The organism is Streptomyces sp. NPDC014894 (assembly GCF_043080985.1).
GTDB lineage: Bacteria > Actinomycetota > Actinomycetes > Streptomycetales > Streptomycetaceae > Streptomyces.
The window spans coordinates 1-54033 of record NZ_JBIBWD010000023.1 but is presented as its reverse complement, the minus strand read 5'-3'; the positions used below and the strand labels follow the sequence as shown (position 1 = coordinate 54033).

General features: G+C 71.4%; 65 protein-coding genes. 43 read left to right on the top strand and 22 right to left on the bottom strand.

The annotated features are described in order from the left end of the window. The first annotated feature begins 109 nt into the window (after positions 1-109). Positions 110-367 (top strand): type II toxin-antitoxin system Phd/YefM family antitoxin, encoded by a 258-nt coding sequence (locus tag ACF089_RS34310; RefSeq protein WP_392035606.1) that lies wholly within the window; start codon positions 110-112, stop codon positions 365-367. Next, positions 364-609, top strand: a complete 246-nt coding sequence (locus tag ACF089_RS34305; protein ID WP_392035604.1) for a type II toxin-antitoxin system RelE/ParE family toxin — start codon at positions 364-366, stop codon at positions 607-609. Before ACF089_RS34310 ends, ACF089_RS34305 begins: the two co-directional genes overlap by 4 nt. Before the next feature lie 43 nt (positions 610-652). Here ACF089_RS34305 and ACF089_RS34300 read toward each other — a convergent pair whose 3' ends face one another. The 5 genes from ACF089_RS34300 to ACF089_RS34280 all read right to left on the bottom strand — a co-directional run bounded on the left by ACF089_RS34300 (position 653) and on the right by ACF089_RS34280 (position 3076). After that, positions 653-1057, bottom strand: coding sequence for a hypothetical protein (locus ACF089_RS34300; RefSeq protein ID WP_392035601.1), 405 nt, complete (start codon positions 1055-1057; stop codon positions 653-655). 255 nt (positions 1058-1312) lie between these two features. Next, on the bottom strand, positions 1313-1609 hold the full coding sequence (locus ACF089_RS34295; protein ID WP_392035598.1) for a hypothetical protein: 297 nt from the start codon (positions 1607-1609) through the stop codon (positions 1313-1315). Next, positions 1602-1892, bottom strand: coding sequence for a hypothetical protein (locus ACF089_RS34290; protein WP_392035595.1), 291 nt, complete (start codon positions 1890-1892; stop codon positions 1602-1604). Before ACF089_RS34290 ends, ACF089_RS34295 begins: the two co-directional genes overlap by 8 nt. Positions 1893-1979: 87 nt before the next feature. Next, positions 1980-2456: a hypothetical protein gene (locus ACF089_RS34285; RefSeq protein ID WP_392035592.1), complete on the bottom strand. Its 477-nt coding sequence runs from the start codon at positions 2454-2456 to the stop codon at positions 1980-1982. A 398-nt stretch (positions 2457-2854) separates the two neighbouring features. Next, the gene (locus ACF089_RS34280) at positions 2855-3076 is read right to left on the bottom strand and encodes a hypothetical protein (RefSeq protein WP_392035589.1); all 222 of its coding nucleotides are present in this window, start codon (positions 3074-3076) and stop codon (positions 2855-2857) included. A 179-nt stretch (positions 3077-3255) separates the two neighbouring features. Here ACF089_RS34280 and ACF089_RS34275 point away from each other — a divergent pair, with 179 nt between their 5' ends. Further along, positions 3256-3585, top strand: a complete 330-nt coding sequence (locus tag ACF089_RS34275; RefSeq protein WP_392035586.1) for a hypothetical protein — start codon at positions 3256-3258, stop codon at positions 3583-3585. Between the two features lie 85 nt (positions 3586-3670). Further along, entirely contained in the window at positions 3671-3841 is a 171-nt protein-coding gene (locus ACF089_RS34270; RefSeq protein WP_381735598.1) for a hypothetical protein, read from the top strand. A gap of 126 nt (positions 3842-3967) precedes the next feature. On the opposite strand, the gene ACF089_RS34265 is transcribed toward ACF089_RS34270, so the two are convergent. From ACF089_RS34265 to ACF089_RS34250, 4 genes are all read right to left on the bottom strand, one after another. After that, positions 3968-4702: a GntR family transcriptional regulator gene (locus ACF089_RS34265; protein WP_392035583.1), complete on the bottom strand. Its 735-nt coding sequence runs from the start codon at positions 4700-4702 to the stop codon at positions 3968-3970. A gap of 40 nt (positions 4703-4742) precedes the next feature. Beyond that, on the bottom strand, positions 4743-5450 hold the full coding sequence (locus tag ACF089_RS34260) for a GIY-YIG nuclease family protein (RefSeq protein WP_392035580.1): 708 nt from the start codon (positions 5448-5450) through the stop codon (positions 4743-4745). A gap of 88 nt (positions 5451-5538) precedes the next feature. Further along, positions 5539-5787, bottom strand: coding sequence for a hypothetical protein (locus ACF089_RS34255; RefSeq protein WP_392035577.1), 249 nt, complete (start codon positions 5785-5787; stop codon positions 5539-5541). Further along, the gene (locus ACF089_RS34250; protein ID WP_392035573.1) at positions 5784-6023 is read right to left on the bottom strand and encodes a hypothetical protein; all 240 of its coding nucleotides are present in this window, start codon (positions 6021-6023) and stop codon (positions 5784-5786) included. Before ACF089_RS34250 ends, ACF089_RS34255 begins: the two co-directional genes overlap by 4 nt. Positions 6024-6362: 339 nt before the next feature. Here ACF089_RS34250 and ACF089_RS34245 point away from each other — a divergent pair, with 339 nt between their 5' ends. Continuing rightward, positions 6363-6494 (top strand): hypothetical protein, encoded by a 132-nt coding sequence (locus ACF089_RS34245; RefSeq protein WP_392035570.1) that lies wholly within the window; start codon positions 6363-6365, stop codon positions 6492-6494. Between the two features lie 94 nt (positions 6495-6588). Here the strand turns inward: ACF089_RS34245 and ACF089_RS34240 are convergent, their stop codons facing one another. The 3 genes from ACF089_RS34240 to ACF089_RS34230 form a co-directional block, all read right to left on the bottom strand. Then, on the bottom strand, positions 6589-7461 hold the full coding sequence (locus ACF089_RS34240; protein WP_392035567.1) for a DciA family protein: 873 nt from the start codon (positions 7459-7461) through the stop codon (positions 6589-6591). Positions 7462-7470: 9 nt separating this feature from the next. After that, complete coding sequence (locus ACF089_RS34235; protein ID WP_392035565.1) at positions 7471-9051, bottom strand: winged helix-turn-helix domain-containing protein; 1581 nt, start codon at positions 9049-9051, stop codon at positions 7471-7473. A 785-nt stretch (positions 9052-9836) separates the two neighbouring features. Then, positions 9837-10142: a helix-turn-helix transcriptional regulator gene (locus tag ACF089_RS34230; RefSeq protein WP_384053432.1), complete on the bottom strand. Its 306-nt coding sequence runs from the start codon at positions 10140-10142 to the stop codon at positions 9837-9839. Between the two features lie 114 nt (positions 10143-10256). On the opposite strand from ACF089_RS34230, the gene ACF089_RS34225 reads away from it, so the two are divergent. After that, positions 10257-10907 (top strand): HAD family hydrolase, encoded by a 651-nt coding sequence (locus ACF089_RS34225; protein ID WP_392035562.1) that lies wholly within the window; start codon positions 10257-10259, stop codon positions 10905-10907. Positions 10908-10911: 4 nt separating this feature from the next. Beyond that, positions 10912-11751, top strand: a complete 840-nt coding sequence (locus ACF089_RS34220; protein ID WP_392035559.1) for a DUF1932 domain-containing protein — start codon at positions 10912-10914, stop codon at positions 11749-11751. A gap of 7 nt (positions 11752-11758) precedes the next feature. On the opposite strand, the gene ACF089_RS34215 is transcribed toward ACF089_RS34220, so the two are convergent. The 3 genes from ACF089_RS34215 to ACF089_RS34205 form a co-directional block, all read right to left on the bottom strand. Further along, entirely contained in the window at positions 11759-12328 is a 570-nt protein-coding gene (locus ACF089_RS34215; RefSeq protein WP_392035557.1) for a guanylate kinase, read from the bottom strand. Then, positions 12325-13362 carry an AAA family ATPase gene (locus tag ACF089_RS34210; RefSeq protein WP_392035555.1) on the bottom strand — a complete coding sequence of 346 codons (1038 nt, stop codon included), beginning with the start codon at positions 13360-13362 and terminating at the stop codon, positions 12325-12327. Before ACF089_RS34210 ends, ACF089_RS34215 begins: the two co-directional genes overlap by 4 nt. A 179-nt stretch (positions 13363-13541) precedes the next feature. Further along, positions 13542-14333, bottom strand: a complete 792-nt coding sequence (locus ACF089_RS34205; protein ID WP_392035552.1) for a GntR family transcriptional regulator — start codon at positions 14331-14333, stop codon at positions 13542-13544. Between the two features lie 398 nt (positions 14334-14731). Between ACF089_RS34205 and ACF089_RS34200 the strand changes: the two genes are divergently transcribed. The 15 genes from ACF089_RS34200 (at position 14732) to ACF089_RS34130 (ending at position 27316) form a co-directional block, all read left to right on the top strand. Then, positions 14732-15553, top strand: a complete 822-nt coding sequence (locus ACF089_RS34200; protein WP_392035549.1) for a hypothetical protein — start codon at positions 14732-14734, stop codon at positions 15551-15553. A 113-nt stretch (positions 15554-15666) separates the two neighbouring features. Then, positions 15667-16017 carry a hypothetical protein gene (locus ACF089_RS34195; RefSeq protein ID WP_392035546.1) on the top strand — a complete coding sequence of 117 codons (351 nt, stop codon included), beginning with the start codon at positions 15667-15669 and terminating at the stop codon, positions 16015-16017. Positions 16018-16163: 146 nt separating this feature from the next. Then, a complete protein-coding gene (locus tag ACF089_RS34190) occupies positions 16164-16478 on the top strand; it encodes a hypothetical protein (RefSeq protein WP_392035543.1) in 315 nt (104 codons plus the stop codon). Between the two features lie 217 nt (positions 16479-16695). After that, positions 16696-17022 carry a WhiB family transcriptional regulator gene (locus ACF089_RS34185; RefSeq protein ID WP_392035540.1) on the top strand — a complete coding sequence of 109 codons (327 nt, stop codon included), beginning with the start codon at positions 16696-16698 and terminating at the stop codon, positions 17020-17022. Between the two features lie 104 nt (positions 17023-17126). Continuing rightward, positions 17127-17318 carry a hypothetical protein gene (locus ACF089_RS34180; RefSeq protein WP_392035537.1) on the top strand — a complete coding sequence of 64 codons (192 nt, stop codon included), beginning with the start codon at positions 17127-17129 and terminating at the stop codon, positions 17316-17318. A gap of 116 nt (positions 17319-17434) precedes the next feature. Next, positions 17435-17686 (top strand): hypothetical protein, encoded by a 252-nt coding sequence (locus ACF089_RS34175; RefSeq protein ID WP_392035534.1) that lies wholly within the window; start codon positions 17435-17437, stop codon positions 17684-17686. Positions 17687-17957: 271 nt separating this feature from the next. Then, complete coding sequence (locus ACF089_RS34170) at positions 17958-18317, top strand: hypothetical protein (RefSeq protein ID WP_392035531.1); 360 nt, start codon at positions 17958-17960, stop codon at positions 18315-18317. Between the two features lie 149 nt (positions 18318-18466). Beyond that, positions 18467-18829 (top strand): hypothetical protein, encoded by a 363-nt coding sequence (locus ACF089_RS34165; RefSeq protein ID WP_392035528.1) that lies wholly within the window; start codon positions 18467-18469, stop codon positions 18827-18829. Between the two features lie 147 nt (positions 18830-18976). Then, positions 18977-21142: a DUF2637 domain-containing protein gene (locus tag ACF089_RS34160; protein ID WP_392035525.1), complete on the top strand. Its 2166-nt coding sequence runs from the start codon at positions 18977-18979 to the stop codon at positions 21140-21142. A gap of 234 nt (positions 21143-21376) precedes the next feature. Further along, the gene (locus ACF089_RS34155) at positions 21377-21853 is read left to right on the top strand and encodes a hypothetical protein (RefSeq protein WP_392035523.1); all 477 of its coding nucleotides are present in this window, start codon (positions 21377-21379) and stop codon (positions 21851-21853) included. Beyond that, positions 21850-22158: a hypothetical protein gene (locus ACF089_RS34150; protein WP_392035520.1), complete on the top strand. Its 309-nt coding sequence runs from the start codon at positions 21850-21852 to the stop codon at positions 22156-22158. The genes ACF089_RS34155 and ACF089_RS34150 overlap by 4 nt, the downstream gene beginning before the upstream one ends. Positions 22159-22287: 129 nt before the next feature. Then, entirely contained in the window at positions 22288-24408 is a 2121-nt protein-coding gene (locus ACF089_RS34145; RefSeq protein ID WP_392035517.1) for an ATP/GTP-binding protein, read from the top strand. 22 nt (positions 24409-24430) lie between these two features. Next, positions 24431-24850, top strand: coding sequence for a conjugal transfer protein TraB (locus ACF089_RS34140; protein WP_392035515.1), 420 nt, complete (start codon positions 24431-24433; stop codon positions 24848-24850). An 82-nt stretch (positions 24851-24932) separates the two neighbouring features. Further along, the gene (locus ACF089_RS34135; protein WP_392035513.1) at positions 24933-27047 is read left to right on the top strand and encodes a chromosome segregation protein ParM; all 2115 of its coding nucleotides are present in this window, start codon (positions 24933-24935) and stop codon (positions 27045-27047) included. An 80-nt stretch (positions 27048-27127) separates the two neighbouring features. Further along, on the top strand, positions 27128-27316 hold the full coding sequence (locus ACF089_RS34130) for a hypothetical protein (RefSeq protein WP_138899411.1): 189 nt from the start codon (positions 27128-27130) through the stop codon (positions 27314-27316). On the opposite strand, the gene ACF089_RS34125 is transcribed toward ACF089_RS34130, so the two are convergent. Then, entirely contained in the window at positions 27317-27478 is a 162-nt protein-coding gene (locus ACF089_RS34125) for a hypothetical protein (RefSeq protein ID WP_392035509.1), read from the bottom strand. A 220-nt stretch (positions 27479-27698) separates the two neighbouring features. Between ACF089_RS34125 and ACF089_RS34120 the strand changes: the two genes are divergently transcribed. The 12 genes from ACF089_RS34120 (at position 27699) to ACF089_RS34065 (ending at position 35734) form a co-directional block, all read left to right on the top strand. Further along, positions 27699-28184 (top strand): hypothetical protein, encoded by a 486-nt coding sequence (locus ACF089_RS34120; RefSeq protein ID WP_392035506.1) that lies wholly within the window; start codon positions 27699-27701, stop codon positions 28182-28184. A 33-nt stretch (positions 28185-28217) separates the two neighbouring features. Next, positions 28218-29000 carry a hypothetical protein gene (locus ACF089_RS34115; protein WP_392035503.1) on the top strand — a complete coding sequence of 261 codons (783 nt, stop codon included), beginning with the start codon at positions 28218-28220 and terminating at the stop codon, positions 28998-29000. 541 nt (positions 29001-29541) lie between these two features. Next, on the top strand, positions 29542-30465 hold the full coding sequence (locus tag ACF089_RS34110) for an AAA family ATPase (protein ID WP_392035500.1): 924 nt from the start codon (positions 29542-29544) through the stop codon (positions 30463-30465). Then, entirely contained in the window at positions 30462-30878 is a 417-nt protein-coding gene (locus ACF089_RS34105) for an NUDIX domain-containing protein (RefSeq protein WP_392035497.1), read from the top strand. Before ACF089_RS34110 ends, ACF089_RS34105 begins: the two co-directional genes overlap by 4 nt. Positions 30879-30981: 103 nt before the next feature. After that, complete coding sequence (locus tag ACF089_RS34100; protein ID WP_392035494.1) at positions 30982-31251, top strand: hypothetical protein; 270 nt, start codon at positions 30982-30984, stop codon at positions 31249-31251. Between the two features lie 93 nt (positions 31252-31344). Next, positions 31345-32025 (top strand): GGDEF domain-containing protein, encoded by a 681-nt coding sequence (locus tag ACF089_RS34095; RefSeq protein WP_392035493.1) that lies wholly within the window; start codon positions 31345-31347, stop codon positions 32023-32025. Further along, positions 32022-32477: a hypothetical protein gene (locus ACF089_RS34090; protein ID WP_392035491.1), complete on the top strand. Its 456-nt coding sequence runs from the start codon at positions 32022-32024 to the stop codon at positions 32475-32477. Before ACF089_RS34095 ends, ACF089_RS34090 begins: the two co-directional genes overlap by 4 nt. Beyond that, complete coding sequence (locus ACF089_RS34085; protein WP_392035489.1) at positions 32474-33034, top strand: WhiB family transcriptional regulator; 561 nt, start codon at positions 32474-32476, stop codon at positions 33032-33034. The genes ACF089_RS34090 and ACF089_RS34085 overlap by 4 nt, the downstream gene beginning before the upstream one ends. Positions 33035-33036: 2 nt before the next feature. Continuing rightward, positions 33037-33717, top strand: a complete 681-nt coding sequence (locus tag ACF089_RS34080; protein ID WP_392035487.1) for a histone-like nucleoid-structuring protein Lsr2 — start codon at positions 33037-33039, stop codon at positions 33715-33717. 130 nt (positions 33718-33847) lie between these two features. Further along, on the top strand, positions 33848-34189 hold the full coding sequence (locus tag ACF089_RS34075; RefSeq protein ID WP_392035485.1) for a hypothetical protein: 342 nt from the start codon (positions 33848-33850) through the stop codon (positions 34187-34189). A gap of 82 nt (positions 34190-34271) precedes the next feature. Then, positions 34272-35048, top strand: a complete 777-nt coding sequence (locus ACF089_RS34070) for an HIT family protein (RefSeq protein ID WP_392035482.1) — start codon at positions 34272-34274, stop codon at positions 35046-35048. Further along, entirely contained in the window at positions 35045-35734 is a 690-nt protein-coding gene (locus tag ACF089_RS34065; protein ID WP_392035479.1) for a hypothetical protein, read from the top strand. The genes ACF089_RS34070 and ACF089_RS34065 overlap by 4 nt, the downstream gene beginning before the upstream one ends. A gap of 111 nt (positions 35735-35845) precedes the next feature. On the opposite strand, the gene ACF089_RS34060 is transcribed toward ACF089_RS34065, so the two are convergent. Together ACF089_RS34060 and ACF089_RS34055 are read right to left on the bottom strand one after the other, a co-directional pair. After that, positions 35846-36826 (bottom strand): ParB/RepB/Spo0J family partition protein, encoded by a 981-nt coding sequence (locus ACF089_RS34060; RefSeq protein ID WP_392035476.1) that lies wholly within the window; start codon positions 36824-36826, stop codon positions 35846-35848. Further along, positions 36823-37971: a ParA family protein gene (locus ACF089_RS34055; protein ID WP_392035473.1), complete on the bottom strand. Its 1149-nt coding sequence runs from the start codon at positions 37969-37971 to the stop codon at positions 36823-36825. Before ACF089_RS34055 ends, ACF089_RS34060 begins: the two co-directional genes overlap by 4 nt. A 131-nt stretch (positions 37972-38102) precedes the next feature. Here ACF089_RS34055 and ACF089_RS34050 point away from each other — a divergent pair, with 131 nt between their 5' ends. Beyond that, positions 38103-38996 (top strand): PIN domain-containing protein, encoded by an 894-nt coding sequence (locus ACF089_RS34050; RefSeq protein WP_392035470.1) that lies wholly within the window; start codon positions 38103-38105, stop codon positions 38994-38996. An 89-nt stretch (positions 38997-39085) separates the two neighbouring features. Here ACF089_RS34050 and ACF089_RS34045 read toward each other — a convergent pair whose 3' ends face one another. Next, positions 39086-39397 carry a hypothetical protein gene (locus tag ACF089_RS34045; RefSeq protein ID WP_392035467.1) on the bottom strand — a complete coding sequence of 104 codons (312 nt, stop codon included), beginning with the start codon at positions 39395-39397 and terminating at the stop codon, positions 39086-39088. A 285-nt stretch (positions 39398-39682) separates the two neighbouring features. On the opposite strand from ACF089_RS34045, the gene mobF reads away from it, so the two are divergent. The 5 genes from mobF (at position 39683) to ACF089_RS34020 (ending at position 46928) form a co-directional block, all read left to right on the top strand. Next, a complete protein-coding gene (gene mobF / locus ACF089_RS34040; protein WP_392035464.1) occupies positions 39683-41686 on the top strand; it encodes a MobF family relaxase in 2004 nt (667 codons plus the stop codon). Between the two features lie 459 nt (positions 41687-42145). After that, entirely contained in the window at positions 42146-42739 is a 594-nt protein-coding gene (locus ACF089_RS34035; protein ID WP_392035461.1) for a hypothetical protein, read from the top strand. A gap of 307 nt (positions 42740-43046) precedes the next feature. After that, on the top strand, positions 43047-43442 hold the full coding sequence (locus tag ACF089_RS34030; protein ID WP_392035459.1) for a hypothetical protein: 396 nt from the start codon (positions 43047-43049) through the stop codon (positions 43440-43442). Between the two features lie 843 nt (positions 43443-44285). Beyond that, the gene (locus tag ACF089_RS34025) at positions 44286-45974 is read left to right on the top strand and encodes a replication-relaxation family protein (RefSeq protein ID WP_392035456.1); all 1689 of its coding nucleotides are present in this window, start codon (positions 44286-44288) and stop codon (positions 45972-45974) included. A 96-nt stretch (positions 45975-46070) separates the two neighbouring features. Beyond that, a complete protein-coding gene (locus ACF089_RS34020; protein ID WP_392035454.1) occupies positions 46071-46928 on the top strand; it encodes a hypothetical protein in 858 nt (285 codons plus the stop codon). Between the two features lie 22 nt (positions 46929-46950). Here ACF089_RS34020 and ACF089_RS34015 read toward each other — a convergent pair whose 3' ends face one another. After that, on the bottom strand, positions 46951-47661 hold the full coding sequence (locus tag ACF089_RS34015) for a hypothetical protein (RefSeq protein ID WP_392035451.1): 711 nt from the start codon (positions 47659-47661) through the stop codon (positions 46951-46953). A 320-nt stretch (positions 47662-47981) separates the two neighbouring features. Here ACF089_RS34015 and ACF089_RS34010 point away from each other — a divergent pair, with 320 nt between their 5' ends. The 3 genes from ACF089_RS34010 to ACF089_RS34000 all read left to right on the top strand — a co-directional run bounded on the left by ACF089_RS34010 (position 47982) and on the right by ACF089_RS34000 (position 49462). Next, on the top strand, positions 47982-48728 hold the full coding sequence (locus ACF089_RS34010) for a PP2C family protein-serine/threonine phosphatase (protein ID WP_392035449.1): 747 nt from the start codon (positions 47982-47984) through the stop codon (positions 48726-48728). A 156-nt stretch (positions 48729-48884) separates the two neighbouring features. Further along, complete coding sequence (locus tag ACF089_RS34005; protein ID WP_392035446.1) at positions 48885-49235, top strand: hypothetical protein; 351 nt, start codon at positions 48885-48887, stop codon at positions 49233-49235. Between the two features lie 2 nt (positions 49236-49237). Beyond that, on the top strand, positions 49238-49462 hold the full coding sequence (locus ACF089_RS34000; protein WP_392035443.1) for a hypothetical protein: 225 nt from the start codon (positions 49238-49240) through the stop codon (positions 49460-49462). 62 nt (positions 49463-49524) lie between these two features. On the opposite strand, the gene ACF089_RS33995 is transcribed toward ACF089_RS34000, so the two are convergent. Continuing rightward, positions 49525-50856: a hypothetical protein gene (locus ACF089_RS33995; protein WP_392035441.1), complete on the bottom strand. Its 1332-nt coding sequence runs from the start codon at positions 50854-50856 to the stop codon at positions 49525-49527. Between the two features lie 300 nt (positions 50857-51156). Continuing rightward, positions 51157-53676: a Helicase associated domain protein gene (locus ACF089_RS33990; protein WP_392035438.1), complete on the bottom strand. Its 2520-nt coding sequence runs from the start codon at positions 53674-53676 to the stop codon at positions 51157-51159. Positions 53677-54033: the final 357 nt, after the last annotated feature.

The window sequence follows — 54033 nt, the reverse complement described above, 5'->3', positions numbered from 1 at the left end:
TCAGACGCCCACGATATCGCCCCCGGCCGGTGCCGTAACCCTCCCCGCAGACGCGCGACCCCACGACAGCGCGGTGCGGGCAGGTGCACACTTCCGTACAGTGGTGTGCATGACGGAAACGACGTACTCGATCGTGGAAGCCCGCGCCCGCCTCGGCGCCATCGCCCGCGGAGTCAGCGCCACCCGCGAACCGGTCGCCATCACCGACCACGGACAGACCGTCGCCATACTCGTCAGCCCCGCCGACGCCCTCGAGCTCCAGGAGCTGCGCGCCCTGGCCGCCTACCGCGAGCGCCAGGCCCGCGGCGAGAACGCCGGCGTCCCGCACGACGAGGCGTACCGCCGCGTCTTCGGGGATGACGCGTGAGCTACGAGGTCATCTGGGAACCCGAGGCCCTCGCCCAGGCGGAGCAGCTCGCGAAGAGCGACCCGCGGGGAGTCCGCCAGGTGTTCACCGCCGTCGACCGCCTCGCCGACAACCCGCGCCCGGACGGAGCGTTCGGCAGCGCCGACATCCTTCGTATCCACGTCGGGATCTACCGCGTGATGTACGAGATCAGCGACCGACAGGTCCGCGTCAGCGTGATCCACCTCGGCCGCGTGCGCTGAGGACAGTGAAGTCCGCTTGGATGTCGCCGACGGGCGGGACCGGTCAGTCTTCGGCCCATGCGCTGCCCGGGGTGGAGCGGATGCCGCGCCAGCGCGGGAGGCTGTAGCGGGTGACCAGGCTCCATGCGGTGCGGGTGGCGTCCTCCACCCACGCGTGGCCGGCTGCGGGGAGATTGCCGACCCCGACCAGGTGCTTGGTGATCTGCTCCTCGGAGATGTGCTCGTTGCCGTGCCCGAGGTACTTCAGGACGTACACCGCCAGGTAGTCCACGTCGGAGGCCCGGCCCCGGCCGCTGAGAATCTTCTTCAGCCGGTGTCCGAACTTGGACCCGATGCTGAGATCGCCTTCGCCCCAGAAACTCGACACGTACGGTCGCGGGAGGATGTCGATGAGGTCGATCAGGTGAGCGAGATCGGGATCGTCGGCAACGATGATGGGTTCGGACACGGGGCGACCTTCCGGAGAAGACGTACGGACAGCGCTGGACAGTGCTGCCGCCCCAGATCATCAAGGCCCCTGCGGGGTGACATGCCACTTCCCGCAGGGACTGCCCGGTTCTCTGTCCGCAATGGCTGACAACGCCCTCTTGCACCCGCGCGATTGCAGTCCTTCAACCAGGGACTGCAATCGCCTATGGGCAACTCCTCCGCGGACGACGACCACCGCAGCCCGCGCAGGCCTTCCCGGTCCGCGCCTGCCGGTTCAGTAGAGCTGGACCCGGGTCAGGACGCAGTGGGGCTCGTCGGCGTCGGCGACGATGACGTACTCGGCCACGCCGAGGGAGCCGTCCGGTCCGAGCGGGACACGGCGCTGCTGGGGCCACTTCGACGAAGCGGTACTGCCCGGCACGTACCCCTTGGTCTCGTTGATCTGGACGGTCACCGCGATGATCGCCCCGAACACGTCACCCGGCAGTGCAAGGTCGCCCAGCAGGGCGTCGACCTCGGCGGACAGCAGGCAGGGCCAGCCCTCCGGCTCCTGGTCGTACGGCTCACTCAACGGGCCGGCCCGCTGCTCGGCGGCGCTCGACGGCGGCGGTGACCGTGGTGGTGGGCAGGGTCCCGTTCAGCGCGGCCTCGGTGAGCCGGTCGCCGTTCGGGTCGGTGTCGAGCATCGCCTCGCACCACCAGCGGCGCAGCACCGCGCCGGCGTCCTCGGGCGCGGCCGCCAGGAGCTCGCGGTAGAACTCCATCCGGCGCCCGCCGTCGAGCGCGGCCGCGATGCCGTCGGCGTTGCGCGGGACACGGTCCGGCTCGTGCGAGTGGACTGGCTGTGCGCTCATTCGGGGCGCCCCCTTCTCTGTCTGCCCCCGAGTCTGCCCTCTTCCAAGGGTCCGGGTCGACTGGAACGGCGGAAGCTGGACTCGCTGCTACGAGGCGGGCACCTCTGGCCGGCACACCTTGCAAAGGCGGTAGTCCGGCTTCCCCCGCGGCCGGGCCCGTGAAGTGGCCCACTCCTGAGTTTCGGCCGGGGTCATGATGTCGAGCAGCAGGTGCTCGCTGTACCGCCTGGCCGCGCACGCGCTGTTGTAGTCGTGGTGCTCATGCGCCCACTTCTGGAGTGCGCGGTCGTACGCCTGCCCTGCGAGTCGAGTGTGTTCGGCCGGCATCTCGCGGCGGATGTAGGTGCAGGTCGTCCGGTGCAGGTTGCGGCCGTTGGCGGTGAAGCTGTTCCGCTCCGGAGACTGGAAACGACGCCACAGGCCGTCAGCGACGTCGAGGAGGTTGTCGAATGCCGACTGCGCGACCTGGCACCATTCACAGCGGCCACAGGGCGGCTCGGGCTCCCGCTCCTCGTTCGCGGGCCACGTGAAATCGGTCTCCCACGGGTTCATCTGTTCCCTCATGCTCGTCTCCGTCCGTGCTGTGGTGGCGCGGCTCACACCGTCTTGACCAACGACCGGGGCGCGGTTTCGCAGTGCGGTGGTCCGCTCTCGTTCGTCTCGATCGGGGCGGGTGCATCGTCCGGGGGGACTGCGCTGGTCCCGGGAAACGCGCGGCGGGACAGCTCGCGCATCGCCTGGGTCTGCCGTTCCACCGTCGCCGCGATGTCCGGGTCCGCCCGGGACGGTGTCACGGCCTGGCGGTGTGCCTCGATCGCACGCCGGTAGCCGTCCGGCGGCATCCGGCGCTCTACCGGCGCGACGGGTGCGGTCGGCTGCGGTTCCGGGTCGGCGACCAGTACGGCGGGGCCGGCCTTCACGGGTGCGGGGCCAGCCGAGCCGGGCTGTGGGAGCGGTCGTGGCTATGGCGGGGATTCCGCCCAGGTGTCCGGCCCGCCGCCCCGCCACTCGACCACCGCCGGGTCGGTGAGGTCCAGGGATTCCGCGTCGGTCATCCCGGCCGCCGTCAGGAACACCGCGATATCGCTGACCTTGTAGGCGGTGCCGAGAATCTGCCCGTCCCAGCGCACCCGCCGCCACCCGCGCTCATCCGGCGGGTAGACCACCAATCGGGGACTCCCCATAACCTCAGCTTCGCCCCGGACACGGGGGCCCGCACCGCGAGCGCCGGCTCCCGTCTCTCCGGCCCGGAACCCGCCTCCCTCCATGGGGGCGCGCGGCTGGACCGTGCGCGCCGTGCCAATGCTCTGCCCGCGCGGCGTACCGTGACCCCGGACAGCACTTCGCGTGAAGGGCCCGAGCGATGAGCAGCACACCACCCGCTGACCCCTGGTCGACCCAGGTCCGCGGTGAGACCGTGACCCTGCCCAGCACCGCCGCCGACATCCGCGCCGCTCTCCCCGCAGAGCGTCAGGCGGAGTTCGACGCCGCGCTCGCCGAGCTGGACGCCGCCGGCGCTCCGGAAGAGCTGCGCACGCTGCGGCTGGCGTGGTGGGCGCTGGAGACCGTGCCCGGCGCCGTCGAGGAGACCGACGCGGAGATCGCCCGGCTGCGCGCCGGGGACTACAGCGGCGTCGTCACCCTGGACGAGAACGGCGACCTGGTCCCGATCGACGGCCACGAAGCCGCGTAGAACCTACCGGATCGCCTACGCAGGGCAGGCCGAAGCCGCGTTGCGCGCTCTGCCGCGCCCGCGCCGTACACAGATCGACACCGCGATGCGTTCCACCATCGCCCGCGACCCCTACGGCCACGGCTCCACCGCGCCCCGGCCCCGTGAACGGGACTACCGCGAGGTCGCCCTCCCCGGTGCCCAGGCGGTCGTCGTCTACTACGTCAGCGCCCCGGCCGCCCTCACCATCACCGCCGTCCGGCTCATCAGCCTCTGACGAGTTGCCCATAGGCAACTGCTGTGTCGCTTTTTGAGGATGGCAGTTGCCTATGGGCAACTCGCGTCCGTCCGGTCCGGCTGTTGATCCTGGTGCGCGAGAGCCCCCAGCCCGTGTTCGGGCCCTTCAGGCGAGCGTGTGCTCGATCACGAGGTAGTGGGCCGGGGTGATGATCGTGGTGATCTCGACGGCCCGCCGGTCGGCGGTCCGGCCGGTGCGCCCGATGTCGGTGACCGTGCGTTCCGGGGAGATTTCCAGGGCGCGGCTCTCGGGTTCCGTGGGCAGGCGGCTGGGGGTGATCCGCTCTGCGAGATGGGTCTGCTCGAACCCCAACCCGCTCAGCACGGCCCTGGTCCCGGCCGGGTTGAGCGCGGCCGGGTCTTCCAGCAGGGTGTTCTCCGCGATGGTCAGGGGGAACCAGCTCTCGGTCAGGCGTACGGGGATACCGCCGGCGAGCAGCCGACTCCTGCGCGCGAGACAGCCGGCCTGTCCGGGTTCGACGCCCAGGACGTCGGCGATATCGGCCGGTGGTTCGGCCCGCTCGACCACGACCTCGTACCGGGGCTCCAGGCCCAGCGCCAGGATCTCATCAGCCGGGTCGTGCCCCGCTGTGGCGGAATGGGTGATCGGCGGGAGCCAGGTCACGATCGTTCCGCGCCCCTGCCGGGGCCGCACCAGCCCCTCGGCCGCCAGGACGTTCATCGCCCGGTTCACCAGACTGCGGGAGGCCCCGTACTTCAGGGCCAGTTCCGGCTCCGGAGGCAGGACCGACGCCGTCGGATACCGGCGATCGAGGATCTCGTTCCGCAGCGTCGCCGCGATCTCACGGAACCCCAGCCCGGCCTGCGCCTTCTCGCTCACCAAGGCGTCCCTCCATAGGCCGACGACACTACGTCTGACCCTATCGAAGGCCGACCGTGCACCGAGGCGGTGGAGTTGTGTCGGGACGTCCCGGTGCCGTGGGTGCCAATGTCCAGTTGCCGGCTGCCAGTGCGTCCAGTGCCCATGGCTGCACGGGAAGTCCCGCGGGAAGGTGCTTTTCCGGAAAGGCGTCGGACAGCGCACGGTCCCGGCACGTGAGGCCGGTCCGGGTGCCGCTGGCGTCATAGCTGGCCACGCTCTCCCGCAGGACCAGGCTCCCGAGCCCCCACTCCTCATCGTCCGACACGGTGACGAACGTCTGCCGAACGGGATTCTGAGATTGCCTCGGGAGCGCCACCGGCCCCTTCCCCGGCCCGCCGCGAGCTGGGGAGGCACTGTGCGGCATCGGCCCGAACACTTCCACAGCGCTCCGGACCACCTCGACCGGATCACCGAGGGGTGTGAAATCGAACCATTCCCCCCGGGTCCGGTACGCGGAGAAGTACTCGTGGAGAGCACGCTCCAGGCGCGTTCCGCCCGGAAAGACCGCGAGGATGGAGAGAGTGACCGGAAGTCCGGTCTGCAACTGGGAAACCCGCTGCTGAGGGCTGGCACTGGTGCCGATCTTCACGGAAGCGAGCCCCTCAGCACCCACCACATAGACGCTGGACACCACCCCAGGCACGGCCGGAATCCCGGCATCCTGGCTGTGAAGGACGGCGGCCCGCCTGCCTGATGTGTCGCTCATCCCTGCTTCCTCCATGCACTCGTTCTCCGGCGCCTCTTCCTTCTTCAGCCCCGGACCGTTCCTGTGCCGTGTCCCGGTGAGTCGGCGGTCAGGGTGGTGGGATGAGCCGCACCGCGGTGACGGTGAGGGCGGCCTGGGCGACGTAGTAGACGACGAACACGTTCCGAACCGTCGCGGTGCGCCGGTCCCGCTCGCCTTTCATCGCCTCCGATCCGTGCGCGTACGGGTCACGGCCCAGGGTCTGTTCCATGCGGGACCGGAACCCGGCCGGGTCGCTGACCTTCTTCAGCGTCTCCTCGGCGACGGGCGCGTACGAGATCCGGAACCGGCGGCTCACGCGGCTCCCTGCTCCCGCAGTTGCGCGAAGATCTCCTCGTCCTCCGGGAACGAGGCCAGCTCGACGATCCACCGGCGCACCACGTTGTAGAGGTCGTCGACGTTCGCCGCGTCGATCTCCGCGTCGAACTGCGCCCGCCGGTCCCCGGACAGAGCGGCGCGGATCCCGCCGACGGTGGCCGGCACCTCGACCCGCTCCCCGTTGTGCATCGTCCACCGCACATCGCCCTCGGCCATCACCGAACACCCCTGTCCATAGCGGGACTGCAGTCCCCGCCACGGTAGCGAGAGCACCCGGCTTGTCGGTGCCGAACGGCCAGGACTTCACTCCCAGGAGACCGGGCCCAAAACAGCATCTGCGTCTGCACCTCTCGGGCGGGTCGTACCAGATGAGAGGCGGTGTTCCGCTACGGTGTCGGCCACGGCCAAGCGCGTACGCCGTTCGCCACCGCCACCAGGCCCACGCCGCCGGGTGTGCACCGTGGTCAAGGGCTTCCGAGTCCCGCGCATCAACTTTCCGCACTACGGCCTGCCGTCGTGCCAGCAGAGGGGTGGCTCTGCCGGCGGGAGAACGTCATGCCGAACGCACAGTCCACCCCCGAACAGCGTGCCCGCCGCGACGCCCGCCAGGGCGCCAAGTACACCACCGCGCTGCGCGCCCACACCGGGGCGGCAACGTACGACTGCCCCTTCGGGCCGGGCCACTGACGATGCTTCGACATACCCGGCAGCGTAGCCACCGGTCCGTTCGGGCGGCAGGGCGCGAACTGCCCGCGCTTCAGGTTGGGTTCGGCCGCTACGCTCATGCCACTTCACCGGCTGCCTGCGGAGCACGTGACAGCTCGGGGACGGTTCGCCCGGCCTTTTCGGCACGGGCTCGGCGCAGGGCGGCGGCCTCGGTCGCCGCTGCCTGACGACGTCGCTGGAGGCGAGCATTGTCGATCGAGGCCGGGGCGTCCTCGGGCACCGCGGGCGGCTCGGGGAAAGCACGGCGGCTGAGCTCGCGCAGGGCCCTGTTCTGCCGTTCGATCGCCTCGGTGACGCCCGAGCTGACGTGCTGGACGCGCGGGACGGCCTGGTGGGCGGTGAGTGCGCGGTGGAAGCCGGGCGGGGCCATGTCGCGTGTCCTGACCGGCGTCTGGGGCGCAGCCGCCGTCGTCGGAGCGGTGACCGCCTCACGGGGTGCCGGGGCTGCCGTGGCGCCCACGACCAGGACGCGGACGGTGCGGACCGTCTGGGCGCCGACCGCGTCGTTCGCCGCGGCGACGATCCGGGAGGTGATCAGGCGCAGCTGGGTGGCGTACGCGGGCGAGTCCGGGCGCAGGTCCAGCTGTCCGGTCTCCGCGTGGAAGGCGACCGCCTGGACGTGCGCGGGCAGGTTCGGGGAGATGACGGCCGCGATGGCGGGCCACTGGTCCAGGATGCTGCCGCCGGCGGCCGGGACGTCCCAGGCCCGGTCGGCCATCAGGCCCTGTAGGACGGCGGCGAACCCGGTCGGTTCCCGGCCGTCACGCCGGGTCGCCGTGGTGCGGGTGCGCCGCTTGGTCTTCCGGGTGCCGCTCTCGCCGCGGGCCTTGGCCGCTTCGCGCGCCTGATGCAGCGCGACCCGGGCCAGGTCGACGCCCGACAGCTCCGGGGCAGGCTGCGCGCTGGTGGTGTTGGGGGTCTCGGTCATCACGGCCTCCTACCGGCGTCCGACGGTCATCAGCGAGCTGCTGCCCGCCAGTTTGCGTACGCGCCGCACCAGGTCAGCGCCGTAGATCTGCTCAGCGCCGGCCGGACCGAGGGTGTCGAGCGTCATGATGACCTGGTCGGGCCTGCCGAGCATGTACTCCTGCCAGGCCAGGTCCCGGAGCGCCTGGAGCTCTTCCTCACCGGGCACGTCGGGGCCGGTCTCGGCCGCTTCCTGGTGGCCGTCGGGGAGTTCGTACTGCGGCTGCTTCGGGGCGAGCGCATCGGCCAACAGGCGGCGCACGGACTCGCTGCGCGGCGGCGTCCAGTCGCCCTCCCACTCCTGGTGGCGGGCCTGCTCCGCGCGGCGGGAGTCGCGGTACGCCTGAACGGCGCGAGCCCGGCCCTCTTCGGTCGGCCACAGGGCTACCGCTCCGGCCAGGCGTCCGGCGAGGAATCCGGACGGACGGTGCACGGTGTCCGGGGCGTCGCCCAGGTCAAGGAACGCGATCACCTCATCGGCCGTCCAGCCCGCGTCCGCAACGTCCTTGAGGATCCAGGCGATGCGGGGCACCGACGCGCGGCCCATCCATGGCACCTGCCGGATCAGCTCCGAGGCCAGCTGGAAACGCCGCCCCACCGCGTTGAGCTTCCGGCAGCCGGGCTTGACCTTCTTCGGGGTGGGGGAATCGCTCTGCCCGCTAGCGAGCTTGCTCTCAGAGGGAAGCGAGGTAGTACCGGCAGTAGAAGAACTTGAGGTACCCACCTGCATTGGGGTGCAACGGACCTCACCAGAATCAGCCATCACAACCCGCTGCTCAGCAGTCTCCCGGACACCCTTCGCCGGGGCCTTCGAGGACGACTTCGCCCGCCGTCGGCGGACCTTGCGGGCCGCCTTCTTCGCCAGCTTCGCCATCAGCTCCCGGCCGGCCTCCGCGATCCCGGACACCGCCCTGGTGTACGCCGGAGCGGCCTCGTCCCGCTGCACCGTCCGGATCCCCAGCGCGACATCGAACGCCTGAGGGATCATCCGCGCGAACTCTGACGTCTGCGCCGGTCCGCCGGATACCCGGGTGCCCCGCACGATGTACGCGAGCAGCCCGGCCTCCCGCAGCATCCCCAGGTGGTACTCCACCGACCGCTCCGACAGGCCGGTACGGCGCATCAGGTACTCGATCCCCGGACGGCACGGAAACAGCGCCGCAAGCTCCTGGGCGAGACGGACCGTCGTCGGCCCGAACGAACGCGGCCCGTGCGACCGGTACCGGCGCGGCTCGTACAGCCCGGACCCGGCGACCCAGTGGACCGCCTGCATCCAGGAGTAGCCGTCGCCCGCGATCCGGCCCGTCGACGTCGACAGCCACTGGGACGCCTTCGGCACGTACAGCGCGGGCAGCACGCCGACCACACCGCTGTCGGCGGGGGAACGAGGAGAGGGAAACCCGACCACGGCCTCGCCGACGGAGTTGTCGGTCAAGTCCGCGCGGGGGTGAATGAGGGCGGCGGCGGACGTGCTGTCAGCGCCGACGGAGTTGTCGGCGAACTCACCGCGAGGGTGCACCAGCGTGTCGGCCGCCGCCGTCACCGCGGTCACCGGACACTCCGGAGATGATTCATCCCGGCAGCATGCGCGGCCCGACTTGTGGACAGAGGTCCGGTTCCCGCCCGGCGGGGAGTCAGCTCTGTGTCTCCCGCCATCTGGGAGGCAATCATGGAATCGACCACGCCTGACGGGACGCCGCACAGGCCGGAACGCAGCACTGCGAGGGGCGCGAACGGCCCGGCACCGGGCCCCGGAGCAACCGGCCTTTGTGGGTTTCTACCGGAAGAGGGGTTTCCTGAAAAAAGCGGTGCGAAGAGGGGTGATTCGGGCGCGACTCCCGTGACACGGAACGCGCTAAAGCGGCAAAACGTGCCGAAACGGTCAGTGCTCGGCTTTTCAGGGGACACCAGATCAGGCACTATGAGAGCGACCCGCCTTCCATATAGCTGAACCGACCCGAGCCCCTCGGGGCTGGACGAGCCGGATATGTGGATGTGCTGGTTATCGCCCCCTTCGTGAGAAGAGGGCGGACACCGATCGGGTGGGGGGAGATTTCTCCTCTCCTCTCGATCCCGGTGAACCGCGAAGCCCCTGTGGTGGGGGCCTGCGGGTGAAGCCGGATCGGACTGCTGTGGCTGTGGTGGCTGTATCGGTTCGGTGGTGGCCCTGATAAGGGGCCAGGTGTAGTGAGCGGCCTGATAAGCCGCAGCTCAGGACCGGCAGGAACCGGGACTTGAGCGGCCGACGCGGGTGGTTATTCCGGTCGGTAGACGGGCCGTGCGAGGCCAGCGGGAGGTTAGTCCGCTTCTTGGCGCGCGCGGCCGATGGCCACTAGGTCATCCCGACCCCCCTTCGGAGGCCGGCGTCGGCATGCCCTCGTTCAGCTCAGCGGCCTCGGGGAAACGCTCCGCGAGCCGCTTGAGCAAATGAATGTAGGCGTCACGCTGCGGGCGCCGGGGCTGGCTCTTGCCCAGCTCCCAGCGCACAACGGCAAGGCGCTGTACGCCCACTGCGTCCGCGACGTCCTGTTGCGTGAGGTTCGCGGCGAGACGCAACTGGGCGCGCACTCGCGGCGGCGGCAGGACATCGTCCAGGCCGTCCAGCAGGGCATCGACCTGCTTCAAGCGGTCCGGGTCGGACATAGCGCAGCCTCTCAAGATCGATCGATCTCTGAAACATACACCATTTGATCTCCGGCGGAGAGGTTCAGCCGCTGCGCGGGGCGCGCCGCGGGATGCCCGATAGGGTTCGAGATCGTGGCCCGCCTCGCGCTTTTCGATCTGGACAACACGCTGGCCGACCGGCAGTCGGCGCTCAGCGACGCCGTGACCGGCCTGTGTCGTTCCCGCGCGCTCTCCCCAGAAGTCGAGCAGTGGCTGCGCATCGAGTTGGCCGACCGCGCGACCGCCAACGACTTCGCCCAGCTGCGGGACGCCTTCGGCCTGGAAGCGTCGGCCGCGGACCTGTGGCAGGAGTACGTCACCCTCATGTCGTCCGCCGTTACCTGCCGCCCCGAGGTCCTCGTGGGCCTGACTCGCCTTCGCGCGGCCGCTTGGACGATCGGTGTCATCACCAATGGGGCCGGTGACATCCAGCGCGCCAAGCTCGCCGGGACCGGCCTCGCCTCCTTGGTCGACGGCGTCGCCGTCTCGGGCGACCTGGAGATCCGCAAGCCGGATCGGCGCCTCTTCGAACTTGCGGCCACCCGGTGCGGCGTTAGCCTCACGGACGGCGGCTGGATGATCGGCGACAACCCGACTGGAGACATCGGCGGCGGACAACAGGCCGGCCTGCGCACCATCTGGCTGCGCGGCCGACCATGGCCCGACGGACTCCCTGCCGCTCACCACGTCGTCGACGATGTCACCGACGCCATCACCATCCTGCTCAACGAAACCTGGGAGTAGCACCGTGGGCCAGCCGACCGTCGGCATCCTCCACCCTGGCAGCATGGGTGCCGCCGTCGCCGCCTGCGCCGCGACCAACGCGGCCGACGCCTTGTGGTGCGAGACCGGGCGCAGCACTGCGTCCGTGGAGCGCGCCGCCAACTTCGGCCTGACTCCCGTGGCCACGCTGGCCGAACTGCTGGATCGCAGCGACATCGTCATCAGCCTCTGCCCGCCAGCCGCTGCCGAGGACCTGGCCCGCGACATCGCCGGGCACCGCTTCGCCGGGGTGTACGTGGAGGCGAACGCCATCAGCCCTGAGCGCGCGCAGCGGATCGCTGGGCTGCTCGAACCGGACGCTACCGTCGTGGACGGTAGCGTCGTCGGCTCTCCGCCGGTGGGCGGCAAGACTCCGACCTTGTACCTGTCCGGCCCGGTCAGCGTGACCGTGCGCATCGAGGCACTGTTCGCGGGCACTGCGGTCCGGACGGCGGTGCTGGGCACGGAGGTGGGGAAGGCGTCTGCGCTGAAGCTGTCGTACGCCGCGTTCCAGAAGGCCTCGCGGGTGCTGGTGGCGCTTGCGGTCGGTATGGCGCGCGAGCACGGCGTCGACCAGGAGCTCATCGAGGTCGCCTCGAAGCGCAGCGGCTCGTACCTGTCCGAGCCGCAGTACGTCGCCAAGACCGCAGCCCGCGCTTGGCGCTGGGGCCCGGAGCTGGAGGAAGCCGCCGACACGCTCGCGGCCGCCGGCCTCCCACCGGAGATGCTGCGCGCGGCTGCGACCACGCTGGCACGGTGGCACGACGCCAAGGACGGCAGCGAGCTCACACTCACCGACGCCTTGGACCGGCTCGCCCAGCCGTAGCCCGCGTTCATGCCGTCGCTGCCCTCGCCCGCTGCACCAGCAGCTGATCAATGAGCCGCGCCGCGTCCTGCGGCGCCGACGCCGTGGTGTCCACCGTCAGGTCCCAGGCCAGGCCCGGGTGCGCGTCCAGGTCCTCGCGGGTCGCTGCCCACGCTGCCAGGCGCGCCGTGGTGTCGCTGTCGCCGCGCCCCGCCGACCGCTGCTCGGTCGTCTCGCGCGGGCACCACAGCAGCACCAGCGACCAGTCAGCCGGGTAGCCGTCGACCACGGCCTGGACGCCGTCGACCTGCCCGAGGTGCACCACCGGCACCCCGGCCGCGAACGCCGCGTCCAGGCCGGGCTTGTCGATGACGTACGTGTTGCCGTAGCGGCTGTTCGCGTAGACGACGCCGCCCGCGGCCTCCAGCTCGCGCAGCTGCTCCGCCGTGCTCATCCGGTAGCCAGCCGACTTGCCCGTCCCGACCTTGAGCCGCGCGAACTGCGCGTACCGAGGGCTCAACTTCGTGAGCGCCGTGGTGATGGTGTCCTTGCCCGACGCTGGCGGTCCGTACAGGACCACGCCCTGACGTCTGGTCATGCGTACATCGCCCCCATCGCCTGCCGGGCCTGGTCCGCGAGCGTCACCGCGGTCCCCAGCCGGTTGTCGACGACCAGGTGCGGCACCGCCGGGCGCAGGTCCAGGTCGATGGTCGCCATGTACTCATCCCACCGGGCGAGCTTCCACGCGTCGCGGGCCGCGGACCGGAACGTGATGTACTCGCGCATCGACTCCTCATCACAGCGCACCCACACGGGGAAGACGTCGACGCCCATGGAGGCGGCCCGGTTGGACAGGCGCTGCATCCAGTCCGGGTCGGTCAACTCGGAGATGAATGGTGCCGAGAGCACGGTGCTGATCCCGCACTTGATGTTGGCCATGGCTGACTGCATGAGGCAGTCGTACTCCACCGACCGGACGCGCTCCCGGTAGAGCTCTGTGTGCCGGTCGTTCGGGTCCCCGCCCAGCGCTACCAGGAGCCGTTCCACCAGCGGTCGGGTGAGTGGGTCCTTGTCGAGCAGCGGCCAGCCGGTGAGCTGGACGAAGAACCTCGCCAGCTCCGTCTTGCCGCTCCCGGCGTATCCGCCAACCAGGATCAGGACGGGGCGGTGCGGGTCGCCGCCGGTGTGCCTCCGCTTCCAGGCGTCGATGATGCGCTGCTGGAGAGCGAAGTGCCCGGCATCCTCGCTGCCGGGCGAGATGCGGTGGATGGCCCGTTCGACGGCCAGGACGTGGGCGCCGTTGAGGCGGTCGTCCATCGGCGTGAGCTTGAAGGACGTCTCTTCGCCGGGCAGAGCGGTTCGGAAGCCGAGGTCCGGTTCGGTCGCGCGGTAGAGAAGACAGTAGGCACGACGATAGTGCGGGCCCGGGTAGACCTCGCCCTGTTCGTGCTGCCACAGGGTCTGAGGGTTTGCGGCTGGGATCCCCTTCAGCTTGGCCTGCTCAGCAACCTCCCGCAGCCGTTCGCCGGCCTTCTCCAGGGTCAGGCCGTGAGCCTCGCGCTGCTCCCGCAGCCGGTCAGGCCGCCACCCTGCTCGCTGCTTCCCCACCCCGTGCCCCTCCGTGATCGTCATGGCCGCGAGCCTAGGGCTCGGGCTACAAATCGCATGTATACGCGGATGTTGAAAACGTGTGAATGGCGGTGCGTACGAGCTTCGACAAGCGCCTGTGATGGTTCGCCTTGCGCGGCCCGAGTGTGATGGCCCTCACGAGAACAGCTGAGGGGAGGGACACCGTGGCACGTGAGGTGCAGTCAGTGGTCGTCGTCACCATCTCCGTCGTCATCCGCGAGTCGAGCACTCGCGTGGCGTCGGATGGAGTAGCCGATCTCGAACTCTTCGGCGCTCATTCTGGTGTCGTTCAGCTCTACGACCTCGCCGTTGGAGCTGGTCGTGACCCGCACGACGCGCAGGAGCGGAACGCCAACGTCGGCTGGGAGGTTCAGTGCCTCCGCCTCTTCAGGCGAGGGCATGCGAGCGGAGACACTTTCGCTCCAGCGGAGCGGGCGGTGGCCCATCTCCTCAAGGCGGTCGTAGATGCCTCCGGCTCCCGTGTCGGCCTCCGCGAGTCGAGTTCCTCGAGCCAGGTCGGCCGGCAGGTAACTAGTGGCCAGCTGCTTCGGATTCCTGCTCTCGGGTTCGCCCATCACGCGGTCACGAACGAGGACTTCGGACCCAGTGGGGAGGCCCATGAGGGCAGCGAGATCCATCGGCACGACGCCCCAACGCAGGGTGGGAGGCTCCAAAGCCGCCCACGGTTGGGCCGTCGGGTCGAAGTAGTAGCCGATCTCATCGCGGAAGACCTGGCGGGATCGAGCGATGCGCCGCTTCTCAGGACGCTCCCGCACGATGGTCCCTCTGCGGCGCACCGCGACGACCAGACCCTCTTGCTCCAGGAGCGAGATGGCGCTTCGCACGGTCTGGTAGCCAGCGCCGTACTGGGCTTGGAGCTCGGTCAGCATCGGCAGCTTGTCGCCCGGCATGTATCGCCCCTCGCCGATCTGCTGTCGCAGGTCAGCGGCGATGTCGCGATACGAGACGGGCATCGGAGCCACCTTTCAGAGTGCTGCGCGGATCTGATTCTAGGGCTAGCTCTATCAGTCGGCGACGCGCGAGCACAACCGATCGACTCGAATAGAGCTATCGCTATTGACTCGACAGTCCAGCATGGTCTCTACTAGTCGATAGCGATAGCCCTAACGCTCTGCTGAGCAGGGGTTACGCACTCAGCACCATCGCAAAACAGCAGGTGTCGCCTCTTCGGGGGCGGCGGCAGTGGGGTGAGCCGAGCTCCCCCGGCAGGCCTGTACCGAATAGCTCGACCTGATCCACCTCGAACGGCGCTGCTGCGCTGTCTGTCCGCCAGGACTTCACCTGCCGAAAGGCCGGCCTGGCGCGGCAGAGAAGGCAGCACCCGCACCCGATCCCACATCAGGAGGATTCGATGCCCCGCAAGCGTCCCGGCCGCGTCCGGACCAGGAACACCAACCGCCGATCGGCGCTGCTGCTCAGCTCTATGTCCCCGCAGGACTACAACGTCCGTCCCACCGAGGTGAAGTCGATCGCCTGCCCCGACTGCCGCACCTGGCGCCGGATCATCGGCGAGACCACCCTCAAGATCCGCCCCCACGGCCTCGACCGGGGGAAGCTCAAGGAGGGCGAGAAGCGCCCCCTCTGCCCTGGCAGCGACCAGCTCGTGGTCATCGACATCAATGTCCGGAGCTGGCAGGCCCGGCAGAACCGCCTCCTGCGGGACGCGATGCCGCAGGACAACCGGCGTGCCGCCCAGCAGTTCTACAAGCCCGTCCCGGCCCCGGCCGCGCCGGTCTCCCGGATCAAGGCGGAGGTCACCCTTGAGACCGCCCGCCAGTCCTATCTCGCCCACCGTCAGGGTTGCACGGGGTGTGTCGGTGGTGAGAACCGCCGGCACTGCACGGACGGCGCCATCCTTGCCCGCCGCTACGTCCTCGCGCTCAACCAGGAGCCCGCCCGCCGCGAGGCCCGCGAGCAACTAGAGCGCCAAGAGCAGCGCGCTGTACGGCAGCGGTCGGCACCGGCGGTCCGCAGGTCTCAGTGGGCCAAGCACGGCGGCGAGGACGTCGAGAGGGCCAACAACCTCTGCACGGCGCGGACGTCGGGATCGGTCTCCGAGTTCCGCGGCCCCGACCTCCCGATGCTGCCGCAGGACGTCGAGGCGCACGACAGGCGGCAGACCGAACTGGGCAGGCAGTACGCCCGTAAGGCCCTGGCACCCTCGGCGATCTGACCCGCACACCGAGACGAACGCCCACGGCCCCGGCCACCCCACGATTCGGGGTGGCCGGGGCCGTGGCTGCTCGTACAGCAGTCGATGCTGCCCCGACCCCGGAGGAACTCCTGATGCGCGTCACGCTGAACGACCTCTACCCCCGCTACTCCGCCCGCCTCGCCGCTCACGCTGCCGAGCAACTCGCCGCGATCGGTGCCGACCCGGTCGCGGACACCGACGACGTCACCCAGGACGTGTGGCTCCTGGCCGCGCAGCTCCTGGTGCTGCCGGAGTCGGAACACGCGTGGGCGGTCCTCATCGGTCTGCTGGACCAGGCGCTCGCCGCGCACGAGATGGTGCGGCACCGGGAGCTGCCGTACGGGATTGACGGGCCGGGAGTGCGCTGGATGCCCCCTGCGCCGCTGGGCGCTCTGCCGTCTCCGGCCGCTGTCTACCCGTCGTCGGCCGCAGCGGCGGCCTGACCTGGGTCTCCTGTTCTGCACGTCGCCCCCGGCCCACGCGTAATGGGCCGGGGACGGCGTGGGGCTACAGGAACGCCCCGGTGCACCGCTTGGGAGGTGAAGGCCCCGGGCGGCGCGTACAGGCTCACCGAACAAGGAGAACGCCTGTGTCCACGATGATGACATGCCCGCGCGCCGGGACGATCGACGATGTCGAGCCCGACGACGACTTCCACCAGCTCGTGCGGCACCTGGCGGCCGCCGGTGACCGCAGTGCCGCTGCTGGCGGGCGCCGGGCCCGCAGGACGCTCGCGGAGATGGCGCCCGGCTACGAGCGCCAGCCGGTGCTCACCCTCCACCGGCCGCAGATGGCGGACCGCTGCCCGCTGTGCGACCGGACCCCCTGCGCCGACCTCTGCCCGTACCGCACGACGACGTACGCACCCACTCCGGCGGCGCACGACGCCGGAGCGGCACGGTGACGGCCATGACCACCGTCCTCGGCGTCGGTCTCACCGACGCCGAGCACGCCGAGCTGTCCCGCAAGAACCGGGAGCGCAACCGGCAGTCGGAGAACAACCGCCGCTGACTCCCACAGGGCCCTGGGCGCGCACCGGCGTGCCCGGGGCCCGGCCCTCGCTCCAGCCCGTGACGCCTGCGCCGCGGCCGCCCCTTCTTCTCTCCTCGCTGGAGGTTCTCATGAACCGCTCGTCCATCATCCGTGCCACCTACACCCCCTCAGCCGACCTGCCGGTCAACACGAACTGGCGGGCTGGCGCGGCCTGTAAGGGCGAGGACCCGGAGCTGTTCTTCCCCATCGGCAGCACCGGTACCGCCCTGTCCCAGACCGAGCAGGCGAAGGCGGTCTGCAACCGCTGCCTGGTCATGGAGCGCTGCCTCCAGTGGGCGCTCGAATCCGGCGAGGACTCCGGTGTCTGGGGCGGCCTCTCCGAGGACGAGCGCCGGGCGATGAAGCGCCGCGCCGCCCGCCGGCGCGCCCGGACCGCCTCCGTCACCGCTGCCTGACCGGTCTGGTGGCTGCCTGATCCACCCGCCGCCCGTGCTACGTCGCGGGCTGCGGGTGGTGACGGGGAGCCGGACAGCCCGGACCACCAGATCAAGGAGCACCCATGAGTCTCGAAGCCTTCTCCCGCGACCTGAACGTGGTTGTCACCGAGGCCGCGCAGCACGCGGTCGCCAAGTCCCAGGCCGGTGCCCTGGTCCAGGCCGCTGCCTCCGGCGGTGCCGACGCGGTCGCCCAGATCGCCTCCGGCATGTCGACCGAGGACCTCCAGCGCGCCCAGGCGTACCTCCAGCGCTGACCCTCTGACGGTTGCCTCCCCCGCCCGTACCCAGCCCGGAGAAACCGGGCGGGCCCGGGCGGGGTGCGGGGAGCCGGACAGCCCGGATCCACAACACCCAGAGAGGTAGGGCCTTCATGTTCCGACGGCTGCGTGACACCGCCATCGAGGTCCAGGGCCACCGGCAGCTCACCCGGGGCATCAACCGGGCCGTCGAGTCCGGTGACCTGGAGGCGCGTGCCGCGTTCACCTCCGGCACCGGGACCCTCGCCGCGGCGCTGACCAGCCGGGGCCGCGACACCCGCGGCGCCGAGATCCACGACTACGGCACCCGGGTCGCCGCCGCCGGCGGCGGGCCCGAGCGGGTGCACCGCCTGTGCCGCGACTGACACCCCAACCCTGAACGGAACCCGATGAGCACCCAGCCCACCACCGTGGATGACCGCGAGCGCCCCGTTATCCACCTCACCACCCCGCCCGCGCCGGCCCCGACCCCGCCCGTCCCTTCGGGCGACGACCGAGACCGCCCGACCATCCAGCTCCGCTGAGCTGTCCGCTGCCTGTCGTCCACGCCCCGCCACCCGCACCGACCCGGGGTGGCGGGGCGCGGACGTGCGGGGAGCCGGACAGCCCGGCCCGCGAGTCGAGGAAGGCCCCGCCATGGCCACGACGCTCACCCCGCTCCAGCCCGGCACGGAAGCCGCCGCCCAGGCGTGCATGTTCGCGATCTTCGGCAGCGACCTCCCGCCGATCGGCCCCGAGGAGTACGACGGGAGCTGGCGCACCACCCTGCACGTCATCGCCGAGGAATGGGCCGGCGAGGGCCGCGTCCACCGCCACGCCGCCCGGACCGCGACCACCGTCAACGAGTTCGTCGCCACGGAGAACCTGTTCGGCCCCGGCTCGCCCGAGACGGCCGAAGTCGGTGCCCGGCTCCGGCCGCTGCTGGAGCGCTGCCGGCACTTCGGCATCTCCGCCGACCACCTCCGCCGCTACGGCGCGCAGTTCCCCGAGAGCTGACCGGCCCGCACAGCGGGAGCTGCGGACAAGTTGCTGTCCGCCCCCCTGCACCCGCCGCGACCCAGCGCCCGCCTGACGGGCACCCCGCTTTTGCCCACCCACCGGCCCGGGAACAGCCCAGGGCCACTCCCCCTTCACCGAGGAGCCCCATGTTCACGCAGCAGAACAACGCCACCGTCGCCACCGTGTTCAAGCAGGGCGACTACGTCCTGTACCGGGACCCCGCCCGCTTCTGGACGGGACAGCCCAACCACACCTTCGTCTGCCGGATCGAGACCGTCTGGGCGACCGGCTTGCACACGCTGACGGCGCTGCACACCGGCCGTGCCGTCTACGGCGTGAAGTCCGACTACATGCGGCTGCTGCCGCCCCTCGACGCGATGCGCGACATCGACACCGCCCCGCTCAACACCGGCACCGGCGCGGACGACATGACGGCCGCGGCCATGGCCTGGCTCACCCAGCAGCACACGACGGCCAACCGGCTCCCGAAGCTGCCCGACCAGAGCTGAACGGTCACCCCCTCGCGCAACGGCCCTCCGGGCCCCCGGCATTAGAGCTGCCGGGGGCCCGGAGGGCCTGGTCACCACCCTATCGACCGACGCCGACCCGCGGTGCCCTCTCGCACGAGGCGCCGGAGTAAGAGAGGACAACCAACCGTGGCCACCACCACGACCCCCCGGCGCAGGCGCAAGCCCGCCCCGGCCACCAAGCCCCGCGCTGGCCGCGGCGCCAAGACGGCGGCACCGGCCGCCGCCATCCCGGCCCAGGCCGCCGCGCCCGCCGCCCCGCCGGTGCGCCCGGAGGCGGACCCGGTCCTGGCCGACGCCGCCGACCGCGCCGCCGACATCCGCGACCTGGCCGCCGACACCGCCGACCGGATCGTCGCCGACGGCGAGCAGCGCGCCGCCGGACTGCTGGACGACGCGCGCGCCGAGGCGGCCTCGGTGAACGAGGCGGCGACCACGGAGCAGGCGCAGATCCTCGCCGACGCGACGCAGGCTGCGGACCGGATCCGTACGGACGCGGCGGCCACCGCCGCCGCTGACGCCGACCAGATCCGCGCGGACGCCAAGGTGGCGGTCGAGCAGCTGCTCGCCGACGCCCGCATCGAGGCCGGCACGGTCACCGCGACGGCGACCGCCGAGGCCGACCAGGTCCTCGCCGCCGCCCGCCGCCAGGCCGACGAGCACACCGCCACCGCCACCGCGCGCGCCGACGAAGTCCGCTCCGAAGCCGCCCGGTCCGCCGCGCAGGTCCTCGCCGACGCCGAGACGGCCCGCATCGAGCTGCTCGCCGCAGCCGAGCGCACCGTGGCCGAGGTCCGCGCCCGCGCGGCCACCGACGCCGAGCAGCTCCTGGAGCGGGCCCGCACCGCGGTCGAGGACGCCCGGTCCGACGCCGACCGGACCCGTGAGAGCGCCGACACCCAGGCCGTGCAGATCCGTTCGGCGGCCGAGAAGGCCGCCGCCGGGATCCGCCAGGACGCCGACCGCGCCCTTGATGACGGCCGCAGCGCGGCCGACAGCCTCCGGGCCCTCGCCGACAAGGACGCCGCCCGGCTCCGCGAGCAGGCCGCCGACGACGTCAGGGCTGCCCGGGACGCGGTGGCGAAGGCCCAGGCCGATCAGGCCGCCGCCGCGCAGGCCCGCGCGGAGGCCGACCGCATCCTGGCGGAGGCGACGCAGCGCACCGTTCAGCGGGCGAGGCGCCGTCAGATCCGCACCGACGCCCGCGCCGCCCGGCGCAAGGCCCGCAACGAAGCCCGACCCAAGGGCGGTGTCCCGCCGCTGTCCGGACAGGAACTGGCGGGCGTCGCCGCGATCGTCCTGGCGGCCGCGGTCGTCTCCACCCTCGGTCTCCTCTCCTCCTACACCGCGCTGGAGAAGGCCGCCAAGGAGTGGGGCTGGGACTGGCCGTGGCTGCTGCCCGTCGGCATCGACGTCGCCATCCCCGCGTTCACCGGCGCAAGCCTCATCCTCATCCGGATGGGGATGGAGCTGCGCTGGATTCGCTGGGTCCCGCGGGCGCTGACCGCCGCGACGGTCTACCTGAACTGGACCGCCTCCGACAGCCTGGCGGGCCAGATCGGGCACGCCGTCCTGACCCTGCTCTGGGTCGTGTTCTCCGAGATCGCCTCCCACGTCTACGCCTCCCGGATCGGCGCGGTCACCGGCAAGAAGCGCATGGAGACGGTGCGGCGCTCGCGCTGGCTGCTCGCTCCGCTCCCCACCGCGAGGCTGCGCCGCCGGATGATCCTGTGGGAGATCACCTCCTACGAGGAGGCGCTCACCCGCCTCCAGGAGCAGACGTATCTGCGAGCGCGGCTGAAGGAGAAGTACGGACGGCGGTGGCGCAGCAAGGCGCCGCTGGAGCAGCGGATGGCGCTCAAGCTCGGCAGTGTGCCCGCCGCGCTCGCCGACACGCTCACCCCCGAGGACGCTCACACCGTCGAGCGCGTCGAGGAGAGCGGCGACGCTCGCGGCGCTCACCCGGACGTGAGCGCGCTCACCCCTGGCGACGGCGGGGGTGAGGGTGAGCGCCCGGCGCTCACTTCCGGCGCTCACGAGGGTGAGCGCGCCACGGACGATGACGGCGCTCACCGAGCGGACGGGGCGCTCACGCGCAGCGAGAGTGACGCGCTGACCGAGCGCCGCCACGCTCGTATCCGTCTGCTCTACACCGAGCTCGGGCGGCGCCCGGAGTGGACGGAGATCCGCGACGCGCTCACCGACGCGGGCCTGTCCCCGGACAAGCCGGTCTCCCGCCCGACCGCGCAGCGCCTGCGCGCTCAGGTAGAAGAGGCCGCGCCCGTCGCCCGGTGAGCGCCCGGCGCGCTCACCGCTCGGTTCAACCTCCTGCCGCTCATGGTCGCTACCGGCTCGCGCTCACGCTCCCGAGCGTGAGCGCGGACCGGTGACGGCCACGGCCGGCAGGCCGCTCGCCCGCACCCCGCCCCGAGCGGGGCGCGGACGAAATCGCTCCGATCACCACCCCGCGCAACAGCCTCGGGGACGGACTCCCCCTCCCCAACCCCCGAGACCTGGAGGTCTTCTCGCATGAACAGCAACGACCCGAACTACTCCCCCCTGCGCGACGTGGCGCAGAGCCCGGAGGCAACCGCCCGGTACCTGGCCGATGTCCAGCGGGTCCTGCTGGACATCGGCAAGAACCTGGAGACCCTCGCGCTCGAGACCCGCGTGCACCTGCGCGGCACGAGCGTGGAGGGTGACCGCTGGTACCACGCCCGGCTGCGCGCGATGCCCGTCGAAAAGGCCCTCGGCAACGTGCTCAAGAACCTCAACAACCTGACCGAGGGCCTGGAAAAGAGCGCCTACAAGCGCCGCGCCCACGACGAATCCGTCGTGAATACGGCGAAGGACAGGAAGGAAAAGGAGATCGAAAGGCAGCGGAAGAAGAACCCGCCGACCCTCCAGGCCGCACCCCCGCCGCCCCAGCCGGGTGCGCAGAACCAGAATTCCGGCTATGGTGGTCCCACGTCGATTTACGACCTCGGTAAGAGGGAGTCGGCGTGACGCGCCCCCTCAGCAGTGCCGAACGCTCAATCCAAGGGCGGAACGGCTGGCTGCAGGAAGAAGAGCGCAAGGCGATCGAAAGTCGCGGGGAAATCGGCCGGATGGAATTCTGGCTCCGCGTTACTCGAACCGAAATCAGCCGGGACGTCAAAGCGGGACGCGGTGACGTCGTCACCGCGTTCACGCTGGTCTGCCGCCTCTTCAAGCTGGTCCTGGAGAAGCGGCAGGCGGGCGACCCGCGGCTGTTCGACCACCTCATGCAGTACGCGGACACCGTCCTGAAGCAGCACGGCCCGCGTAACTGACCGTCACCCATGAAGGCCCCGCCGGGCTCCGGCGGGGCCTCGCGCGCGTAAAGCGTGCACACGTGCACGTGCACGCGCGTGCACACGAGACCCCACTGTCTGTCAAGTCCCCAGGAGAGGAGGTGCCCCGTGTCCGACGAGTCCGACGACACCGGCGGCGGGACCCTGGTCCACGGTCCGTGGAGCGGCGATCCCACCTACACGCTGCCGTCGATCCCGGATTTCATCGACACCATTCCGCCGCCGGAAGACATTCCGACGGCTCCCCCGGAGAGCCCGGAGGAGACCACGATGGAACTTCCTGCGATTCCGGCCGCTCCCAACCCGGCCACGGCGCTGCGTTCCGAAGGAATTGCCGCGACGGACGCCGATGAAGAAGAAGGAGAATACGAGGAAGGCGAATACGAGCAGCCTCGTTCTCTCGCCGACCGCCTCGGTGACTGGCTGGAATTCCGTCTGGAAAGGGCGCGGTACAACCAGGAAAGCGAAGCTCCTTTCCGTGAGGCTGAGATAGCACGGAAGGCGGCGCTGCTGGAGGGTCGCACCGCTAGGGAAGTCGCGATGATGGAGCAGAACGGAAAGCTCCACGCCGCGATGATGAAAGCGAAGGGCGACAAGGCGGCGGCGCGCGGAAAGGCGGATGCCGACCGCACGAAGCCGTCCGGCTCCGGCCTGGGGGCGGACAAGGGCCGCTCGAAGGCCGGCGGCGGTGGCGCGTCCTCGCGCGGCGGAGGCACCAGCGGCGTGCCCCGCAGCAGCCCCGCCGCCGGGCCGAACCGGTCCGGTGCCCCGCGCGGCTCCAACTCCGTCGGCCCCGGCGGCCGTTCGGGGAATGGACCGACCGGGGGCGGCGGAGGCGGCAAGGGCGTCACGACGGGCTCTCAGGCGGCCCCTGGCGGCCGGGCAGCCGGCCCCGGGCGCAGCGGCCCGTCCGGGGGGCCGAAAGGCTCTCAGGCGGGCTCTGGCGGCTACGGCCCGACTGGCGGTGCCCGGAGCGGCGGCGGGGGGCAGGCGTCCGGCGTCCGTGCCGAGCGGGCGCGCAGCCGCCAGGAGCGCGCCGGGGCCCGGCAGGCCGGTCGGCAGGAGAGGCGCAGCGCCGGGCACGCCGCCGGTGTCGCGGACCGGTCCAAGGACCGCGACCAGGGCCGGGCGCAGCGGCAGCAGGCGTGGGAGGACCGCCAGGCCAAGAAGGCGCAGCGGGCCGAGGCGCGGAAGGCGAAGCGGGAAGCCGCGGCGTCGGCCGACCCGGGCCGCACCACGCTGGGCAGGGCCGTCGGAGAGGAAGCCCGGCGCCGCTTCGAGAAACGCCGCGCCGACGCGAAGGCCGTGGAGGCGAAGGACGCGAAGGCCGCCCCCGAGAAGGTGAACCCGGCCAAGGACAAGGAGGCCAAGGCCGCCGACGGGAAGGACGCGAAGGGCGGTGAGTCCGGCACGGACTCCACGGCCGGCGACGGGGCGGCGGGCGCGAAGAAGCGGCGAGGTTTCCGGCGCAGGCGCACCGACAACACCGGACGTGCCAGCCGGCGAGGACGTACCCGCCGCACCGGACGCACCGGCCGGAGGGGACGCACCGGCCGCACGGGGCGTCCGGCGGACAGCCCGTTCGGCGAGGAGGACTCCACTCCGACGGTGGAGTGGCCCGAGCACGGCGCCCGCCCGCCCAGGCGCGCCGCGAAGAGCGGGGACGACATCGTCGACGCGGACATCGTCCCCGACGAGCCCGCAGGCATCACGACCGGCGTACGGGGCCTGCCGCCCGCGCCGGAGCGGCACACCGCACGGCCCGGCACCAGCCGGCCGACAGCCACGGAAGGGAGCAGCGTGAGCAGGTCGCAGGTCAGCAGGCCGTCCGGCGCGGGCGGCCTCGCCGCCCAGCACCGCACGGACATCACGTTCGACGACTACCTGATGGAGATGGCGAACATCGCCATCCAGGCCGCCGCCGACCAGGAGCGGGCCGAAGCCCTCGCGGAGGCACTCGACAAGGTCGCCGACGCCCTGCGGGACATGGCCACTGACCTGATCGGCGACCACAACATCACCACCGAGGTCACCGAGCTGATCTCGGACCTGGCCGACGCCGCGGCCCGCATGAAGCAGCAGGCCGAACGGTGCGCGGCCGAGTGCGGTCTCGCCCTGGAGGCCGCCAAGCTCGCGGCCGCGATGGTCGCCCGCGTCTACAGCCAGGACATGGCCGCGAAGGAAGACGCGGGCCTGACGTACGCATCGGCCGCCGCCCACCACGACTAGAAAGCAGGGAGGAAACCCGCTGATGACCAGCGATCTCGAACCCCGCCACACCGGCGCGGCACCCGTGCCGGCCGACGGCGACAACCGCTACAAGGCCGTTCAGGCCAAGCTCGACGCCCTCGGACGCGCGCTCGACGACGCCGGGCTCGGCCTGGAGGAGCTCGTGCGCAGCGTCCGCAGGAACGCCAAGCGGGCCGAGGACGCGGCCCGCGACGTCGCCAACGCCGGCCTCGACCCAAGGTTCGTGGAGCTGACCGGCAACGTCGGTGTCGCCCTCGGGGGCGCCGGGGCACAGGTCAAGAAGCTGCACGACACCGCGCAGGAGACCGCCGACCTCACCCACGAGACCCGGCGCACCCACTCCAGGCTGTACGGGGCGCTGGACGACATCCGCTCGAACCGGCGCGAGAAGACGCCGCGACCCGGGTTCTTCAACCGCTGACCCCACTCCCCCACCCACCCCTGCCACGGGCGGCCCCGCACACTCGCGGGGCCGCCCGCGGCTGTTCCCGAAGGAGAAGCCGGTGACCACGCCGCGCAGCGTCGCGCTGGAGCGCCTCGCCTACACCCTCGCCGCGCCCGTGCTGGCCGTGGCCCCCAACCTCTACCCCGACAGCCCCGTCAACCAGGTCGTGCAGCTCGCCGGCGCGGCCGGGATCGGCGCCTGGTTCCTCGCCGCCAAGAGCGACGAGCCCGGCGCCGGACGCAAGATCCTGCGCTGGTCCCCGCTCGTCCTGGCCGCCGCCGTCAACGTCGCTGCCGGGCACACCGACGGCTCCGGCCCGTACGGGACGGACGGGCTGCTCGCCGCCACCTGGGCGGCGGCCGGCTACCTGGTGATGCCCTTCTCCCGGCACACCCGCCGCCGCCACCGCCCCGCCCTCGCCGCCCCCGTCCCGCAGCCGGTGCCCGCCGAAGTCCTCGAGGAGCCGGTCGTCCAGGACGACGGAGCCGACCCGCTCACCCGCGACGCCCGGATCCTGTGGGAACAGGCCGGGATGCCCGGCCACACCCACATCGTCAAAGCCACCCGGCACCCCGGCCAGCGGCACGACATGACGATCCTGCTGCGCGCCTCGGAGACCGGACGCCCGATCACCGGCCTCACCGAGGCCGCCGTCGCCGCACCGTTCGCCGTGAACTCCGGCGACGTCGTCCTGGCGGAGGTCGCCATCCAGCCCGGCCGCCAGGGCGGCCCCGGCTGGATGGAGGCCCACATCACCCCCGACGCCAACCGACGCCGACGCAAGGCCCCCACCGACCAGGAGCGCTGGACGGACAAGGTCGGCTCGCCCCAGGGCGGCGCCCCCGGATCCGAATTGGTCCACAAGACCCGCGACGACGTCCGGGGAGTCACCTTCTACCGGGCGACGATGGCCGACGCCACCACCACCCCGCGCATCGACCTGGCCAAGGTCTGCCGCGGGCTGAAGCTCCCCGAGGACGACTCCTGCGTCTTCGTCCTCGTCGACGGCATCGAATTCCTCATCAGCGCGTTCGACAAGCCCCCGCTGTCCGCGATCTTCCCCGCCACCCGCGAGCTCCTCACCCCGGACGCCAAGGGGATGTACGTGTGCGGGTACACCATCACCGGCCAGCCGGTGAAGAACATGGTGTTCCAGCACGACAAGAACGCCGCCCGGCACGGACTGATTCTCGGGGTGTCCCGGTCCGGGAAGACGCAGTTCTTCGCGATCGACATGGCCGCCATGTCCCTCGCCGGTCAGGTCGTGTGGCTCTCCACCGTCCGCAAGGACGAGAAGACGTCCACGCTCGGGCGGTACATCGACCGGCAGGGCTCCAACGCCCTGTGGATGGCCCGCTCGCTGCGCGCGGCCAAGGCGCTGTGCGAGATCCGCGCGGAGATGCCCTGGCCGCACGACGGTCAGGCGCACGACTACAAGCCGGGCGACGCCCGCTGCCCCTACCGGCAGCTGAACGTGTTCGCGGACGAGTTCATGACCGCGGCGCAGGACGCCCAGTTCGGCGAGTTCATCCAGACCGACGGCGACGACCTCACGGTCACCGGCCTGAAGTACGGGATCGGCTTCAACCCGGCCGGACAGAGCCCGTTCGCACACAACGGGTTCTCCACCGAGATGAAGGACAACCTGCGGCAGAACAGCCGGCCGACCATCTTCAACATGGGCTCGCCCGGCGCCACCCGCAAGGCGGCGGAGGGCACGATGGAGAACGCCTACGACGTGCCGACCATCCCGGCCCGCTACGCCCAGCAGGAGGGTTCCGCGATCGAGCGGGCCATGCGCGGCGAGGCCGACCCGGAGAACGGCGTGTCCACCGGCGGCGTCGCCATCATGGTCATGGACAACGGCCGCGCGGTCCTCATGCGGTCGCTGTACGCGGACTTCGACACCAATCTCGCCGCCCTGTTCCCCGACGACGTCAACCGGCTCACCGACCACGAGATCCGTGAGCTGGAGAAGCGCGGCCTGTGGTTCGACTGGAACGAGCCCGTACGCCCCGGCGAGTTCTGGCCCGAGCCCAAGGGCGACGGCGACGGCGGCGACGACGGCGGCTCCCGCCGCCGTGGCGGCGGAGGCGGCAAGGGCGGCAGTCGCCAGGAGGTCGTCTCTGCCCGCAAGGCGCTGGAGGCCATCAAGAGCCTCACCGACGCCTGATCACACCCACCCATCCCCGGGGGCCGGCCGTCCGATCGCGGCCGGCCCCGCCCGATCCCCTGTGAAGGAGCACCACCACCGTGGCCCTCTCCATCTCCGCCGCCGTGCTCATGGGCATCATCGTCTTCGTCCTGATCAAGGGCGGCAACGTCCGCGTCGGCTCCGCGCTGGCCTGCACGCTGTTCGGCTTCACCCTCGCCGCGACCGGCCTGGCCCCGGCCATCAACAGCGGCCTCGCCTCGTTCGCCGGACTGATCTCCAGCTTCTGACTACGCCTCAGTCCACGGCGGGTCCGGCGTGTAGTTGAGCCCCTCGCAGAAGCGGCAGTCCCACTCCGAGGGCACCTCCCACTTGTCGACCCAGAAGCCGACCTGCCTGCCCACGAAGAAGTTCTCACCCCCGCACCACCCGCAGTCGAAGACGAACTCCACCCCAACCCCTCCCCTGACGCCTGTGGGTCCGAGGACGCCCGCAGCGCGTAGGCGGTGCCTACCCACCCGCGTACCTCAACTCCCCTGTTAGGCAACGCCGAAGGGCGCCGTCGGACACGCTCCGGCGACGCCCTTCGACGTCGCGTACCCGCTCCCCCACGCGCCCTCCCGGCCACCACGGCCAGGAGGGCGCTCCACTTCCGCGTGATCGGAGAACACCATGGACCCCCTGCACACCCAGCACGGCATGCCCGAGGCCGCGGCCGAAGCCCGCCGCCTGATCGACGCCTGGGCGGCCAAGCCCGTACCCCACCACCCCACCTCGTTCCGCGACGAGACCGAGCCGCCGGCCTTCGGCACCACCCCGCCCGTGAAGCAGGAGGACCGGCGGATCGTCCCGGCCTGGGCGGCCGGGATCGCGGTGGCCTCCATCGGCGTCGGCGCCGGGATCACCGGCATCGGTTGCGGGGCCTGGCTCGTGCTCCAGGGCCTGGCCTCCGTCACGTTGAACAGCGTCCTCATGGTCACCCTGCCGTTCGCGGGTCTGGCCATGGCCGCCACCGCCATCGGCGGCGCGATCAGCAAGGCCCGCGCGGCCGTCACCAAGAACGTCTTCGAGGGTCCGGTCACCCACCACACCGAGATCCACAACAACAGCACCACGCGCGGCGCGTTCTTCGCCCGCACCCGCAACGAGATCCGCTGACCCACCCCTTCCGGAACAAGGAGCAGCCACGCCATGACCCACCACGACAAGCCCGTCAACGGCCACAACCCGTCCTTCCTCGACGTCCTCAAGCAGCTGCCGCCCGCGCCTCCGGCCCCCGAGCACACCGCCGGGCGGCTCGCGTGGATGCGGACCGCCTGGAGGGAGTCGTGGGAGGAGGGCGGCTTCCTCCACCGGCGCTGGGCGGAGGTCTTCGAGGTCCGGCACAGCGGCTGGCACGAGGTCGCCAACTGGATCAAGGCGGCGGCACTGTTCACCGGGCTCAGCCTCATCGTGCTGATGCTGGACGCCGCCGGCGACATCGCCGACGCCGCACTCAAGGGCCTGTCCGCCGTCCCGGCCACCAGCGGCGGCGACGGCAGCGGCCTGTGGGGCACGGTCGACCACCCCGTCCGCGTGTTCCTCGCCGGCCAGGCCGCGCACCTGGCCGTCGCCCCGGCCGCTCTGTACGCGTTCTGGCAGCTGACCGGCCTGCTCGGTCTGGTCGGCGGGTTCTTCGGCAACGCCGGTGCCCGCATCGCCTGGGTGCTGTTCGGCCTCGGCAGCCTCGCCATGATCTGGTCCGCCGCCCCGGCCGGAGGGCGCGCCGCCGCCACAGGGCTCGCCGCTCTCATGTGGGCACTGGCCAGCATTTTCGCCCTGCGCGGCCTGTCGCTGCGGCCCATCGTCCACAACCACCCGCCGCAGTACGAGTTCAGCCCCGCGCTCCACCTGCACGCCACGCTCCCCGCCCCCACCCCGGCGGGCGACGGCTTCGGCGACGAACCCGACAACGTCCACCCGCTCCAGCGCTGACCCCCGGTCGCTCCGCCTGGTCCTCGCCCCTCCCCCGCAGCCGCGGGCCGGGGCGAGGGCCGGACAGGCCGACCGGCCTCACGCACCACCACCCCTTTTGTCCCCGACCGCATGGAGAACACGTGGCCGTCATAGGCGTGCTGACGGAGCCGACCCCGACCACCTGGTGGAAGGCGAACCGTGACGGGCGGTGCCACTTCGTAGCACCGTCGGTCACGGATCAGGGCCCAGATGACGTTCAAGAAGGTAGAGCCGCCTGACCCACACCCCTTCCCGAAACAGCCCCGCCCCCGGCCGTCGCGTCCTATACCGCTGTGCAGCTCGCCGCGACCATTGGCGTCACCCGGGCGTTCGGCTACCGGGTCACGCCGGCCGCGGGGCCCTGCTGCTGTGGCTCGCCCGGAAGGCGGAGGACCTGGTCCGCCTCTCCAAGCTCGCCCGCAGGAAGTTCCTCGGCCTGCGGTGGGCGGGCGACCTCACCGCCGCCGCATTCATCGCCCTCACAGCCGGCTTACTCATCTCACTCTGACCGGAGACCACTGTGCCCACCTCTTCGCCCTCGACCGCGACCATGGCCGCGCTCGGGCGGCTCCACCTGCCCGAACCGGCGCTCTACGTCCTCATCGGCGCGGCCGGCGCCGGGAAGACCGCCATCACCGCCGCCTTCCCGCCCGCGTGGCGGCTGTCCCTCGACGACTGCCGCGCCCAAGTGTCCGGCTGCGCCGGGGACCAGGACGCCAGCGTCGACGCGCTCCGCGTCTTCGACGTGGTCCTCGCCGGAAGGCTCGCCCGACGGCTGCCGACCGTCGTGGACGCGACCAGCACCCACCACCCGCACCGGATCTGTCTGGTGGACCGGGCCCGCGCCCACCGGGTCCCTGCGGTCGCCCTGGTCGTCCGTACCCCTCTGACCGTCTGCCAGGCCCGTCAGGACACACGGCCCCCGGCGCGGCAGGTGCCCGCCGACGTGATCGCCCGCCAGCACCAGAACATCCCCACGGCGGAGGCCCTGATCAAGGAGGGCTTCGCCCAGGTCCACGACACCGCCGGTCTGGACCTGCTGCGGATGCTCCTGGAACACGCGGCCGCCGCGAGCCCCGACGGTCTGCGGGCCGAGTTCCGCGTGGCCTTCGGTGACGACCTGGCCGCCGCGGTCTCCTCTCACCCGGTCCCCGGGCACCTGCTCCTCGCCGTCGCCGGACGCGAACTCCTCCTCCGCTACAACGACGGGGGCGACCCGTTCGACCACGGCTGGGAGGCCCGGCTTCAGGAATCCTGCCCGGACGGCTGCGGCGGCGGCGCTCTGTGGACCCGGGTCACCGACCCGGGCGATCTGCTCGCGGTCCACCTCGGCGGCGACCCCGACGAAGCCCGCTGCGACACCTGCGACCCCTTCGACACCGCCCCGGCCCACCGGCCTGGACGGGCTACCGCATCCTCTTCGAGCCCTGGAGGCACCTGGTGATCACCGACACCACCGACGAGACGATCCGCTACACCGCCGACGTCGTCCTGTTCGCCGCCGGCCACGTCCTGCTGATCGAGCGGGGCTGGCCGCCGCACCAGGGCGCGTGGGCTCTGCCCGGCGGCCATGTGGACATCGGGGAGACCAGCCTGAGCGCTTCTGTGCGCGAGCTGGAGGAGGAGAGCGGCATCACCGTTCCGGCCGCCGACTTCCGGCAGGTGGGCGTCTGGGACGCCCCCGGCCGTGACCCGCGCGGCCGGTACGTCACCGTCGCCTACACAGCCACCCTGCTCGCGATGGTCCAGCCCACGGCAGGGGACGACGCCACCGCCGCCCGCTGGTGGCCCCTGGACGCGCTGCCCGACCTCGCGTTCGACCACGCCGAGATCATCGCGGGCGCCTACAACCGCTGATCCCTCCCACGCGAGCGCGGCGTTTCTCCGTGCCGCCCCGGCCTCACCCGGTCGGGGCGGTCGCGGTGTTCCGCCACGACCAGCAACGGAAGGAGAGGGCGTCATGCCGCTTCGCTACTTCGAGGTCGACGTCCCCATACACGACACCAGCCGGGCGCAGCACGGTGTGCACGTCTTCACCGGCGAGGCGACCTCGGCGACCGAGGCCCTGCGCATCGCGCACGAGGTGTACGACGCGGCGCTCGCCGCCCACACGGCCGGAATCGCGATCCCCGGCAAGCAGGCCGGGGGCTGGGGAGCACGCGGGCTGCGGCCCGGCTGGGCGCTCGACTGGCAGGCCGCGAAGGCCGGCCCCTGGAACAACGAGCTGTAGATCCGCCCCGGGACAGGCGCACCACGGCGTCCAAACCAAGCCGCCTGCCCCGGGCCACCCACCCCGTACAAGACGAGAGAGGGAACCACCAGTATGGCCTCCACCGTGCGCGCACAGGCCCCGATCGGGCAACGTGCCCTGCTCATCACCACGCTTGCCGTGCCGCTGACCGGCTGGACCGTGCACGCGCTCGCGCTGCACCGGAAGCTGTCCGTCGCCCGCCGTGACCCGCTCACCGGGCTCCTCGGACGCGACGGCTACACCGCCAGGGCCCGGCAGACCATCGACCGGTACGGCGACCACGTCCTGGTGGTCCTGGTGGACCTGGATCACTTCAAGCAGATCAACGACGGACCCGGCGGCCACGCCGCTGGCGACCGTGTCCTGGTCGCCACCGCGCAACGGCTCACCGCCTGGGCGGGCAGCCGCGGGGCGGTCGGCAGGCTCGGAGGGGACGAGTTCGCCGCCGCCGCGCGGATCGCGCCCGCCCGGCGTGCGCTCCGTCTCGCCCAGCTCACCGCGCTGCTCGCGCAGCCCGTCGAGGTCGAGGACGGCGTCCTGGTCGACGTCGCCGCGTCGGTCGGCGCCGCAAGCCCGGAGGTGATCGGTACCCGTGACCTGTCGCTGCTTCAGCGGGCCGCCGACGCCGCGATGTACGAGGGCAAGCACACGGGCCGTCCGGTCATCGCCACCACCGCGCACACCACGGTGCCGTCCATCAACGGGCGCCGCGCCGGGCGTCCGGGCACAGCCGTGCGGGGGCGGGCAGCATGACCACCACCCCTCCCCCGGCCGGCGACTGGATCCGGGGCATCACGATCCGCCAGCCCTGGGCCACCTGCATCCTCGCCGGGAAGGACGTGGAGAACAGGCCGCGCCCCTGGTCCTGGCGCGGCTGGCTGCTCCTGCACACCGGACAGATCACCGAGCGGGCCCCGCTGCGCGACCCGCTGGTCGCCACCGCGATCCGCGACCGCACCCTCCCTACCCGGGCCGTCATCGGCGTCGCCCGCCTCACCGACTGCCACCAGGACCCCGCCGGAACCGCCCCGTGCTCACCGTGGGCGCAGCCCGGCGCGCACCACCTGGTCCTGGCCGACGTCCAGGAACTCGCGCTGCCCATCCCGTGGCCGCACGGCCGGCTCGGGGCGTGGCGCCCACCGCAGGACCTCACGGACCAGGTCCTGCTCCAGCTTCCCCACCTCTCCCCGGAGGCCACCACATGAGCGGCACCCGCACCGGCGTCCCCCAGCCGGTGACCTTCATCGCGGCCGACGACCGCATCCCCTTCCCCCACACCGACCAGGCCCTGCGCTGCCGCACGAACCCGGCCCTGTTCGAGATCGAGGACATCCACAACACGGCCGACAACCCGCGCGCCCGCGAGAAGGCGCTCACCGCGGCGAAGCACGCCTGCTCCGGCTGCCCGATCGTCAAGGACTGCCTGAAGTGGTCACTCGCCAACGAGGGCCTGACGAAGACCGGAGTGTGGGCGGCGACCACCGACCGCGACCGCAAGCGGCTGCGCAAGCAGCTCGTGGCGCGGCTCGGTGAGGACTGGGTCGGCGTGGTCGCCGAACGGGACCGGCTCCGCAGGGAGCGGCAGCGCGCGGCGCGCGCCGCGCCGCCGACCGACCGCGAACAGGCCCTCGCCCGGCTGGAACGGGAACTCATCCCCACCCGGCCCGAACCGTACAACCGCTGGAAGCAGCCGGTCACACCCCAGCAGGCGGCGTCCAACCGGCGCGTACTGGAGCTGGCCGCCAACGGCAAGGCGGCCTGACTGTGTTCACCGACTGGCAACAGGCCCTCGACGCCGAAGCCCTCCCGCTCCACCCGAACCCGGCCCAGCAGCTCGCCGCCGCGGCCCGCGTCACCGCCCGCCACTCCCGCGACAAGGACGACACGGCGCTGCTCCTGGACGTCCTCGGGCTGCCCACCGACACCGACACCCTCACCGCCCTGCTCCCCCTCCTCCCGGAAACCGGAGACGCACCCACCATGACGACGACGAACGCCCCTGCCCCGGCCATCGACATCCCCGTCACCACGCTGCCCGTCTCCGCCGAGGCCCAGGAGCTGCTCGACTGGGCCGCCACGCACCCGGCCGCCGGAGTGCGCAGCCGCGCCACCCGCATCACCGCCGACTTGTCCGAGCTGTCCGCACGGCGCGAGAGCGAGGCCGTCCAGCGCGAGGCCGAGACGCGCGTCGCCCAGCTGAAGGCGGAACTGGAGCAGGCGCAGGAGACGCTGCGCACCGTGAAGGCCGGCACCCGCGCCCCGGCCCCCAGCACGGCCAACGTTCCCGCCCCGCTCAGTGCCCAGGGCAGGAAGGCGCATCTGGCCGCCGTGCGTGCCTGGGCCCGCGCCAACGGCCACCAGGTCGCGGACCGCGGCAACCCGCCCAAGGCCGTGCTCGACGCCTACGCCGCCCACCAGCCCGCCCACCTGATCCGGGCGGTCTGACACATGGACGCGATCCCCCTCGTCCTCGACGGCTACCTCGACACCGAATCCGTCCCCGGCGGCGACGGCACCACTGCCCGCTTCCGCTTGATCTCCTCCCCCCACCGAGAGCGTCACCGACGAGGCGGTCATGCCCTGCACCACCGGCGATCCCCGCCTCGCCCACGCACTCCTCACCGACATCCAGCCCGGCGACCTGCTCCGCGTCTCGGGGTTCCTCACCCTCCCGGACAGCGCCGACGGAGCGGTCCGGCTGTCCGTCGACGCGCTGGAAGTCCTCGCCACCGTCCCGCTCCTGGGCAGCACGGTCCTCGACCGCTACGGCCCCTACCTCGTCGTGTTCGACGCCGACACGGACTCCGTGCCCGTCTTCACCGAGACCGGCGCCTGGGTCGGCGAAGCCGCAGACCCCGACGCCATCAGCGACGTCATCGACGCCTTCGAGCACAACACGACCACCGGCGACGCCTGACCGCCCACCCACCCCCGCGGCGGCGGCCCACCAACCCGGGCCGCCGCCCCCGGCACCCAACCGCCCACCTCAGGAGGCACCCGTGTACGACGTGTTCATCGACTCCTTCGGCGCCCGCTGGCAGGACGCCCCACCGCCCCGTTACCGCGCCGCAGTCCTCTCCATCAACCTCACCAACCAACTCCTCAACCCGCCGGACGACCCGAACCTCGCCGACATCGTCGCCACCCAGACCGGCCAGGACGCCGGAGTCCGCGACTACGTCCTCAACACCCCCGGCGCGGCCCGCATCGTCAACGACGCCGTCCATGAACTCACCGCACTCCTCACCGCCGCGAACGGCCGCCCCGTCCAGCTCCTGGTCAACTGCTGGTACGGCCGGCACCGCGCCCCGGCCGTCGCCGACGCCATCGGCCACCGGATGCAGACCACCGGGGCCCGGGTCGCGGTCACCCACCACCACATCGACCGCCCCCCGGTCTCCCGCAAGCACCCCCGGCCTGGCTGCCCGTTCTGTGCGATCGTCCACGACGGCGCCGAAGCCACCATCGTCCGCGAGTGGCACGACACGATCGCGATCGTCCCCCGCCGGGGCGGGTGCACCGACGGACACCTCCTCGTCATCCCCCGCGGCCACGTCGACGACTTCACCACCGACCCCGTGGTCTCCGCCACCACCCAGCACCGCGCCGCCGAACTCGCCGCCGAAATCGGCGGCCAGTGGAACTACCTCACCTCCTGCGGCCCCGACGCCACCCAATCGGTCAAGCACCTCCACGGACACCTCCTCCCCCGCACCCCGGGCGACGGCCTCACCCTTCCCTGGACTCACCCCACCCACGAGGAGCCTGCCCGATGAAACGACTCTGGAAGCGCTGCGGCCACGCCCCCGGCGCCGCCTCCCCCGAGGACCAGGCCACCGTCGACCAGGTCCGCGCGATGCTCACCGCCCTGCGCAACACCGAGCCCTGGGCGCCCGGCAGCACCCGCGACATCGCCGTGCGCATCGGCCCGTTCATCGAGCGGGCCCATCCCCGGCCCGGCGATGACCACGGCCCCGACGTGATCGCCGTCGCCCTGGTCCACCCCGACACCGGCCACGCCGCGGCCTACCTCCACGGCCGCCGGCTCCGTTACACCGAACGCGGCTGGCTGCGCTGCGAAACGAGCGCGATCCTCGGCTTCTGGCAGCCCGGCTACGCACTGCTCACCCACGCCGCCGCCAACCTCCCCCTGCCCGACGACCTCGGCATGGAGCCCGCCCACTACGGCGTCCACGTCGAAGCCCGCCAGGCCGACGGCACTGGCTACACCCTGCTGCGCCTCGGGCCGTACTTCCAGACCTGGGTCGCCTCCCACGATGCCGACCATCTCAACACCGAGCTCGCGGGCCGGGCAGCCACCGTCCTCCCCGGGTTCACGGTCACCGCGAAGAACACACTGTTCGACCTCAGCAACCACGAGAGCTACACCGACCCGTACCTCACCGACGTCCCCGCACTCCTGGCCGACGCCCTCGCTGGGGCGAGGCGCACCGCGGCCTGACGCAGAGCTGCGCACCAGAAAGGCCCGCACTCCCCCACGCAGCAATGCGGGGGAGCGCGGGCCTTTCCGCGTTTGACGGCCTTAACCGGGTTAAGGCCCGGCGTGTGGAGTTCAGGAATCCGCCGTGAGCAGCAGTACCAGCTCCTCACGGTGCTCAGCTGACATGTGCGCCCGGAGCTGGGCGTTGAACCACTTCGGATCCAACCACGGGAGGCTGGGCCCGGCTACAGGCTCTGGTTCACCCTTAACCGGGTTAAGGGTCTCAACCACAGGGTCCGCGGCCGACGCCGTTCCGGAGCTCTGCGGAGGGATCGGAGACGCCGACTGGACTGCGGCAGAGCCACTCGCCTTCTTGGCTCTGGGTTTCCGGGGGCCCTTAACCCGGTTAAGGGCCGCGGCAGCCTCTGTCTGTTGCTGTTCAGCGGGGAGCCGACCGATGCGGCGGCCGTCCTTCACCGTCAGCTCACCAGCCCCGACCTTTTCCTTCAGGTCGTCGGACAAGCCGAGCAGCGCCAGACGCTGCGACACCCACGCGCCGGATTTCCCCAGCCGCTTGGCTACCTTCTCCTGGCTGGCGTGCTTGCTCAGCAGCTCCTGGATCGCCTTCGCCTGGTCCAGAGGCGGGACGTCGACCCTGTGGACGTTCGCGATCAGTGCGGCTTCGAGCATGTCCTCCGCGCTGACGGCGAGATCATCATTCACATCGATCCGCAACTCCTCCAGCCCGGCGACAGCCGCAGCTGCCAGCCGCCGGTTGCCGTCGATGACGACGTACTCGGCCACACCGAGCACATCCTCCTGATCAGGGTGCACAGCCAGGAAAACCGCCCGCCGCACGACCGCGACCGGCTGGATCTGCCCCTTCTCCGTCAGAGACGCTGCCGTCTCCTCGATCTCCGTGAGCTCGTCCCGCGGATTGAACGGGTTGTGCGCGAGGTCCTTGAGAGCCACCGAGGCAGGTGGGCGCTTCCCCTCACCGTTGATGATCTGCTGCCGAGTCCTCACCCGGCGAGGGGCGGGCTTCCCGCCTTCCCTGCCGTCATCGTCCATGCTGAAGCCACGGGTGACCCGCGTCGGCTTGCTGCTACTCATACCGCCAGTTCCTTCGCCAGGTCGCGCATGGCCTGGGCATGCTCGCTGTCCGGGGCATACTCCAGCAGCGGAATCTCTCCGTCTGCCGCCTCACGCCCTTCCTTCAGGTCGCCGATCACGGCCAGCACCGAGGGGGAGGTGCTGAGCTCCCACTGGTCCTTGTTCTCTTTGACCAGCTTTCCGCGTCGGCTGTCGTAGGCGTTGACGACCAGCCCGAGGTAGTCGATCTGGATCCGTCCCTTGCGGCACAGGTCGTCCTTCTGCGACTTGAGCAGTCGGAAGGCGCGATGGCTCGCCTTGTTCGCCCAGACCGGGGTGATGACCCCCGACCGGTCGGCGAGTTCGCCGTCACGCCGGCGCACGTAGTACAGGGCCGTGTCCATGTTCAGACCGAGACTGGGTGGCCCGTCGATGATGATGACGTCGTAGTCGGCTTCCAATGGCTCCAGCGCCCGCTCCAGTGCTGCTTCGCTGAAGCTGACCTTGGAGAGCGCGACATCGCGAAGGAAGGCGTCGTCGGACGCCGGCAGGAGGTGGAGGCGCTCACCGAAGCGCTTCTGGTCCAGCGCGACCAGGAGGTCACCGATGTGGCCCTTGGCCGTGCCGTCCATGTGCATGAGGAGCGTCTCCACGTCGTCCTCGTACATGACGTCCTCGAAGCCCAACTCGGCCGTGAGGTGACCCTGTGGGTCGTAGTCGACAATCAGAACCCGGTGTCCGGCCTCGGCCAGGGCTTGCGCCATGCCGCTGGAGATGAACGTCTTTCCGACACCGCCCTTCTGATTCGCGACTATCACCCGCACTACAGGCTGAGCCACCAATGGGGCGCTGGGGGAGGGGTGGTTGTCGAGCCACAGGGTGAGGGCTTGCGCCAGACCCTGTACGTAGGTGACGCCGCGTTCCGAGCAGGCCGTCTTGAATTTGTCAGGCTCGCCGATGGGGAGGAACGTGCCCCACGTCTTCGCCCCGTCGGTCTTCGCCTCCGGCAAGCCGTCTGCCGAGTACCAGGCGTTGATCGCGTGCTCGGTAGCGTCCTGAATGTCCATTCCGTGCTCAAAGGCACGGATCTTCAGATGTCTGCGCAACTGGGGAGTGAGGGCAGTGATTAGCTTCTCTCGCTCTCCCCGGGGGCTGGGGATGCTCATGTGGCCAAACATTACTAGGTACGCTGCCGATTGGTTCGGACGCCACGGTGTCTCCTGCGGCTCGCGCCGGTCTAAGAGACGGATTTCCTGAAGGGGTGTCCGTAAATTCCACTGTGGAGGATCATCGGTTGATGCCGAAGAAGCCCCCGCCTCCCACCTACGTCGACCAGCTGCTGTCCGAACTGGCGGACATTGAGAAGTCCTACGCCGCTGCGCTGGACAGCTCTCAAATCCGGGCCAGGAAAATGAGCGGTGACGGCCTCGTGGTCATTGGGCACCCCTGGGCCTGGAAACCGAGCACGACGGACATGGAAGCCCGCCGGATGAAGCTGCTGCGACAGGTACGCGACTGGGGACCCCGGTTCCGCCTCCTGTTTCCGCACCCCACACCCGCCGTCCAGCACAGCATGGACGACGCGATCGGACTCCTGGAGGACTGGCTGGTCCGAGAGGGCCGGGTGAAGCACCGCGCACCCCGGGACATCACCACAGCAGTGACGCGGCTCAACGAGGCAGCCGCGACTCTTCGCGACCTCGTGAGCCTGCTGCCGGCGGACGACTGGCGCGTGCGCGTGGTCGTGGACACCAACACCCTGTTGGACGACCCCGACGTCACGGTCTACCAGGACGCCGTCAGTAGCTCGCGGTACATGGTCCACCTCCTGCCCGTCGTACTGCGCGAGATCGACGATCTCAAGCGCAGCCATGGCCGTCCCGAGCGCAGGGAAGCCGCCAAGAAGGCCGACCGACGACTCAAGTCGATGCGCGACAACGGCGACGTCCGCAACGGGGCCCGCGTGGCCGGTGACATCTACGCGGTCTTCGAGCACATCGAGCCCCGCGCCGACGGACTCCCCAGCTGGCTGGACCTGGACGTCCCCGACGACCGCTTCATCGCCTCCGCCCTTCTCCTGCAGTCCGCCCACCCCGGCTCCAAGCTGTATGCCGCTACCAGCGACATCAACCTGCAGACCAAGCTCGCAGCGGTCGGCCTCCCCTACGTAGAAGGACCCGCAGCTACGTGAGTTCGGCGGTGTGACCGCCGCCGACCTGCCGACGAACCACCTGGCTGTGAGCGGCCCTCTGGATCCCCTAATCCAGGCCAGGTCGGAAGTCAGGGGCCGGTGAGGATGTCGTGGGTGCCGATGCGCCTCCAGATGATGTGCTGCTCGCCGGGGTGTACCGGGGTGCCGTATTGCCAGGTGGCGCGTCCTGCCGGTCCGGTGCCCATGGACCAGGTGAGTTCGTAGACGCCGCTCCGTGCGCATTGGACCCGTTTCACGCGTAGGCCGGGGCGGAATCCGTGTCCGGCGCGGAGGTCGTGGACGAAGGCGGTCTGGACGACGCGGCGGAATCGGTGGCGTTGTTTGGGGGTGAGGTGGTGGAGGTCGGTGGTGAAGCGGGGGAGTGTCGCGTAGGTGGGCACGGTGTCCTTCGGGCAGCACGACGAAGCCCTCGGCGGTTGCCGAGGGCTGAGGGATGGTTGTCGGTGTAGGGCGGTGCGCGGCGTTAGTTGGCGTTGGTTGGTGTTTCCCGGCTATTGCGGGGCGTTGCTGGGCTCGGGTGGAGAGCGTTGACACTGGCGCGCCAGCCGGTGCCGGCTCCCGCCTGGCGGGCGCCTGTAGAGAAAGTTGAGCTGTTGCGCCCGCCTGGCGGGATGTCACGCTGATCGGTCTGTTCTTGCAGGTCAGGGCGGTGTGCTCTGGTATGTATGACGATGGATCCTGTACTGATCACCGTGGGCCAGAAGTACGGCTACTACACGCGCCATGTGCTGGCCGGGCACGACTCCCGCCCGTCCCGTGGGTCTCTTCGCGAGGCGCAGGAGGAGGCGGGTGTCCCGGTGGGGCGGTGGATGGGCCGGGGCCTGGCCGTGCTCGGCCTGACCGTGGGGGAGGAGGTCACCGAGGACCAGCTGCGGCACTTGTTCGGTGAGGGCCGGCACCCTCATGCGGATCGGATCGAGGCCGAGCAGCTCGCCGCGGGTGCGTCGCCGAAGGCGGCGGAGCGGGCGGGGGCGCTGGGCCGGCGGGTGAAGGTGACTGGTGCCGATCTGACGTGCCGGCCGCAGCCGAGTATCTATCTCCTGTGGGCGTTCGGGGACGAGAGGACGCAGCGGGTCATCGAGGCTGCTCATGAGTGGGCGATGGGGCGGGTGCTGGTGTGGATCGAGGACGAGGACGCGGTCATCCGTATCGGGGCGCAGGGCGCCTATGAGGTCCGGCCGGTCCACGGTCTGGCGGCGGCGCGGTTCCGCCACTACGAGGCCCGTTCCGGCTGGCCGCTCCTCCATGATCACCTCTTGCTGTCGCTGCGGGGGTTGCGGCCGGACGGGAAGTGGGGCGCGGTGCACTCCACGACCCTGCTCCGGAACACCGTCGCCGCGAGCGCGCTCTACAACGAACTCGTCATGGCCAAGGTCTGTGAAGACCTGGGGCTGGCGTCCGAACCGCGCACGGTCACCCCGGGGCGCCGTCCGGTGATGGAGATCGCGGGGGTGCCGCACGGGCTCATCGCCTGGACGGCCCGGCGCAGCGACCAGATCACCGCCTGCCGGACCGGGCTGGAGCACCAGTACGTCACCGCCGTCGACGACCAGGGGAACCCGAAGTTCGCCCCCGCCGTGTCCGAGCGGGCCCGCGCCCGCCTCAACGCGATGGCGGCCCGGCAGACCCGCCCGCCGAAACGGAGGACGGCCCGCGCGCTCGCGGATCTGCGCGAGATGTGGCGGGACAGCGCGGTCCGCAAGTTCGGGGCGGACCTCATCGACACGCTCCTCGACCTGGCCCGCGCCGCCGCGGCCGCGGTCCGGGCCCGGATTCCGGCCGTGGTCGACCTCGCCCTGGCCGCCGCCGCTGTCGCCGCGGTGGTCTTCGTGATGAACAGGGACGGCACCTTCCAACGCCATCACCTCCTGGCCGAAGCACGACGCCACCTCGCCCTCGTCCTCCGGGGCCGCCTCCGCGAACCCGGCCTCGACCACCAGATCGTGGACACGGCCATCGCCACGCACTGCCTCGACATCACCGACTCCACGACGCTCCACAGCCGCACCCCCGCTCACCGCCTCTACACCACCCGCTGGACCGAGGCCGACCTCCGACCCGCCCGCCGACAACGGGCTATCCCGGATCCCGGCCGTCAGCTACCACCCGACACCGACAGTGCCCCGGCAACACCCCAGCTTCCGTCCGGCACGGGCGCCCCAGCGACGCCCCGGCTCCCGGACCAGGCGGCGGGGGAGTGGGAGATCCCCCGGGTCCCGCTGCGCTACGACCGGGCCGTCCTCGCCGCCGGGGTGGTCCGCGAGAAGCTCCGCACCACCCTCACCACGGCCGGGCGGGGGTACGACGTCGCCGCGCACCAGCAGGCCGCCATGCCGGAACAACTCCTCCCACCCCCCTTGTCCGCCGGAACCGATCGTGACGACGACCAGGAGCAGCCGGCCGAACCCCGGGAAGCGCTCGACCTGACCGAGGTGCGCGTTCTCAAGAAGTCCCGTACCGATGTCGAATCCCTCGATCTCACCGCCGAGCAGCTGCGCCGCCTCCTGGAGGAGTACACACGGGCGGGCGAGGAGGCCCGCGAGCGAACGGCTCGGTACGCCGAGCCGGACGACGTCGGCGAGCCTGATCGGCCGGTGCGCGGGGGCGACCAGCAGGCGCACCGCCCGCAGCAACCCGGACCCCACCGCAGCCCGGGTGTGGGCCGCTGAGCGGATCCCGGCGGGTGGAGCCCACCGGCCGCATCCGTATCGGTCCGGCTCCGGCCACCGCTCCTGCTGCTCATCGCTGGACTCATCCCGGTGTGCCGGGCCGGTCCTGTCCAGCGAGGGAGAGGACCGGCCAGTGCTGTGGCGGATTTCCGTCTTCGCCCGACATGTCCTGCCGGGGCGGGCCGAGAATCGTCAGGGCCGGTCCCGGCCGACGCTGAACAGGTCCCGCACCGCGGCCTCACTGCGGGCGGCTTGAGGACCGTGCCGCCTGACCTGCCGCCACGCGCGGACTACCGAGCCCCCTGCATTGGAGCACCCGCGTTGACCTACCAGCCCTCTGACCTGAACCTGTCCGACCCGACGACGGGCTACCTCCACTTCGTCCTCTACACCGAGGCACGCCTCGGCATTGCCTCATCGTCGCTGAACGCCGAGCTGGACATTGAGGCTTCCCAGACCGTGACACCTCACTTCCAGGAGTGGCTGAGCAGGCTGGAGCGCTGCGAGCCGAACGCGATGCACTGCACGCTCGTTGAGTCGGCGAAGATCCCGTCCCTGTTCCACCCGTGCGTCACTGAGGACAAGAACAGTCCAGCGGCCATCTCCGGAACGGGCTGCCTGTGCCGGCGGGCCTTCTACGACCCCGAGTTCGGGCTGCCCGTGGTGGGCGAGCACTTCAAGCACGCGGGCACCGGCGGCACGGACCAGTGGAGCTACCAGACCTACGCCCCGCTCGAACTGCGCCCCGACGACATCTTCAGCAGCTTCATCACCGGCCGCGGCCTGTTCTGGGCCCGGACGGACAAGGGACTCCTGTCGATCCTGCCGCAGAAGCACGCCGTCGGTTACAACCTCGGCTACAGCGGCGGAGGCCCCCACGCTCTGGCCGCCTACCTCACCCAGGTCGCGGAGAACGACGGAGGGACCACACCCGCCGGCACGCCCTACGAGGATGCGCACCCGGCGATCCTCGCCTGGACGCAGAGCAGCGCCGCGGACCGTGGCACGAACGAGCTGACACTGAACGACCTCCAGACGATGCAGCGGGCCTGACCCGCCGCCGACGCCCGCGCCGAAGAAGGAGCCGCCCCTCTTCGGCAACCTCGGATCGAGAGCGGAGACGTCGGTGCGATGGACCCGGTGTGTACGGCGGCGATGCCGGGCCCTCCCAGATGGATGCTGTGCACCACCCTCGTGAGTGCACGGCATCGTGGGGGAGTGCCTGGCATCGTCGGTGGCGATGCCAGGCATCACCCTGATGCGCGTCTTCCTGTTTCCCCTTGGATGAACGCTGCTGCGGACAACGATGTGAGAGACGCGGGAGGCGATCGTTTCTCCCGGCTGCGTCGTTGACCCGGGTATGGGACTGAACGCGCGGGCCGCGCCCGGAGTCGAGCAGCGGGCCGAGCTGGCGGTGGTGAGCGCCTGTCATCTCGCCGATGTCGTCACACCGACGGCCTGGAGCACGGGCGCGGCTGAGGACGCCCTGGACGCGATCGACGTCCTGGCCGCCGCCCTCTCCGAGATCAGTCCGGAGACCGCCGACGCCCTCGGCGCCGTGACGGCTGCCACCACCGCGGCGCGCCACCACCTCGCTCTCCCCACGGACACCGGCTCCGCCTCCAGTGCCGCCGGAGGGGTGGCCCTGCCCGTGCCGCGGGCCGAGCCACAGTCTGGTCCCGTGTCACCGTCCCGACCGCGGACGAGGCGGCGCGGGCTCGGGCCCGGGTACCGGGGCATCGGCACGGAGCCCTGACCCTGCGGTGAAGTCCGCCGGTGCACCCGCGATCCGGCGTTGGCCGCTGAGTGCACCTGCCGGCCCACTCGATGCTCACCGACGATGTCGTGCACTCTCAGGGTGGAGCACGACATCGCCCGCAGGATGCACGGCATCGCGGGTCCTGTGGACAGTGGCCGGAGATTTCTCCCCGCTCCCTAAATCGGTGTGAATCGTCTGGTCAAGGGTCGAGTCCGTCCTATACGGGCCCCCTTGACCAGTGCTGGTCCCGAACGCCCGGCTCCGTGGCGTACCCCTTGACCGGCGTGCCCGCCTGGTCGTGTGTGCCGGTGTTTCCCCTGGACACGGCCCTGCTGTCGGCCGCTGTTGGACCGCGGTCAAGGGGGGCTCCTGCACGCTTCCGTCTTCGGATCAACGCCCCTGGCTCCGGCCGGGGGCAGTGAAGGAGACGACGATGACGCCGACCACCCGTCCGCGGCCCGGGCCCCGAACGCCCGACCGGCTGTCCACCGCCCGCACCGGCCCGGACCCCGGCACCGGCAGAACGGGCCGTATGGGGCTCCTTGGGGGGCTACTTCGGGGTGTCCTTGGGAACCCACTCGGGTGCCCGTCACCCGGTGCCGGGGTGAAACCGCAGGTCACACACGGAATCGGCGTGTTTTTCGCGCCGTCACAACCCTCTTCTCTCCTCCTTGTCCTATGTGGAGGAGAGCATCGGGTCCGGGTGGGCCGGATGCCCTCCCGGGTCGGGCAGGCCGGACGGCCGGTGCGCGGCGAGCGGTCGGCGCGCGGTGTGCGGTCGGCGGCGTGTGACGGGCGGCCGGTGTGCGGCCGGTCGCGAGTGATGGGGGAGCGTGGCTGATGGCGGGGAAGCGGAAGACGAATCCGGCGGGGTCGTCGAACGAGTTGCGCGGCGATGTGCTGCGCGTGCTGGGTGTGCTGAAGGTGGCGACGGCTGATCAGATCCAGCGGATCGAGCGCCCGCATCTGTCCTTCCGGCACACCGGCAAGCCGACCCCGTCCGAGCGGAAGACTGCCCGCACCGCTGCCCACTGCGGTGCGCTCTCCGATCTCCGCAAGCATGGCCAGTCGGAGAACGGCGGCCGGACCAAGCAGGCGGAGACCCTGCGCAACCTCACCCTGAAAGGTCTGGAAGCCGCCGCGAAGGCACTGGAACGCCCGATGACGGAGATGGGCGGCACCGCCCGCGGCACCGGATCCAGCGGCGGTACTCACGCCATGGCCGTGAACGAGACGATCATCGCGATGCTGCGCCCGAAGCCGGACCTGAAGCTCCTCACCGGCGAGCCGGCCGAGGCCCAGGCCGCCGCCCGGGCGGTCGCCGGCGCGTCCCCGGGGATCGGGACGATCGCCTCGTACGCGACGGAGATACCGCTGCCCGCCAACGGCACCTGGAGCGCTCCGGGGAAGGGCGGGGCGCAGGCCGACATCGTTCTCACCGCCCCGCAGCACGGAGTGCCGCTGCTGTTCATCGAGGTCGACAACTGCCACGAGACCGCCGAGGAACTCGCGGCGAAGCTGGAGAAGTACGCCCGCTTCTTCCGCAGGAAGGCCAAGGACACCGACGGCCGGGAGAAGCCGTTGTGGCGGACCCGCTGGGCCGTCACCGACGCCGGGCCGGACCACCCGTATCCGCCCGTCCTGATCGTGTTCAACCACATCGGCGCCCGGGACCCCAACCGCACGGTCGTGCGCCTCGCCGAACTCACCCGGCACCTGTGGAAGGGCGAATGGGACCCCGACGGCTACCACTGCTACGACCAGAAGATCCCGATCGTGGCGACCGGCCTGCGAAACCTCCGCCAGCACGGCCCGGCCGGCCCGGCCTTCCGGCGCTTCGGCCGCCCGGGACAGCAGACCCTCCTCGATGCGATCGGCAACCCCCGCCTCGACGCCGCCCGCGCCCGCCAGCGCGCGCAGATCAAGGCGAACCAGGAGGAGTACCAGGCGCAGCTCCGGGAGATCAGGGAACGCCACGCCGAGCGTGAGGCCCGCCGCCCCGCCTGCACCGGCTGCGGGGCCAAACTCAGCGACGCACGGTGGAAGGCGGCCCAGGCGACCGACTGGGACACCCCGAAGGACACCCGCCCGCACCTGTGTGACACCTGTAGCCCCCAAGCCGCCGCCACCGAGGAGCGAACGGCGGAAGAACAGGGACACCGTGAGCACGCAGCCGTCGCCGACGCCCAGGAGGCCGACCGGCACCAGCGGCCGGAGCCGCTTCCCGACTGGGCAGAGCGCAGGCACTTCCTGCGCTTCACCCGTCGACCCGTCTGCACCCAGTGCGGGGCGGCGTTCACGGACGAGCGGTGGCAGGCGGTGGAGCGCACCGGCTTGGACGTCCTTCCCCAGGAGACCCGCCCGCACCTGTGCGGAAACTGCGACCAGTGGTACAAGGTCGACGGGGAGCAATCCTGGCCGCACATGGACCCCCTGCCCCGGCAGGAGGAGCGGGACCAGGAGCGGGACCAGGAGCAGGCCGTGCCCGAGCGGAAGCCCACCGGCTGGTTCTCCCGCCTGCGCCGCTGAGCCGGGCAAGCCGCCGGCGGGGCACGGGCTTGCCCGAGGACGGCCTTGGGCAAGCCCCCACCCGCCGGCGGCGCGGCGATGGGTACAAGTACCGGTATGACACAGCAGCGCATCCGGTGGCCGGCCGTGGTGGCCCGGGCCCGTCAGATCGTGGAGAGCTACGACGGCGGCGTCACGCTGCGGCAGGTCATGTACCGCCTGGTCTCCGAGGGGGCGCTCCCGCACACCCCGTCGATGTACCGGCACCTCTCCTCCCACCTCGCCAAGGCGCGCCGTGAGAACCGGTTCCCCGACCTCATCGACACCCTGCGCGAGGTCCACGTCCCGCCCGCCTGGCCGGACGCGACCGCCTTCCTCCGGGAGGCGGTCGGCTGGTTCGGCCTCGACCGCACCCAGGGCCAGCAGCCCGTGTACGTCGCCGCCGAGAAGGACACCCTCCGGCAGATGTTCACCACCTGGCTCGCCGAGTACGGCATCCCGGTCCTGGTGGTCCGCGGCTTCGCCTCCCAGTCCTACGCCGACGTCGTCCGCCACCGCACCGCCCACGGGGGCCGTGCCACGCTGCTCTGGTTCGGCGACTTCGACGCGAGTGGCACCGAGATCGAACGGGACTGGGTCCGGCGCACTGCGGACTGCTGGAGCGAGGTCAGCCGGGTACTCCTGACCTACGACCAGGTCCAGCGGTACGAGCTGCCACCGGCCGAGGGCAAGAGCGGCGACCCGCGGTGGCCCGCCTTCGCCCGCCGCCACGGCTTCGACCCCGCCCACCCGGTCCAGTGGGAAGTCGAAGCCCTCGACCCCGACGAGCTCCGGCGCCTGGTCCTCGACACCGTCACCCCGTACATCGACCGCACAGTCCTCGACCGGCAGATCACCCGCGAGGAAGAACAGCGCCGCGCCCTCGCCGCCTTCCTGGACGGCTGGGGCGCGGCGGGCGGGCAAGCACCGGCGTAGCGCTGTACGGGTGCCCGCAGGCTCAGACGGATACCGGAGTTGGGCGGAGGGCTGCGAGCGGGGAGCGCCGGCCTTTCTCCACGGCGCGCAGCTGTTCCCAGTCGATGTCGGGGTGGGCGGGGACGATCGCGTCGACGGAGGCGGTGGTGTAGAGGGCGACGTCGACGGCCCCGGCCCGGCTGGTGCCGAACTGGACCTCGACGGACTGCGGGGAGCGGACCCATCCGAGCCGGACCATCCAGTCCCAGTCCACGCGTCGCACCCGGAGGCGGGCTGCGGCCTGTTCGGGTCCGAGCGGGCTGTCGGCGGCGACCAGCTCCGCCAGGTCCTCGCGCCGGCAGACCTGGTCGACCTGGTCGGGGTGGTGCAGCGTGCCGTCCGGGTTCGCGCTCAGGTCGACCAGGAGGCCGCGGTCGACGAGGCGGCGCACGACGAACGCCGTCACGATCGCCTTCTCGCCGTACGCGGTCGGGTTGGGGGTGCCGAGCGCGTCGGCGATCCGGTCCGCCGCCGCACGGCCTGAGATCGGAGGGGAGGGCATCGCGGCCCGGACGGCGTCGGCGTCCATCGCCTCCACCGCGGCCCGGGACCACCGTTCCGCGCACTGCGTTGCCGACGACGTCACGTCGGGAGCGGGGACGAGGCCGGTGTGCCGGGCCCACCGGAATGCTGTTGCGGGCACCTTCAGGCGCTTGGCGGCCTGGCCCGCGTCGTACTCGGTTCGTCGTGCCATGGGGATCGGGTCCCTTCCTCGCGAGTCCGCTGCCCGAAACGGGCATCCACGAACGTGACAGAACATAAGAAACTATGTCAAGCACCTTTTAATCAGCGTAATTTGGCTGAATCCATCACCAGTCGCGCCCGCGTACGCGAGGGTGGATCTCACCCGCTCGGGCTCAGCGGACGAACACCGCCCGGACCGGCGACGGCACCCGTCGTCCCGGGTGCTGTCACCGCGAAACCCGCCCTGCCCGGCCCGGCCGGGCACATCCGAAGAGACCGAAACCGCCCGCACACCCGCCGTCCCAGGCGGAACGGAAAGGAGACCCTGCCGTGGATTCCTATGGGACCGCTCAACTGCCCGGCGACCGGGCCAACCAGTGCGACGCCACCGCCGTGTGGACCGCCCCTGGCGGCACCCGGGCCTACGTCCTCCTCGACGGCGTCGGCGACACCCCTACCGTCCGCGCCTGGACACGGACCGCCGCCCGCCGCCTGGCCCGCACCGCAGCCCTCCACGCCGACGCCGAGACCGCACTGCGCGCCGAACGCGACCGGTACGCCGCCGAACCCGGCCGGCACCCCGACGACGGCTCCCGGCTCCCGTGCGCCGCGGCCGTCGTCGTCGTCCACACCCCCCATACCCCGGGCACCCCCGGCATGGGCGGGGTGCTGTCCTTCGCCTGGTCCGGCGACGCCCGCGCCTACCTCCTCCTCGACGGACACCTCCGCCTCATCACCGAGGACCACAACGAACGCCGCGCCTACGAAGGCCACGGCGACCGCAACGTCCTCACCGCCTGCCTCGGCGCAGGCCGGGACGACAAGGAGACCGAAGAACGCTACGGCCACCCCGCCGTGGAAACCGTCCGCGGACCCGCCCGCCCCGGCAGGCTGCTCCTCACCTCCGACGGCGCCTACGAACCCCACGAAGACGGCGACCACGACCTGGCCGGCTATCTGACCGGCGCGCCCCGTACGTCCGCCCGGCGCCTGGTCGACGACGCTGTCCGCCGGGCACGAACGCTGCCCGATCCGTACGCGGACAACGCCACCGCCCTCATCGCGCATCTCACCTGACGACGGCCGGCGACCCCAGGCGGGCCGGGGCGGGGCCGGGGCGGTCCCTCCTCGGTCCGGGCTCCGGCCGACCTCTGGGACAGGCTGTTCTCAGGTTGCCGCCGTTGCTGCTCTGGGACACTGGGTCCCACTGTTTCAGCGGCGAGGAGTGAGCGCATGGCGGCGAAGAAGGACCCGGCGACGTTGGTCCGTCAGGCCCGGGATCTGATCGAGGAGTTCAACCGCGTGGTGCTGGACGACGCGAAGGACCTGTCGGCGCCCGCCCTGTCGGAAGCCACCCAGGCGCTCAAGTCGCTGGTCGGCCGGCTGCCGCAGGCGTTCGAGCAGACCGCCGACGTCCTGGAGATGCTGGCCGCCAACAACAAGGTCACGGTGGACCAAGGCGACCCGAAGACCGAGGCGGCCACGACCGCCGCAGAGCTCCGGACCGCCGCGGCGGACAGCGAGCAGCTGGCCAAGACCCTCTCCCACCCCGCCTCCGCCCTGTTCCTCATGGGAGGCCGCTAGAAATGCCCCGCCTCCCCTCGCCCGAAGAGATCGAAGCCGCCCGCACACCCAAGGGCGGATGGACGCGCGACCAGCTCGCCGCCTGGGGCATCCCATGGCCCCCGCCCAACGGCTGGAAGGACGAGCTGACCGAACGCTGGAAGGCCGCCCGCCAGGACGACACACCCCCACCGCCGCCCAGCCCGGCTCCGACCGGCTTCGCCCAGGACACGCTCGACTTCGGCTGACGAGACGACAGCGGGCCCGGACAGGATCACCCTGTCCGGGCCCGCTGCCGGTTTCCGGCCGCTCACCGGCTGAGGCGGATGCGCGGCCCCCACGCGAATTCGAGGTCGTCCAGGAAGACGGTCTCCAGCTCCTTCTCCCACGCGCTGCGCAAACCGAACGGCGCGGCTTCCATCCGCTCCAGGATGACCAGGGTCTCCGGCTGCCCGACCAGCGCGTACCGGCCCCGCGAGGCGGGCCGGCTGCCCGGCCCGTACGCCCGCAGCAACTCCTCCAGACGCGCACGGTGCTGCTCCACGAACACCTCCAGGCGCTCGGTGTACCCCTCGCGTTCCTCGGGACGCACCGCGGCCAGGGCGACGTCCAGGAAGTCTCGGCCGTTCGGCCAGTGCCGCATCCCCGGCGCGGCGACGGCCCACGTGAACCCCTCCGCCACCGCCAGAACGCGCCTCGCGTACAGCGGCGACGGAGCCAGAGCCGGGGACGGGGCCGGTTCCTCCACGAGAGCTTCCTGCGGGGCGGGGGAGGCCGGCTGCGGGAGGTGGGCGAGCGGCAGGGCGCCGGAGGCGGCGCGCCCGCCCTGGGAGGCGGCGGTGGTTGTCAGCGGCACCTCCAGTGCTTCCAGGTGGGCAAGGAGGAGACGCGCCAGGGTGCGGCCGTGGTCACTGCCGTGCGGTTGCCGGGGGGTGCTGCCGTCGCCCCGATCGCCCGGGTGGGCGAGGTGCCAGGGATGTACGACGGTGCGGTGGAAGAAGTCGGCGAGCACCTCGAACAGGTCGCTCGCCGCGGGTCCGGGTTCGTATCCGCCGACCACGGCGCTCGCGGCGCTCCCGATCTCGGCGGCGCTCTGCGAGAGCGCGTCCAGCATGTGCCGTGCGGAGTTGGAGGGGGTGTCCTCGAAGACCTCCACGATCCGGTACAGACCCGGGGAGCCGTAGAGGTTGCCCTCTTTCGCGCGACGCACCTTCACCGCGGCCTCCTCGACCGAGTCGGCGGTGGCATGGTTGATCAGCTCCGAGGCGCCGGGGTGCTCCGGCTCGGCGCACCTCGCGAGGACCTGATAGAGCCCGCGCTGCTCGGGCGGCCGTACCCCGCCGGACGCGGGGTGCCCCTGCCCGCGCTCCTCCGGATCGCCGGCAGGCGTGTACTCGCCGAAGACCTGCCGCGCGACCAGATGCCGGATCCGCTTCAGCTCCGCCAGCCGCACGGCCGCCCCATGCCTCTCGGCAGACCCCGCAGACCCCGCAGGCCCAGCCCCGTCCCCGGCAGCGGCGATCAGCTCGCCCAACTGCTCATACGTCAGACCGGTGACCTCCCGGCGGACTTCCACCCGGAGTTCGGCGTCGCTGCGCGCTGTCGTCATGTCGGTCCTCTGGTCGGTGCCGTCGGTGGTCACGCTGTGCCTCCCTGGTCGGTACGGGCGCTGCGGGTACGTGTGCGACCCAGTCCGGATCGCGTACGGGCGTTGGCGCTCGGGTCTCGGTGGCCGGGGCGCGCATGATGCGCCAGCTGGTGCGCGGCGCGGTGACGGCGTGGACCAGGACGACGACGGCCTGCCGCACGGCGCCGCCCCGGGCCCACGCCCCGGCGTGGCGGACCTGATCGGCCGCCCAGTCGCCTGCCCGCTGCCACGGGCGCAGCCGTCCGAGCAGATAGCCGGCCGCGAGCGCGGCGGCCGCGGTGACGACGATCCTCATCACGACCACCGCATCCCGATCGCGGACAGCTGCTCCATCCGCTCCGGCGTCAGCGTCGCGGCCCTGCTCCGCTGGTTGCCGACCCATGCCCCCAGACGGAACTGGAGTTCCCAGCCGTCCTCGGAGAGCACGGTCTCGACATGCTTGCGGGGCACCTGGAGATGCCCTTCGCGCTCGAAGAACTGGTGGGCGGCCGCGAGGTTGGCGGTCCACTTGTCGGCCTGCGTACGGCGCTTCGGCTTCTCCTCCTCGGGCGCGGGCCCGATCCCGAGGACGTGCTCGCACATCCACTGCTGCACGGTGGTGAGCTGGTCCCACCCGTATCGGACCGACCGCACCCACCGCCCCAGATCCTCGCCCTGGCGCAGGACCTCACCCGCCTCGGTGGGCAGCGCCTCACCGGCGTCCAGGTGCATCCTCACCAGGTGGAAACCGCGCTGCCAGGTGACCGGCCAGCTCGGGCACCAGGACGCGTCGATCTCCTCCAGCTGCTCGCGCCGCGTATCCGACAGAGCCCCGGCCGACGACTCCACCGGCAGCCCCTCAGCACGCCGCTGCTCGTTCTCGGCGGCCTTGCGGGCGGCGGCCCGCGCGTTCTTCAGGAAGATGCCCACCCGGTACCCCTGGAAGGTGGCGTCCAGCGGGGCCAGGAGGTGGCCGTGTTCGGCGGCCCACCCGCGCGCGGCGGACAGGCCCTCTTCCCACGCGACGTCGAGGTGGCTCCAGATCATGCCGAGCTTTTCCAGCTGGGCGACGCGGTCCTCGTCCATGTCGCCGCGGGCGTAGAAGCGCCGGTTGTCGGCGGTCCACTGCCCGAGCGGGAACCCGGCGAGTGAGGCCGGCCATCCCGCGCCTCCCGCCTCCTGGTCGTCGGCGGCGGGCACCCGGAACGTGAACGGCACCCGCAGGTCTCCATGCTCGCGGACGTAGATGACGGCGGCCTCGATGCCGCGCCGCCAGTGCTCGTGCTCCGGGTTGACGACGCGCAGCTTGATGAACGCGGCGAGCGCGGCCGGGTCGCGGGGCGTGGAGAACTTCAGCAGGGCCCTGGCGGGGGCGCTGACGCCCCCGGAGCCCTCGCCGCTCCCGTTGGCACTCTTCCCGCTGTCGTCCTTGCTGGCGGGCTTGTAGCGGCTTGGGGCCTGCTGCTCCGCAAGGGGCTCCACGATCCGCGCGTCGTGCGCCCGCAGCGCCTCCAGCAGCTTCGCCAGCCCGCCGAACGCCCGGGAGGTGAGCATGTTGTCCGCCGTCTCCCCGGGTCCGAGCAGCACCGGCACCACCAGGCTCGCCACCTTGCCCTCGCCCGGCTGCATCCGCAGCGCCCGGCCCACCGCCTGGACCAGGTCGGACATGGAACCGCGAACGTCCGCCCAGTACACGGAGTCACAGTTCTTGGTGTCGACACCTTCACCGAGGACCTTCACCGAGCACAGGAAGCACTTCTCCACGACGGTGCCGTCCATGGCGATCCCCGCAGCGAACTCGCCCAGAAGCCGGCGGCGGTGGAGGATCTTGTGGTCGCCGTAGAGCCAGTCCGCCCAGATCGTGGCCGGGTAGAGCTCCGGGTCGGATGCGTGCAGCTGCGCGGCGATGCCGGGGAGACCGGCCGCGAACGCTTCGGCCTCCTTCACGACGTGGTGGAAGACGAGCGTGCGCCGGAAGTTCTCCTCCGCGGACGCCTTCACCAGGGCGGTCTGGAGGGCAGCAAGCCGCGCCCCGCGGATCTCTGCGGAGCGGCCTTCGGCGCCCAGGAGCTGCGCGGCCTGGAGGGCGGTGTCGGTGATGTCGACGCATACGACCTGGTAGGGGGCACAGATTCCCCGGTCGATGGCCTCCGAGAGGGTCAGGGTGAAGCAGCGGCTGCCGAAGGGCCCGTCCGGGTCATCTTCCATGCTCGCCACCAGCTCGCCGGGTGCGCCGGCCGCGTCATCCTCTCCGAGCTGCCACAGCCGGGGCGTGGCCGTCATGTAGAGGCGGCGCAGGGACGGGATCTTCTGGTTGTCGTGGACGACCGCCCACGGCTTCCCGATCCGCCCCGAAACCCGGTGGGCCTCGTCCACGACGATCAGGTCCCAAGCCGCCAAACCCGCCGCGTGCGCCCGCTCCAGCTTGCCCAGCCCGAGGCTGGCGTACGTGGCGTACACGGTGACCTTCTCCAGGCCCCGGGTCCACTCCACCAGCTCGTCCACGGACGTGGTGTTGGGGAAGGGCGCATCCTCGCCCTCCAGCGAGGACACCCCGATCATCGGCCCCCGGCGGCCTCCCTCGCGCCACGCGGCCTCAGTCTGCGTCAGCAGGTCCTTCGAGGGCACGAGCACCAGCACACGTCCCGCGTGGAGCTCCTCCGCGCTGCGGACCGCCACCCGGGTCTTCCCGGACCCGGTCGCCATGATCACCTGTGTTCGAAGCCCTCGTTCGGGCAGAAATGATCTTGCAGGCAATTCGAGCGCACGGAGGACCGCGTCGATGGCTTCTCGCTGTGCTGCCTCGCGCTGGTCAACGCGGTCTGTGCTCGACATATTCGCCTGCCTTCTTCTGGGGTGTCGTCCGGTCGATTCGAGCGGAGGAAACAGGAAAACTGCACGTAGATGAGCCGCGAGGGCTACAGTTGGACTGCTGCGATTTGCTGTTTGCCCGGCCTCACCGGAGCACCGGCAAGGCCGTGGAGTGGATCTAAGTACCCCTCCGGAGTGGTCTGGGGTGGCGTGCCCTGAGTCCATAGCTTATCTCTGCACCAAAAATGAAGCACACAGAATCACGAGATTCCCTCTAACGTGGCTGAAAGCTGCTAGTCTTGCCTTACCGCAAGCGAATCAAGAGCCTTGACGCCCCTCCAGTCCGCCCCATCCCTGCGAGTGGCCGGTCCCCGCGACCCG

Excerpts from the sequence above, each read along its gene's own strand:
- ACF089_RS34260 (WP_392035580.1), bottom strand. The coding sequence starts at position 5,450 with ATGAGCGACACATCAGGCAGGCGGGCCGCCGTCCTTCACAGCCAGGAT.
- ACF089_RS34065 (WP_392035479.1), top strand. The coding sequence starts at position 35,045 with ATGAAACGACTCTGGAAGCGCTGCGGCCACGCCCCCGGCGCCGCCTCC.
- ACF089_RS34005 (WP_392035446.1), top strand. The coding sequence starts at position 48,885 with ATGGCGGCGAAGAAGGACCCGGCGACGTTGGTCCGTCAGGCCCGGGAT.
- mobF (WP_392035464.1), top strand. The coding sequence starts at position 39,683 with ATGACGATGGATCCTGTACTGATCACCGTGGGCCAGAAGTACGGCTAC.
- ACF089_RS34185 (WP_392035540.1), top strand. The coding sequence starts at position 16,696 with ATGAACCGCTCGTCCATCATCCGTGCCACCTACACCCCCTCAGCCGAC.
- ACF089_RS34020 (WP_392035454.1), top strand. The coding sequence starts at position 46,071 with ATGACACAGCAGCGCATCCGGTGGCCGGCCGTGGTGGCCCGGGCCCGT.
- ACF089_RS34090 (WP_392035491.1), top strand. The coding sequence starts at position 32,022 with ATGACCACCACCCCTCCCCCGGCCGGCGACTGGATCCGGGGCATCACG.
- ACF089_RS34025 (WP_392035456.1), top strand. The coding sequence starts at position 44,286 with ATGGCGGGGAAGCGGAAGACGAATCCGGCGGGGTCGTCGAACGAGTTG.
- ACF089_RS34060 (WP_392035476.1), bottom strand. The coding sequence starts at position 36,826 with ATGAGTAGCAGCAAGCCGACGCGGGTCACCCGTGGCTTCAGCATGGAC.
- ACF089_RS34155 (WP_392035523.1), top strand. The coding sequence starts at position 21,377 with ATGAACAGCAACGACCCGAACTACTCCCCCCTGCGCGACGTGGCGCAG.
- ACF089_RS34000 (WP_392035443.1), top strand. The coding sequence starts at position 49,238 with ATGCCCCGCCTCCCCTCGCCCGAAGAGATCGAAGCCGCCCGCACACCC.
- ACF089_RS34055 (WP_392035473.1), bottom strand. The coding sequence starts at position 37,971 with ATGAGCATCCCCAGCCCCCGGGGAGAGCGAGAGAAGCTAATCACTGCC.
- ACF089_RS34140 (WP_392035515.1), top strand. The coding sequence starts at position 24,431 with ATGACCAGCGATCTCGAACCCCGCCACACCGGCGCGGCACCCGTGCCG.
- ACF089_RS34050 (WP_392035470.1), top strand. The coding sequence starts at position 38,103 with ATGCCGAAGAAGCCCCCGCCTCCCACCTACGTCGACCAGCTGCTGTCC.
- ACF089_RS34215 (WP_392035557.1), bottom strand. The coding sequence starts at position 12,328 with ATGACCAGACGTCAGGGCGTGGTCCTGTACGGACCGCCAGCGTCGGGC.
- ACF089_RS34115 (WP_392035503.1), top strand. The coding sequence starts at position 28,218 with ATGACCCACCACGACAAGCCCGTCAACGGCCACAACCCGTCCTTCCTC.
- ACF089_RS34170 (WP_392035531.1), top strand. The coding sequence starts at position 17,958 with ATGGCCACGACGCTCACCCCGCTCCAGCCCGGCACGGAAGCCGCCGCC.
- ACF089_RS33990 (WP_392035438.1), bottom strand. The coding sequence starts at position 53,676 with ATGTCGAGCACAGACCGCGTTGACCAGCGCGAGGCAGCACAGCGAGAA.
- ACF089_RS34270 (WP_381735598.1), top strand. The coding sequence starts at position 3,671 with ATGCGTTCCACCATCGCCCGCGACCCCTACGGCCACGGCTCCACCGCG.
- ACF089_RS34165 (WP_392035528.1), top strand. The coding sequence starts at position 18,467 with ATGTTCACGCAGCAGAACAACGCCACCGTCGCCACCGTGTTCAAGCAG.
- ACF089_RS34280 (WP_392035589.1), bottom strand. The coding sequence starts at position 3,076 with ATGGGGAGTCCCCGATTGGTGGTCTACCCGCCGGATGAGCGCGGGTGG.
- ACF089_RS34015 (WP_392035451.1), bottom strand. The coding sequence starts at position 47,661 with ATGGCACGACGAACCGAGTACGACGCGGGCCAGGCCGCCAAGCGCCTG.
- ACF089_RS34210 (WP_392035555.1), bottom strand. The coding sequence starts at position 13,362 with ATGACGATCACGGAGGGGCACGGGGTGGGGAAGCAGCGAGCAGGGTGG.
- ACF089_RS34030 (WP_392035459.1), top strand. The coding sequence starts at position 43,047 with ATGGGACTGAACGCGCGGGCCGCGCCCGGAGTCGAGCAGCGGGCCGAG.
- ACF089_RS34205 (WP_392035552.1), bottom strand. The coding sequence starts at position 14,333 with ATGCCCGTCTCGTATCGCGACATCGCCGCTGACCTGCGACAGCAGATC.
- ACF089_RS34240 (WP_392035567.1), bottom strand. The coding sequence starts at position 7,461 with ATGACCGAGACCCCCAACACCACCAGCGCGCAGCCTGCCCCGGAGCTG.
- ACF089_RS34250 (WP_392035573.1), bottom strand. The coding sequence starts at position 6,023 with ATGGCCGAGGGCGATGTGCGGTGGACGATGCACAACGGGGAGCGGGTC.
- ACF089_RS34230 (WP_384053432.1), bottom strand. The coding sequence starts at position 10,142 with ATGTCCGACCCGGACCGCTTGAAGCAGGTCGATGCCCTGCTGGACGGC.
- ACF089_RS34245 (WP_392035570.1), top strand. The coding sequence starts at position 6,363 with ATGCCGAACGCACAGTCCACCCCCGAACAGCGTGCCCGCCGCGACGCC.
- ACF089_RS34120 (WP_392035506.1), top strand. The coding sequence starts at position 27,699 with ATGGACCCCCTGCACACCCAGCACGGCATGCCCGAGGCCGCGGCCGAA.
- ACF089_RS34085 (WP_392035489.1), top strand. The coding sequence starts at position 32,474 with ATGAGCGGCACCCGCACCGGCGTCCCCCAGCCGGTGACCTTCATCGCG.
- ACF089_RS34195 (WP_392035546.1), top strand. The coding sequence starts at position 15,667 with ATGCGCGTCACGCTGAACGACCTCTACCCCCGCTACTCCGCCCGCCTC.
- ACF089_RS34310 (WP_392035606.1), top strand. The coding sequence starts at position 110 with ATGACGGAAACGACGTACTCGATCGTGGAAGCCCGCGCCCGCCTCGGC.
- ACF089_RS34180 (WP_392035537.1), top strand. The coding sequence starts at position 17,127 with ATGAGTCTCGAAGCCTTCTCCCGCGACCTGAACGTGGTTGTCACCGAG.
- ACF089_RS34275 (WP_392035586.1), top strand. The coding sequence starts at position 3,256 with ATGAGCAGCACACCACCCGCTGACCCCTGGTCGACCCAGGTCCGCGGT.
- ACF089_RS34075 (WP_392035485.1), top strand. The coding sequence starts at position 33,848 with ATGCCCTGCACCACCGGCGATCCCCGCCTCGCCCACGCACTCCTCACC.
- ACF089_RS34285 (WP_392035592.1), bottom strand. The coding sequence starts at position 2,456 with ATGAGGGAACAGATGAACCCGTGGGAGACCGATTTCACGTGGCCCGCG.
- ACF089_RS34100 (WP_392035494.1), top strand. The coding sequence starts at position 30,982 with ATGCCGCTTCGCTACTTCGAGGTCGACGTCCCCATACACGACACCAGC.
- ACF089_RS34175 (WP_392035534.1), top strand. The coding sequence starts at position 17,435 with ATGTTCCGACGGCTGCGTGACACCGCCATCGAGGTCCAGGGCCACCGG.
- ACF089_RS34200 (WP_392035549.1), top strand. The coding sequence starts at position 14,732 with ATGCCCCGCAAGCGTCCCGGCCGCGTCCGGACCAGGAACACCAACCGC.
- ACF089_RS34095 (WP_392035493.1), top strand. The coding sequence starts at position 31,345 with ATGGCCTCCACCGTGCGCGCACAGGCCCCGATCGGGCAACGTGCCCTG.
- ACF089_RS34290 (WP_392035595.1), bottom strand. The coding sequence starts at position 1,892 with ATGAGCGCACAGCCAGTCCACTCGCACGAGCCGGACCGTGTCCCGCGC.